At 68.2% G+C, this 57,449-nt stretch carries 53 protein-coding genes and 1 pseudogene (2 of these 54 running past the window's edge); 28 read left to right on the top strand and 26 right to left on the bottom strand.

The window, feature by feature from the left end:
- Positions 1-1,697, bottom strand: partial view of a sensor histidine kinase gene (locus ASD42_RS19360; protein ID WP_084787204.1) — the 5' portion only. Its footprint begins 2,095 nt before the window's first position; 1,697 of the gene's 3,792 nt are visible here — the first part of the coding sequence; its start codon is at positions 1,695-1,697; its stop codon lies beyond the left edge, outside the window.
- Positions 1,698-2,016: 319 nt separating this feature from the next.
- On the opposite strand from ASD42_RS19360, the gene ASD42_RS19365 reads away from it, so the two are divergent.
- The 3 genes from ASD42_RS19365 (at position 2,017) to ASD42_RS19375 (ending at position 6,280) form a co-directional block, all read left to right on the top strand.
- On the top strand, positions 2,017-4,062 hold the full coding sequence (locus ASD42_RS19365) for an AMP-binding protein (protein WP_056818583.1): 2,046 nt from the start codon (positions 2,017-2,019) through the stop codon (positions 4,060-4,062).
- 158 nt (positions 4,063-4,220) lie between these two features.
- Positions 4,221-4,916 carry a response regulator transcription factor gene (locus tag ASD42_RS19370; protein ID WP_056818585.1) on the top strand — a complete coding sequence of 232 codons (696 nt, stop codon included), beginning with the start codon at positions 4,221-4,223 and terminating at the stop codon, positions 4,914-4,916.
- Positions 4,917-5,053: 137 nt separating this feature from the next.
- Positions 5,054-6,280 (top strand): sensor histidine kinase, encoded by a 1,227-nt coding sequence (locus ASD42_RS19375; protein WP_307591096.1) that lies wholly within the window; start codon positions 5,054-5,056, stop codon positions 6,278-6,280.
- Positions 6,281-6,334: 54 nt separating this feature from the next.
- Here the strand turns inward: ASD42_RS19375 and ASD42_RS34455 are convergent, their stop codons facing one another.
- Both ASD42_RS34455 and ASD42_RS19380 read right to left on the bottom strand, forming a co-directional pair.
- The gene (locus ASD42_RS34455) at positions 6,335-6,481 is read right to left on the bottom strand and encodes a hypothetical protein (protein WP_156677508.1); all 147 of its coding nucleotides are present in this window, start codon (positions 6,479-6,481) and stop codon (positions 6,335-6,337) included.
- A 97-nt stretch (positions 6,482-6,578) separates the two neighbouring features.
- Positions 6,579-7,241 (bottom strand): hypothetical protein, encoded by a 663-nt coding sequence (locus ASD42_RS19380; protein WP_056818589.1) that lies wholly within the window; start codon positions 7,239-7,241, stop codon positions 6,579-6,581.
- A gap of 279 nt (positions 7,242-7,520) precedes the next feature.
- Here ASD42_RS19380 and ASD42_RS19385 point away from each other — a divergent pair, with 279 nt between their 5' ends.
- Both ASD42_RS19385 and ASD42_RS19390 read left to right on the top strand, forming a co-directional pair.
- Positions 7,521-8,678, top strand: a complete 1,158-nt coding sequence (locus ASD42_RS19385) for a hypothetical protein (protein ID WP_056818591.1) — start codon at positions 7,521-7,523, stop codon at positions 8,676-8,678.
- A 35-nt stretch (positions 8,679-8,713) separates the two neighbouring features.
- Entirely contained in the window at positions 8,714-9,295 is a 582-nt protein-coding gene (locus ASD42_RS19390) for a Uma2 family endonuclease (RefSeq protein ID WP_056818593.1), read from the top strand.
- A 51-nt stretch (positions 9,296-9,346) separates the two neighbouring features.
- Here ASD42_RS19390 and ASD42_RS19395 read toward each other — a convergent pair whose 3' ends face one another.
- The 5 genes from ASD42_RS19395 to pdxH form a co-directional block, all read right to left on the bottom strand.
- Positions 9,347-9,973: a hypothetical protein gene (locus ASD42_RS19395; RefSeq protein WP_056818594.1), complete on the bottom strand. Its 627-nt coding sequence runs from the start codon at positions 9,971-9,973 to the stop codon at positions 9,347-9,349.
- Between the two features lie 220 nt (positions 9,974-10,193).
- Complete coding sequence (locus ASD42_RS19400) at positions 10,194-10,553, bottom strand: FKBP-type peptidyl-prolyl cis-trans isomerase (RefSeq protein ID WP_056818595.1); 360 nt, start codon at positions 10,551-10,553, stop codon at positions 10,194-10,196.
- A 64-nt stretch (positions 10,554-10,617) separates the two neighbouring features.
- Positions 10,618-11,931: a citrate synthase gene (locus ASD42_RS19405; RefSeq protein ID WP_082843607.1), complete on the bottom strand. Its 1,314-nt coding sequence runs from the start codon at positions 11,929-11,931 to the stop codon at positions 10,618-10,620.
- A gap of 258 nt (positions 11,932-12,189) precedes the next feature.
- Positions 12,190-13,473 carry an MFS transporter gene (locus ASD42_RS19410; protein ID WP_405151498.1) on the bottom strand — a complete coding sequence of 428 codons (1,284 nt, stop codon included), beginning with the start codon at positions 13,471-13,473 and terminating at the stop codon, positions 12,190-12,192.
- Positions 13,474-13,541: 68 nt separating this feature from the next.
- Complete coding sequence (pdxH, locus tag ASD42_RS19415) at positions 13,542-14,246, bottom strand: pyridoxamine 5'-phosphate oxidase (RefSeq protein ID WP_056818597.1); 705 nt, start codon at positions 14,244-14,246, stop codon at positions 13,542-13,544.
- A 76-nt stretch (positions 14,247-14,322) separates the two neighbouring features.
- On the opposite strand from pdxH, the gene ASD42_RS19420 reads away from it, so the two are divergent.
- Positions 14,323-15,447, top strand: a complete 1,125-nt coding sequence (locus ASD42_RS19420; protein WP_056818598.1) for a citrate synthase 2 — start codon at positions 14,323-14,325, stop codon at positions 15,445-15,447.
- Between the two features lie 342 nt (positions 15,448-15,789).
- Positions 15,790-16,464: a polysaccharide deacetylase family protein gene (locus ASD42_RS19425; protein WP_235569707.1), complete on the top strand. Its 675-nt coding sequence runs from the start codon at positions 15,790-15,792 to the stop codon at positions 16,462-16,464.
- A 30-nt stretch (positions 16,465-16,494) separates the two neighbouring features.
- Here ASD42_RS19425 and ASD42_RS19430 read toward each other — a convergent pair whose 3' ends face one another.
- The gene (locus tag ASD42_RS19430; protein WP_056818600.1) at positions 16,495-17,133 is read right to left on the bottom strand and encodes a hypothetical protein; all 639 of its coding nucleotides are present in this window, start codon (positions 17,131-17,133) and stop codon (positions 16,495-16,497) included.
- Between the two features lie 67 nt (positions 17,134-17,200).
- Positions 17,201-17,872, bottom strand: a complete 672-nt coding sequence (locus ASD42_RS19435) for a TetR/AcrR family transcriptional regulator (RefSeq protein ID WP_327152979.1) — start codon at positions 17,870-17,872, stop codon at positions 17,201-17,203.
- 80 nt (positions 17,873-17,952) lie between these two features.
- On the opposite strand from ASD42_RS19435, the gene ASD42_RS19440 reads away from it, so the two are divergent.
- From ASD42_RS19440 to ASD42_RS19455, 4 genes are all read left to right on the top strand, one after another.
- Entirely contained in the window at positions 17,953-19,077 is a 1,125-nt protein-coding gene (locus ASD42_RS19440; RefSeq protein ID WP_056818604.1) for an FAD-dependent oxidoreductase, read from the top strand.
- Positions 19,078-19,172: 95 nt separating this feature from the next.
- Complete coding sequence (serC, locus tag ASD42_RS19445; protein ID WP_056818606.1) at positions 19,173-20,294, top strand: phosphoserine transaminase; 1,122 nt, start codon at positions 19,173-19,175, stop codon at positions 20,292-20,294.
- 313 nt (positions 20,295-20,607) lie between these two features.
- On the top strand, positions 20,608-21,624 hold the full coding sequence (sepH, locus tag ASD42_RS19450; RefSeq protein ID WP_082843608.1) for a septation protein SepH: 1,017 nt from the start codon (positions 20,608-20,610) through the stop codon (positions 21,622-21,624).
- A 144-nt stretch (positions 21,625-21,768) separates the two neighbouring features.
- Positions 21,769-22,500 carry a DUF6928 family protein gene (locus ASD42_RS19455; protein ID WP_082843609.1) on the top strand — a complete coding sequence of 244 codons (732 nt, stop codon included), beginning with the start codon at positions 21,769-21,771 and terminating at the stop codon, positions 22,498-22,500.
- A 3-nt stretch (positions 22,501-22,503) separates the two neighbouring features.
- Here ASD42_RS19455 and ASD42_RS19460 read toward each other — a convergent pair whose 3' ends face one another.
- Positions 22,504-22,803, bottom strand: coding sequence for a DUF2537 domain-containing protein (locus tag ASD42_RS19460; protein ID WP_063893675.1), 300 nt, complete (start codon positions 22,801-22,803; stop codon positions 22,504-22,506).
- The gene (locus ASD42_RS19465) at positions 22,800-23,603 is read right to left on the bottom strand and encodes a TrmH family RNA methyltransferase (protein WP_056818612.1); all 804 of its coding nucleotides are present in this window, start codon (positions 23,601-23,603) and stop codon (positions 22,800-22,802) included. The genes ASD42_RS19460 and ASD42_RS19465 overlap by 4 nt, the downstream gene beginning before the upstream one ends.
- 25 nt (positions 23,604-23,628) lie before the next feature.
- On the opposite strand from ASD42_RS19465, the gene ASD42_RS19470 reads away from it, so the two are divergent.
- On the top strand, positions 23,629-24,021 hold the full coding sequence (locus ASD42_RS19470; RefSeq protein ID WP_056818614.1) for a YccF domain-containing protein: 393 nt from the start codon (positions 23,629-23,631) through the stop codon (positions 24,019-24,021).
- 9 nt (positions 24,022-24,030) lie between these two features.
- Here the strand turns inward: ASD42_RS19470 and ASD42_RS19475 are convergent, their stop codons facing one another.
- A complete protein-coding gene (locus ASD42_RS19475; RefSeq protein ID WP_056818616.1) occupies positions 24,031-24,468 on the bottom strand; it encodes a MarR family winged helix-turn-helix transcriptional regulator in 438 nt (145 codons plus the stop codon).
- Between the two features lie 62 nt (positions 24,469-24,530).
- On the opposite strand from ASD42_RS19475, the gene ASD42_RS19480 reads away from it, so the two are divergent.
- Positions 24,531-24,791, top strand: coding sequence for a DUF2530 domain-containing protein (locus ASD42_RS19480; protein ID WP_056818618.1), 261 nt, complete (start codon positions 24,531-24,533; stop codon positions 24,789-24,791).
- On the opposite strand, the gene ASD42_RS19485 is transcribed toward ASD42_RS19480, so the two are convergent.
- Positions 24,788-26,812 (bottom strand): neutral/alkaline non-lysosomal ceramidase N-terminal domain-containing protein, encoded by a 2,025-nt coding sequence (locus ASD42_RS19485; RefSeq protein ID WP_056818620.1) that lies wholly within the window; start codon positions 26,810-26,812, stop codon positions 24,788-24,790. The two genes, ASD42_RS19480 and ASD42_RS19485, sit on opposite strands and share 4 nt — an antisense overlap.
- Between ASD42_RS19485 and ASD42_RS19490 the strand changes: the two genes are divergently transcribed.
- Complete coding sequence (locus ASD42_RS19490) at positions 26,748-27,557, top strand: TetR/AcrR family transcriptional regulator (RefSeq protein ID WP_235569709.1); 810 nt, start codon at positions 26,748-26,750, stop codon at positions 27,555-27,557. The two genes, ASD42_RS19485 and ASD42_RS19490, sit on opposite strands and share 65 nt — an antisense overlap.
- A 12-nt stretch (positions 27,558-27,569) precedes the next feature.
- Here the strand turns inward: ASD42_RS19490 and ASD42_RS19495 are convergent, their stop codons facing one another.
- Together ASD42_RS19495 and ASD42_RS35345 are read right to left on the bottom strand one after the other, a co-directional pair.
- Positions 27,570-30,806, bottom strand: a complete 3,237-nt coding sequence (locus ASD42_RS19495) for a sacsin N-terminal ATP-binding-like domain-containing protein (RefSeq protein WP_200950484.1) — start codon at positions 30,804-30,806, stop codon at positions 27,570-27,572.
- Positions 30,807-31,201: 395 nt separating this feature from the next.
- Positions 31,202-32,050: pseudogene (locus tag ASD42_RS35345) on the bottom strand (DUF3027 domain-containing protein); the annotation flags it as partial.
- Between the two features lie 8 nt (positions 32,051-32,058).
- Between ASD42_RS35345 and ASD42_RS19505 the strand changes: the two are divergent.
- The 3 genes from ASD42_RS19505 to ASD42_RS19515 all read left to right on the top strand — a co-directional run bounded on the left by ASD42_RS19505 (position 32,059) and on the right by ASD42_RS19515 (position 35,353).
- Positions 32,059-32,835, top strand: a complete 777-nt coding sequence (locus ASD42_RS19505) for a glutaminyl-peptide cyclotransferase (RefSeq protein WP_056818623.1) — start codon at positions 32,059-32,061, stop codon at positions 32,833-32,835.
- Positions 32,836-32,927: 92 nt separating this feature from the next.
- Positions 32,928-34,826: an MFS transporter gene (locus tag ASD42_RS19510; RefSeq protein WP_056818625.1), complete on the top strand. Its 1,899-nt coding sequence runs from the start codon at positions 32,928-32,930 to the stop codon at positions 34,824-34,826.
- On the top strand, positions 34,823-35,353 hold the full coding sequence (locus tag ASD42_RS19515; RefSeq protein ID WP_056818626.1) for a DUF2771 domain-containing protein: 531 nt from the start codon (positions 34,823-34,825) through the stop codon (positions 35,351-35,353). The genes ASD42_RS19510 and ASD42_RS19515 overlap by 4 nt, the downstream gene beginning before the upstream one ends.
- A 56-nt stretch (positions 35,354-35,409) precedes the next feature.
- Here ASD42_RS19515 and ASD42_RS19520 read toward each other — a convergent pair whose 3' ends face one another.
- The gene (locus ASD42_RS19520) at positions 35,410-35,835 is read right to left on the bottom strand and encodes a cold-shock protein (RefSeq protein WP_056818628.1); all 426 of its coding nucleotides are present in this window, start codon (positions 35,833-35,835) and stop codon (positions 35,410-35,412) included.
- A gap of 161 nt (positions 35,836-35,996) precedes the next feature.
- On the opposite strand from ASD42_RS19520, the gene ASD42_RS19525 reads away from it, so the two are divergent.
- Positions 35,997-36,233: a hypothetical protein gene (locus ASD42_RS19525; RefSeq protein ID WP_056818630.1), complete on the top strand. Its 237-nt coding sequence runs from the start codon at positions 35,997-35,999 to the stop codon at positions 36,231-36,233.
- Between the two features lie 373 nt (positions 36,234-36,606).
- Positions 36,607-37,215, top strand: a complete 609-nt coding sequence (locus tag ASD42_RS19530) for a transglycosylase family protein (RefSeq protein ID WP_056818632.1) — start codon at positions 36,607-36,609, stop codon at positions 37,213-37,215.
- A gap of 65 nt (positions 37,216-37,280) precedes the next feature.
- On the opposite strand, the gene ASD42_RS19535 is transcribed toward ASD42_RS19530, so the two are convergent.
- Entirely contained in the window at positions 37,281-37,472 is a 192-nt protein-coding gene (locus ASD42_RS19535) for a hypothetical protein (protein WP_056818634.1), read from the bottom strand.
- A 154-nt stretch (positions 37,473-37,626) separates the two neighbouring features.
- On the opposite strand from ASD42_RS19535, the gene ASD42_RS19540 reads away from it, so the two are divergent.
- Complete coding sequence (locus ASD42_RS19540) at positions 37,627-39,918, top strand: helicase-associated domain-containing protein (RefSeq protein ID WP_056818636.1); 2,292 nt, start codon at positions 37,627-37,629, stop codon at positions 39,916-39,918.
- On the opposite strand, the gene ASD42_RS19545 is transcribed toward ASD42_RS19540, so the two are convergent.
- On the bottom strand, positions 39,915-40,430 hold the full coding sequence (locus tag ASD42_RS19545) for an LppU/SCO3897 family protein (RefSeq protein ID WP_131816667.1): 516 nt from the start codon (positions 40,428-40,430) through the stop codon (positions 39,915-39,917). The two genes, ASD42_RS19540 and ASD42_RS19545, sit on opposite strands and share 4 nt — an antisense overlap.
- A gap of 96 nt (positions 40,431-40,526) precedes the next feature.
- On the opposite strand from ASD42_RS19545, the gene ASD42_RS19550 reads away from it, so the two are divergent.
- Entirely contained in the window at positions 40,527-41,369 is an 843-nt protein-coding gene (locus ASD42_RS19550; RefSeq protein WP_056818638.1) for a hypothetical protein, read from the top strand.
- Here the strand turns inward: ASD42_RS19550 and ASD42_RS19555 are convergent.
- The 3 genes from ASD42_RS19555 to ASD42_RS19565 all read right to left on the bottom strand — a co-directional run bounded on the left by ASD42_RS19555 (position 41,366) and on the right by ASD42_RS19565 (position 45,275).
- Positions 41,366-42,757: a M1 family metallopeptidase gene (locus ASD42_RS19555; protein ID WP_056819307.1), complete on the bottom strand. Its 1,392-nt coding sequence runs from the start codon at positions 42,755-42,757 to the stop codon at positions 41,366-41,368. The two genes, ASD42_RS19550 and ASD42_RS19555, sit on opposite strands and share 4 nt — an antisense overlap.
- 85 nt (positions 42,758-42,842) lie before the next feature.
- Positions 42,843-43,508: a DUF3239 domain-containing protein gene (locus ASD42_RS19560; protein WP_056818639.1), complete on the bottom strand. Its 666-nt coding sequence runs from the start codon at positions 43,506-43,508 to the stop codon at positions 42,843-42,845.
- A 99-nt stretch (positions 43,509-43,607) separates the two neighbouring features.
- Positions 43,608-45,275, bottom strand: coding sequence for a DNA repair helicase XPB (locus ASD42_RS19565; protein WP_056818641.1), 1,668 nt, complete (start codon positions 45,273-45,275; stop codon positions 43,608-43,610).
- Between the two features lie 326 nt (positions 45,276-45,601).
- On the opposite strand from ASD42_RS19565, the gene ASD42_RS19570 reads away from it, so the two are divergent.
- Complete coding sequence (locus tag ASD42_RS19570; protein WP_056818643.1) at positions 45,602-46,246, top strand: LysE family translocator; 645 nt, start codon at positions 45,602-45,604, stop codon at positions 46,244-46,246.
- 36 nt (positions 46,247-46,282) lie between these two features.
- On the opposite strand, the gene ASD42_RS19575 is transcribed toward ASD42_RS19570, so the two are convergent.
- Positions 46,283-47,044, bottom strand: coding sequence for a TetR/AcrR family transcriptional regulator (locus ASD42_RS19575; protein WP_056818646.1), 762 nt, complete (start codon positions 47,042-47,044; stop codon positions 46,283-46,285).
- Positions 47,045-47,246: 202 nt separating this feature from the next.
- Between ASD42_RS19575 and ASD42_RS19580 the strand changes: the two genes are divergently transcribed.
- From ASD42_RS19580 to ASD42_RS19590, 3 genes are read left to right on the top strand one after another with little or no spacing between them, the layout of a single operon-like run.
- The gene (locus ASD42_RS19580; RefSeq protein WP_056818648.1) at positions 47,247-49,175 is read left to right on the top strand and encodes a linalool dehydratase/isomerase domain-containing protein; all 1,929 of its coding nucleotides are present in this window, start codon (positions 47,247-47,249) and stop codon (positions 49,173-49,175) included.
- Entirely contained in the window at positions 49,172-50,074 is a 903-nt protein-coding gene (locus ASD42_RS19585; RefSeq protein ID WP_056818650.1) for an oxygenase MpaB family protein, read from the top strand. Before ASD42_RS19580 ends, ASD42_RS19585 begins: the two co-directional genes overlap by 4 nt.
- A gap of 56 nt (positions 50,075-50,130) precedes the next feature.
- Positions 50,131-50,820, top strand: coding sequence for a trimeric intracellular cation channel family protein (locus ASD42_RS19590; RefSeq protein ID WP_200950477.1), 690 nt, complete (start codon positions 50,131-50,133; stop codon positions 50,818-50,820).
- A gap of 34 nt (positions 50,821-50,854) precedes the next feature.
- On the opposite strand, the gene ASD42_RS19595 is transcribed toward ASD42_RS19590, so the two are convergent.
- Complete coding sequence (locus tag ASD42_RS19595; RefSeq protein WP_056819310.1) at positions 50,855-52,021, bottom strand: pyridoxal phosphate-dependent aminotransferase; 1,167 nt, start codon at positions 52,019-52,021, stop codon at positions 50,855-50,857.
- A 173-nt stretch (positions 52,022-52,194) separates the two neighbouring features.
- Here ASD42_RS19595 and ASD42_RS19600 point away from each other — a divergent pair, with 173 nt between their 5' ends.
- Complete coding sequence (locus tag ASD42_RS19600) at positions 52,195-52,407, top strand: hypothetical protein (protein WP_056818652.1); 213 nt, start codon at positions 52,195-52,197, stop codon at positions 52,405-52,407.
- Positions 52,408-52,508: 101 nt separating this feature from the next.
- Here ASD42_RS19600 and sigJ read toward each other — a convergent pair whose 3' ends face one another.
- Positions 52,509-53,408, bottom strand: a complete 900-nt coding sequence (gene sigJ / locus ASD42_RS19605) for an RNA polymerase sigma factor SigJ (RefSeq protein WP_056818653.1) — start codon at positions 53,406-53,408, stop codon at positions 52,509-52,511.
- Positions 53,409-53,520: 112 nt separating this feature from the next.
- Here sigJ and ASD42_RS19610 point away from each other — a divergent pair, with 112 nt between their 5' ends.
- Together ASD42_RS19610 and ASD42_RS19615 are read left to right on the top strand one after the other, a co-directional pair.
- The gene (locus ASD42_RS19610) at positions 53,521-54,357 is read left to right on the top strand and encodes an SMP-30/gluconolactonase/LRE family protein (protein ID WP_056818656.1); all 837 of its coding nucleotides are present in this window, start codon (positions 53,521-53,523) and stop codon (positions 54,355-54,357) included.
- Positions 54,358-54,399: 42 nt separating this feature from the next.
- Entirely contained in the window at positions 54,400-55,011 is a 612-nt protein-coding gene (locus ASD42_RS19615) for a GNAT family N-acetyltransferase (RefSeq protein WP_056818658.1), read from the top strand.
- 14 nt (positions 55,012-55,025) lie between these two features.
- Here ASD42_RS19615 and hrpB read toward each other — a convergent pair whose 3' ends face one another.
- Positions 55,026-57,449: the 3' portion of an ATP-dependent helicase HrpB gene (hrpB, locus tag ASD42_RS19620; RefSeq protein ID WP_056818660.1), read on the bottom strand. 66 nt of this gene lie beyond the right edge of the window; 2,424 of the gene's 2,490 nt are visible here — the last part of the coding sequence; the start codon falls outside the window, past its right edge; the stop codon is at positions 55,026-55,028.

A 57,449-nucleotide genomic window follows, 5' to 3' on the forward strand; every position in this document is an offset into this window, starting at 1 on the left:
CGGTGGTTGATCTCCGACATCTCCGCGGGCGGCATACCGATACCGCGGTCGGCGACCTCGATCAGCAGACCCTGGTCGTGCGCCTGGGCGAAGGTGAACTTGACGTCGGTCTCGGGCGGGGAGGCCCGCAGCGCGTTGTCGAGCAACTCGGCGAACAGGTGCGCCATGTCGGAGGCGGCCGGTTCGACCAGCGAGCCGCGCGGTGTGGCGCCGAGCTTGACCCGCTCGTAGTCCTCGACCTCGGAGATCGCGGCGCGCAGCACGTCGGCGATCTCGACCGGAGCCGACTTCGTCCGGCGCTGCTTGGTACCGGCCAGAATCAGCAGGTTGTCACCGTTGCGGCGCATGCGCGCGGCGAGGTGGTCGAGCCGGAAGAGGTTCTCGAGCAGGCGCGGGTCCTTCTCGTCGTACTCCATCGCCTCGATGAGGGTGAGCTGATGGTCGACGAGCGACTTGGAGCGCCGGGCCAGGGTCTCGAACATGTCGTTGACCTGCGAACGCATCTGCGCCTGGTCACTGGCCAGACGCAGCGCCTGACCGTGGATATCGTCGACGGCGCGGGCGAGCTGGCCGATCTCCTCGTCGGAGCGCACCGGCATCGGCTCCAGCGGCACGTCTTCGGGCGCGGCACCGTTGCGGAGCTGGGCGACCTCGTGCGGCAGATCGGACTCGGCGACGCGCAGCGCGGCCAGTCGAAGGCGGTGCAGCGGCACGATCATCGAGCGGGCGACGAACACGGCCAGCAGCAACGCGGCCAGGATCGTCGCGATGACGACCGCGGTATAGGTCCAGGCGCCGGTGGCGGCCGCGCCTGCCAGCTCGTCCATCGAGGACTCGATGGCCTTGGTGGCCTCGTTGACGACGCCCTCGTAGCCGATGAGGCTGGTGTACAGCGAAGTGCGCAGGTCGCTGACGGGCAACTTGCCTGCCTGCACTTCGGGACTGCTGATCAGGTTCTTCCGGACGTCGGCCTGTGCCTTCAGGTCGGCGATGACCCGGTCACCGGCCGGGAAGCGGATGGCGAGCACTTCGAGCAGGTGGTTCTCGGTGCTGACGCCGGTGAGAAAATTCTGCGATCCGGTCGGCAGACCACGCAGCATCTCGGAGAGCCCGGCGAGCTCGTCGACGAGGAGCGAGCGGGTGTTGAGAGAGTCGACCAGTCGCAGCTTGGCCGTATCCATCACTGGATCGCTCACCTGCGCCACGGTCGTCTCGACGATGTCGACGCTTTCCTTACGCATCTGCTCGACCGAGGCCAGCGCGGGCTCGGCCGACGTGGTCAACGCCGTGCCCTGCCCACGCACCGTCTTGGCCTGGGTGATCATCCGCTCCAGCGCGGAGTGCGCCTTCGGCAGATCGATCAACTTGCCGTGGGCGACTTCGGCCGTAGCGATGGCGGCGTCGAGCTCGGTGAGGTCCTTCTCGGTGACCAAGCTGATTCCGGGGCCTGCGGGCACCATCTGGCTGCCTGCGACCTTCGCGGTGCTCGCGCTCAGCGCGGTGACCGAAGGAATCGTGTCGATCTGCTCATTGATGCTCGACAGCCGGTTGGCTTCCGAGAACTCCGAGGTAATTCTCGACACGCCGAGCCCGACCGCGACCGCGAGTGGCACGGCAAGCACGGCCGTAACCTTCCAACGCAGGTCCCAGTTGCCGAGCGCCCAGCGTTTACTGCTGGACCTAGCGGCGTCACGCATCTCCCACTCACTTTCCAAACTGGCCTCGTACCGTACGCCTGAGGCGAACCTCCACAGGCGCGATGGTGGCTCGCCAGTGGCTGCTGGCCGAGAACTACGGCTGGCCGAGAAATTGCGTCTACGACTGCCCGAATAAGTGACATCGGATTCTAACGGATCAATAACTTCTTGGCTGACTCCCGGTCGAGGTCCGCTCCATGACCAGCCTGTTGTAGGCAAAACCAAAGGTCGCGGCACCCCCTCGGGTGTCGCGTGAAGTCTGCCACAATCATCTGGATCTATCGAGCGGGCATCGAAGCGAGGCTAGGGAGTCACGGGGTTGGACACCGAACACGAGTACCGGCCGGTCTATCAGACCAGCCTGGTCGACCCAGCCGACTTCTGGTCCGCCGCAGCTCAGAGCATCGAGTGGGATGTCGAACCCCAGCAGATCGTCGATGCCGCCGATAAGCGATCGGCCCGATGGTTCCCCGACGCCCGCCTCAATACCTGCGTGAACGCCCTCGACCGCCACGTCCGAGCGGGCACTGTCGACGAGGGTGGACATGCTGATCGACCCGCCCTCATATATGTCTCCGCTATGACGGACACCACCACGATTTACACCTACGCCGAATTGCTCGACAAAGTGGCCGAGTTCGCCGGGGCCATGCGCGATCTCGGTGTGGTGGCCGGTGATCGAGTGGTGATCTATCTGCCGATGATCCCCGAAGCGGTGATCTCGATGCTGGCGTGTGCCCGCATCGGCGCGGTGCACTCGGTGGTGTTCGGCGGGTTCGCCGCGCCCGAACTGGCTGCCCGCATCGACGACGCCGAGCCGGTCCTGATCGTCACCGCGTCGGGCGGGCTCGAACCCCATCGCCGGATCGACTACCCGCCGATCGTGATGGCCGCGCTCGACCTCGCCGAGACCGCGTCGGTGCGCACGGTGATCGTCAAGCAGCGACCCGAGTTCACCACGATCGAGTTCCCCGCCGCCCTGCCCGCCACCGACGTGTTGCCGCCCTCGGAGCAGACCGTCGCCGCCCGCTGGATCGATTGGGATGCCTGCGTCGACGGCGTCGCGCCCGCCGATCCGGTCTCGGTGGCCGCCACCGATCCGCTCTACATCCTCTACACCTCGGGCACCACGGGAAAGCCGAAGGGCGTGGTGCGCGACAACGGCGGACACGCGGTGGCGCTGGCCTGGTCGATGCGCAATATCTACGACGTCGGCCCTGGTCAGGTGTTCTGGGCCGCCTCCGATGTGGGCTGGGTCGTCGGCCACTCCTACATTGTCTACGCGCCCTTGCTGGTCGGCGCGACGACGGTGCTCTACGAGGGCAAGCCCGTCGGCACCCCCGACGCGGGCGCGTTCTGGCGGATCATCGACGAGCACGACGTGCGGGTGCTGTTCACCGCACCCACCGCGTTGCGCGCGATCCGCCGTGCCGACCCCGACGCCACCGCGGCCAACCGCTACGACCTGTCCCGGCTGCGCGCGCTGTTCTGCGCGGGCGAGCGGCTCGATCCGGCCACCCTCGAGTGGGCGACGAGCACCCTGCTCGCCGAGCATCCCGACACCCCGGTGATCGATCACTGGTGGCAGACCGAGACCGGCTGGCCGATCTGCGCCGACCCGCTCGGCCTGCAGGAACTGCCCGTCAAGCCCGGTTCGGCGAGTGTGCCGGTGCCCGGCTACCGGCTGCGGGTACTCGACGCGAACGGCAACGCGGTGCCCACCGGAACCGAGGGCAATATCGTCATCGGGCTGCCGCTGCCGCCCGGCTGCCTGACCGGGTTGTGGCGCGACCGGGAACGCTTCATCCGCTCGTACCTGTCGGCCTTCCCCGGCCACTACCTCACCGGCGACTCCGGCTACTTCGACGAAGACGGCTACCTCTACGTCCTGGGCCGCAGCGACGACGTGATCAACATCGCCGGGCACCGACTGTCGGCGGGCAGCATCGAGGCCGCCATCGCCGGGCACGAGGCCGTCGCCGAATGCGCGGTGATCGGCATGCCCGACGAGCTCAAGGGCAGCCTGCCGCTGGCGTATGTGGTGCTCAAGCAGGGCGTCGACATCGACCAGCAGCAACTGCGCGCCGAACTCGACGACCGGGTCCGCGCCCAGATCGGTGCGATCGCCACCCTGCACGACTCGATCATCGTCACCGGCCTGCCCAAGACCCGCTCGGGCAAGATCCTGCGCAAGACGATCCGTCAGCTCACCGCGGGCGAACACGTCGAAACCCCGGCGACCATCGAGGATCCCCACGTCCTGACTGCCCTCGCCGACCGCATCCTCGCCAACCCCCCACTCGGCAGCATCACCACAACCGCCACCCCTGAACAGGACAACGACCCGGTTTCCCCTGCTCCGTGAACACCCGAGGTCCTTCACAGCCCCGCAGGGGCGTCTCGGCCGCCTCGATCTGGACTGACCAGAGGGTGCGACGAAGGAGTGCCCGCCGGGAGGGAAGATCGAGGCCGACAGGCCGAGACCACGCGGCCCCCGGGCCGCCGAAAATATAGGCTCACGGAGTGACTTCCTCTACGGTCCTCGTCGTCGATGACGACGAGGACGTTCTCGCCTCGGTCGAACGTGGCCTGCGACTGTCCGGGTTCCGGGTGCTGGTCGCGCGCGACGGCGGCGCCGCGCTGCGAGCCGTCGCCGAGCAGGCGCCCGACGCGGTGGTCCTCGACATGAACATGCCGGTCCTCGACGGTGCGGGCGTCGTCACCGCCCTGCGTGCGATGGGCAACGACGTACCCATCTGCGTGCTCAGCGCCCGCGCCTCGGTGGACGACCGGATCGCGGGCCTCGAATCCGGCGCCGACGACTACCTGGTGAAGCCGTTCGAGCTCGCCGAACTGGTGGCCAGGATCAAGGCCCTGCTGCGCCGTCGCACCGACACGCCCGACCCCGTAGCGCCCGGTGCGCTGACCGTCGGCCCGCTGCTGGTCGATGTCGCGGGATATCGCGCTCTCCTGCGCGGACGCGAAATCGAGCTCACCAAAAGGGAATTCGAATTGCTGTCCACGCTCGCCCGGAATGCCGGTGTGGTGTTGACGCGCGAGCGACTGCTGGAATTGGTGTGGGGTTACGATTTCATAGCAGATACGAATGTGGTCGATGTGTTCGTCGGATACCTGCGCAGGAAACTCGAAATAGATGACACGCCAAGGATTTTGCACACGATTCGCGGGGTGGGTTTCGTACTCCGGGAATCGAAATGATCCCCGAGCCCCCGAAACATCTTCGCAGACAATCGTTTTCGCTCCGGACCAGAGTCGCGGGAGCGGCTGCGGCAGGTGCGGTCATCATCGTCACGATCGCCGCTTTCGTGGGTTTCCAAGCAATCGAACGCAATAATGTGACCCAAACCGATCAGCAACTGGAAATCGCTTCGCGCATCGTGCTGATCGAGCCGGTGCTGGCAACCGGTTTCGTCAACCTGACCGGCCTGCAGAACACCATGGCGCTCACGGTGCGCGACGACGGCCAGGTGACCGCGTCGAGCTCCACCCAACTGCCGGACCTGCCCCCCGGCTCGCAGACCGTCGAGCTACACGGCCAGCCCTATCGGGTGCTGACCACCACCGAGAACCAGCCCACGGGCCGCACTGTCTCACTGGCGATTCCGACCACCGAGGCCACCAAGGCGACCGACGACCAGCAGCGCTGGGTCCTCGCGGGTGCGGCGATCGCGGTGGCGGCCGCGGCGGCGCTGGGCTGGTTGCTCGCCGGGCGCGCGGTCGGCCCGATCGTGAAGCTGACCAGGCAGGTATCCGCCCGCAGCGCGGGCGGCGAGCCGGACGAGCACGATCGACCGGTCGACGGCTCCGGTGTCGACGAGGCGGTGAAGCTGGCCGACGCGGTGAACACCATGCTTGCCCGCGTCGACCAGGCGCAGGCCGAGACCGCTGCCGCCCTGGAGACGGCCCGCGATTTCGCCGCCGTCTCCGCCCACGAACTGCGCACCCCGCTCACCGCGATCCGCACCGACCTCGAGGTCCTGCGCACCCTCGACCTCACCGACGAACAGCGTCGCGAGATCCTCGACGACCTCGCCCGCAACGAGACCAGGGTGGAAACCACCCTGTCGGCGCTCGAACGGCTCGCCCGCGGCGATCTCACCGCCGAAACCGATCACGTCCCCACCGATGTCGCCGACCTGTGCGACCAGGCCGCCCACGACGCCATGCGCCACAACCCCGGCCTGTCGGTGCGCATCGACACCGACGCCGAACTGGTGACCCGCGGCCTGCCCGCCGGCCTGCGCCTTGCCGTCGACAACGCGCTCACCAACTCGGTGAAGCACGGCGGCGCCACCGCCGCCGTCGTCTCGGCGCACCGCACTCCGCACGGTCGGATCGTCATCGCCGTCGACGACAACGGCACCGGCGTGGCGCCGGAAGAACGCGCGGCGGTCTTCGCACGGTTCGCCCGTGGCACCAACGCCGCCAAGGGCGGTTCGGGTCTGGGCCTCGCGCTGGTCGCCCAACAGGCCCAGTTGCACGGTGGGCTGACGTACTTCGAGGACAGTCCGCTCGGCGGCGCCCGCCTCGTCATCGACCTGCCCGCTCGCCCGGCCCGGTAGAAACACGAAAGCCCCGCACCCATCCTGATGGTGGGTGCGGGGCCGAGCTCGCTACTACTTGTCGCTCTTGAAAGCGTCCTTCACTCTGCCCGCCGCGCGCTCGGCAGCAGCCTTCACGTTGGCCGCTGCCTTCTTCGCTTCCGCCTCGATCTTCTCGCCCTCGGCCTTGGCCTTGGCTTTGGCATCGTCGGTGTCGGACATCGAACCTCCACTCTCGTGAGTTCCGCGCCTGACCCGGCACGGGTGAAGATACTCGCGAGACTACCGCACAGTTAACGCGCAGCGACTGAAGCTTTTATCAGGGCAGAACCTGCGGGATCGCGTCCGGGATGACCAGACCGATGACCGCGCCGAGCACCGCGCCGGTGATCGCCATGGAGACGCCCGAGGTGAACGCGCAGACGAAGTAGCCGATGATGAACGCGGCCAGTGCGGGAATGCACAGGATCGCCGCGGTCAGGAAGCCGACGGTGGCACCGGCGGCCGCACCGTTCTGGACGGGATCGTGGTTGCCGGCCTCGGGGTTGGTGGCGATGCTCTTCAGCTCGTCGGTGGTGGCGGCGGACAGCTGCGGGGCGATCTGCAGGGTGCGACCGTCCTCGGAGATGACCGAAGCCAGCGCGACGTTGTTGCCGCCCGCGGTGGCCAGCGTCAGCGGAAACTCGCTGACCTTGGCGCCCGCGGCGGAGATGACGGCGACGTTGGCGGAGTCGGGCGAGAGCACGAAGGTGCCGTTGTCGACGGTCGCGGAGATGGTGCGCAGATCCGGCGAGACGACGGTCTTGTAGCCGACGCCCTCGGAAACGCCTTCGCTACCGAGCGCGGTCGCGATCTCGCCCTGGCGCTCGACGGTGACGTCGGCGGCCGCGGTGCCCGTGGTGACGAGCGAGGCGGCGACGGCCAGCGGCAGTGCGGCGAAGACCGCGCGGCGACCGGCGCGAGTGATGGTGTGCTTGAACATTATTCGGTGCTCCCTCCCGATGCTTCCGAAGAATCCCCGAACCCCCCGGACGAATCGAAAAAATCTCGATGTCGATTGACTCGAGAGTTGTACCGAACCACCACAGGATTGCGTAACCCGTTGTGACACAAGGCATAGTTTGAGGAGCCAGCTATCGATGAGCGACCGCTCACCCCGCTCGGCCGGCACACCGACAGCTACCCGCAACCAGCCCTTCCTCAAAGAACTCTCAGACATCTCCCATCTCCGGCACCGGAATCCGGGGATACCTTCACCGATGTGATCGACAAACGCGCGCGTCTGCTCTGCCTTGCCACTGCCCTCGCGCTGGCGGGCGGTGCTGTCGCCTGTACGGGCAAGGAGGCGGCGCCGACCGGGATGGCGCTGGTCAATGCCGATTCCGGGCCCACCGGGGAGCGTGTGGCCAAGGCCGTGCAGGACGCGGGCGGCTACGAATGGACGCTCGCGAAGCCCGGAGAGATCGACGAAGACGATTTCGCCGCCGTGATCACCCTGCCCGCCGATCTCACCGCGTCGATGGCCACCCTCGCCACTCCGGAACCCAAGCGCGCCAAGGTCACCGTCACCAGCCACGAGGGTGCCGACGCGAACACCGTGAACGGCGCGGTGGACGTGGTGACCCACCGGATCGGCGCGTCCGGCGTCGACGCCGCGCTGGCCGCGGTCTCGCAGGCACGCAACCAGATGACCTCCGTCCAGTTCACCGCACAGCTGCTCAGCGCGGGCGTGAACGCCGCCGCCGACGGCGCGAGCCAGTTCAGCGGCGGTGCGGAACAGATGCTCGGGTTCCTCGACTATGCGAAAGAGGGCGCGGGCCAACTCACTTCGGCCATCGAGCTGCTGAACCAGACCGTCGACGGCGCCGCCAAGCAGGCCACCCAGCTGGCCGATGCCCTCGGCGCCACCGGCGTCACCATCGCCGGCGTCCAAGCCGGCGCGGCGGCCATGGGCTCCGGCCTCGACCAGATCCTGCCGCTGCTGAGGGCCCTCCCCTTCGCGGGCGACCCCCAACTCGCCGACATCATCACCAAACTCGAAGCACTACGAGGAGTGTCGAACCAGGCGGGCACCCAACTGGACGGCCTCAGCGAATTGACCGGCGCCGCAGTCGATCCCAATACGGACCTGGGCACCCTCCTGCGCACCGTCGTCGCCCGCCTCAACAGCGCCCGCGACCAACTCACCCAGGGCGCCGAACTCGCCAAGGGCCTGCCCACCCTCGCCGAACAGGGTGGCGCCCAACTACTCTCGGCCGTAGAACAACTCACCGGCGGCGTAGGCGCCCTACAGAACATCGTCGGCAACCTCAACACCCAAACCGGCAAGGCCCTCGAAGCCCTCCCCCCACGAGGCCAGTCCCAACAATCCGCCCTCGCCCTGGCCCTCACCGACCCCGTCGAAGTCGTTCACGAGTAGTGCCGAGGTGGCGGCCCAGTCGGTAAGCTCGGCCCATGACGATCCAGGCCGTGGACTCGCTACCGCATCAGATGACGGAAGAGCAGTACCGTCAGCTCCCCGAGGACGTCTCCCGGGAGATCGAGGTTGTGCACGGGCACGTCATCCTCTGCGAATCGCCGACGCCTGAGCACAACCGCATCGCTCGCCGACTTGCCGGCGCGATGGAGGATCTGCCGAGCACCGAACCGTGTATACGCGCCGAGACCGACATCGATGTGGTGCTCTGGCGGGTTCCGAAGTTCACCTTCCGGCGGCCCGAGGTCACGGTGTACCGATGCCTGGACCAGCCGGGAGACAAACCGGAAGCGGGTGACGCGCTGATCGTGGTCGAGGTGTCGTCGCCGTCGACAGCGGCCGAGGACCTGCTCGACAAGAAGGCGCAGTACGCGCGAGTCGGCATTCCGCTCTACCTCGTGGTCATGCTCGATACGAAATTCGAGATAGCCGAGGTGCTCGAGTTCCGGCTCGACGCGCATGCGCGCGAGTATCGGCTGCATCAGATCCACCGTGACGGGCTGGTCCGGCTCGAGCATGTGATCGTCGGCGATATCGCGTTCGCTGAGCTCACACGCTGAACAAAAGCGGCCCGGTCGGTGGATCCGACCGGGCCGCGGTGGTTTTCAGGGTCAGGGCAGGACCTGGGGGATGATGTTCGGTGCGGCCACTCCGACCACCGCGCCGATCAACGCGCCGATCAACGCGTTCGGGAGACCCACCAGGCCGACGCACGGCAGGTAGAGGATCATCGTGGTGATCATCGGGATGCAGACGACGGCGGCGATGAGCGCGCCGATGCCGGCGCCGATGGCGGCGGCGTTCTGGACCGGGTCGGGGAATTTCGCGGTGGGGGTGGTCGCGATGGTCTTCAGTTCGTCGCTCGCCTCCGAGGTGGGCCGCGGCGTCACCGTCATGCTTCGCCCGTCGGCCGCGATCTCGGTCGCCATGGCGATCACATTGCCGCTGACCGTGGTGAACGAGGTGGGGACCTCCCCGATCGGATCGCCGGTCGCCGACTCGACGATGACCCGGCCCCGGTCGGGTGCGAGCAGGAACCGGCCCTCGTCGACCGAGGCGGAAACGGTGCGCAGGTCCGGCGCGACCGTGGTGCGATAGCCCTCCCCCGCACTCGACAATCCCGCCGCGTACCGCGTCTGCTGATCAACCTCCGCAGACGAGACGCCGGCCAGACTCACCGCCACCGCGACGGGCAGCGCCACGGCCAGCGCGCGGCGAACAACCTTGTGTTGGAACATGATCGAGAATCTCCCTCCCGAAACTCCCGAAGAACCCGGCCCCGGGCGAATCGAACAAGTCACTGTCATGGACAACGCATTGGAAACGAATCACACGGGAGCCATCGGGGCTCCGTCATACGCGGGGCACATTACCCGGCGACTCGAGAGGCCGATCTCCTACCCCTGAAACAGCAACGGCCCGTGTCTCCCTGGGGAGACACGGGCCGAAGAACTGGTATCAGTTCGCGTTGAGCAGGTCGATCACGAAGACCAAGGTCTTGCCGGAGAGGGCGTGGCCCGAGCCTGCGCCGCCGTAGGCGAGCTCCGGCGGGATGACCAGCTGACGACGGCCGCCGACCTTCATGCCGGGGATGCCGTCCTGCCAGCCCTGGATCAGGCCGCGCAGCGGGAAGGTGATGGATTCGCCGCGATCCCAGGAGGAGTCGAACTGCTCACCGTTGTCGAACTCGACGCCGACGTAGTGCACCTCGACGGTGCCACCGGGCACCGCTTCCTTGCCTTCGCCCTCGATGAGGTCGGTGATGACGAGCTCGGTGGGCGCGGGGCCCTCCTGGAATTCGATCTCCGGCTTGGTCATGCGGGCTATCCCCTTCGATAGATTGCTGTACCCAACAAGTTTGCCAACAACAGCTGGTTCGAAACTAGCGGTTGTCGATCGCACGATAGTCGCGTTCACCGTAGCCGGTGTAGATCTGACGCGGGCGGCCGATCTTCAGCGGCTCGGAGTGCATCTCACGCCAGTGCGCGATCCAGCCCGGCAGGCGACCCATCGCGAACAGCACGGTGAACATGCGGGTGGGGAAGCCCATGGCGCGGTAGATGACGCCGGTGTAGAAGTCGACGTTCGGGTACAGACGACGCGACACGAAGTAGTCGTCGGTGAGGGCGGCCTCTTCGAGCTGCTTGGCGATATCGAGCAGCTGGTCGTCGCCACCGATCTTCGACAGGATCTTGTCGGCGGCCTGCTTGACCAGCGTCGCGCGCGGGTCGTAGTTGCGGTAGACGCGGTGCCCGAAGCCCATGAGCTTCACGCCGTCTTCCTTGTTCTTGACCTTGCGGATGAATTCCTTGACGTCGCCGCCGCTGGCCTTGATCTCGTCGAGCATCTCGAGCACGGCCTGGTTCGCGCCGCCGTGCAGCGGGCCCCAGAGCGCGTTGATGCCACCGGACACCGAGGTGAACAGGTTGGCGTCGGAGGAGCCGACGAGGCGCACGGTCGAGGTGGAGCAGTTCTGCTCGTGGTCGGCGTGCAGGATCAGCAGCATGTCGAGCGCGGCGGCGACCTCGGGGTCGACCTCGTAGGGCTCGGCCGGGAAGCCGAAGGTCATCCGCAGGAAGTTCTCGACCAGCGACAGCGAGTTGTCAGGGTAGAGGAACGGCTGACCGACCGACTTCTTGTACGAGTACGCCGCGATGGTCGGCAGCTTCGCCAGCAGGCGGATGGTCGACAGCTCGACCTGCTCGGGATCGCGCGGGTCCAGCGAGTCCTGGTAGTACGCCGACAGCGCGTTCACCGCGGACGACAGCACCGGCATGGGGTGCGCGTTGCGCGGGAAGCCGTCGAAGAACCGCTTCAGGTCCTCGTGCAGCAGGGTGTGGCGACGGATGCGATCGGTGAAGTCGTCGAGCTGGGCCTGGGTCGGCAGCTCGCCGTAGATGAGCAGGTAGCTGACCTCGATGAAGGTCGAGCGGCCCGCCAGCTGATCGATCGGGTAACCGCGGTAGCGCAGGATGCCCGCTTCACCGTCGATGTAGGTGATGGCCGACTTGGTCGACGCGGTGTTCATGAAACCGGGGTCATAGGTGACGTAACCGGTGCTGGCCAGCAGCTTGCCCAAGTCGAGCCCGTCGTTACCCTCCGCGGCCTTGGTGACCGAGATCGGGAACTCGCCACCGGGGTACTGGAGTACCGCCTTGGCGTCTTCGGTGACGTTGGTGATGTTCTCAGCGGGCACGGAAGGATCCCTCTCAGGCTAGAACCGTAGGCACCGGTGCGGTCGGCACAGGTGCGCTTGCGCTAACGCTAGCTGTTGTTCGGTCAGGACGAGCAATCAGGGTTGTCCTGTCCTGTTCTCACACCGGTCACGTGCGGCGGTGAGGTCGACGCATAGCCGGGGACCTGCGCCGATCCCGTTTTCCGCACCCTCGACGCGGCGGTGTCGAACGATTGCCCGGCGCGCGCAGCCGATGCCCGAATCCGATTGCCGCACAAGTCAATTCGCGGCCACAGTGGAGGGCGCGCGAGTGACGCGGTAGCGAACGAAGGCGGGGAACGCCAGCGCGGCGAGCACCACTCCGATCACCACCAGGACGCCGCCACCGGCAGCCGCTACAGCAGTACCCATGCTGGCCGCCGCGAAACCGTGGGCAACGTCACCGATCCGCGGCCCACCTGCGACGACCACGATGAACACGCCCTGCAGTCGCCCGCGCATCTCATCGGTGGACACGTTGAGCAACATGGCCGTGCGGAACGCCGCCGAGACCATGTCGACCGCGCCGCCGAACGCCAGGAAGGCCACCGCGATCCACAGCCACACGCCCAGTCCGAACCAGTGCCCGGCCAACCCCACCGCGAGCCCGAAGCCGACCATCGCCACACCCCACAGCGCGATGCACACGATCACCGCCAGCCCCTGCCTGCGCACCCGCGGTATCCACCCGGAGAACACGCCGCCGATCACCGAACCCGCCGCGATGGCCGCGAACAGCAGGCCGAGCGCCACCCCGCCCTCGGCCGGATCATGGAAGGTCTCGTGCGCGATCTGCGGGAACAGCGCGCGCGGCATGCCGAACACCATGGCGATGATGTCGACGACGAACGAGGCGAGCAGGATGCGCTGGCCCCCGAGATAGCGAAAACCGTCGAGTACCGCGCGCAGCCCGGCCCGGCGCTGCTCGCCGGTCGGTGGGAAGGGGGGCAGTCGCCACACCGCCCACAGCGTCGCGAGCAGGGCGATCGAGTCGATCAGATACAGCATCGGCAGGCCGATCACGGGGATCAGCACACCGGCCAGCACCGGCCCCGCGATCATCCCGACGTTCTGCACGGTCATGCTCAGAGAACTGGCCGATGCCATCTGCTCGGGCGGCAGCAGTCGGGCGATGAGGGCGCTGCGGGTGGGCTGGTTGACCGCGAAGAACGCCTGCTGGGTGGCGAAGAGCCCGAGCACCAGCCACACATTGTTCAGGCCGAGCGCGGCCTGCGCCCAGAACGCGACCGCGGTCAGACCGGTGCCCGCCGTGGTGAAGACGAGCAGGGTGCGCCGGTCCATCACATCGGCGAGCGCACCGCCCCAGAGTCCGAACACCACCAGCGGAATCAGGCCGAACAAGCCGGCCAGGCCCACGTAGCCGGAGCTGCCGGTGATCTGGAACAGCTGCTGCGGTACCGCGACCACCGAGAGCTGCGCGCCGATGACGGTGACGATATTGGTCGTCCACAACCTGCGATAGTCGCGATTACGCAGGGGTTCGGTGTCGGCGAGCAGCTTCACTCGGCGCAGATTAGCGACTGCGACACGGTCATCCCATGTTTGCGCGCAGTGACATCGGCCACCACCGATTACGGCTGCAAGCGTTCGATCGTTGTGGTCTGCCCGTCGATCCGCACGACGATCCGGTTGTGCAACCTGCCGTGCCTGCCCTGCCAGAACTCCACCTCGTCGGGGCGCAGCAGGTAACCGCCCCAGAACGGGGGCACGGGGATGTCGTCGACCTCGGCGAATCGCGCCGTCGTCTCGGCCAGCACGCGATCGAGTTCGGCTCGCGAGGACACCGGCCGCGACTGCTGTGAAGCCCACGCACCCAGCCGTGACTCCCGTGGCCGCGCCGCCCAATAGGCCGCGGTCACCTCGGCGGACACCCGCTCGGTCACGCCGCGCACATGCACCTGCCTGGCCAGCGCGGGCCAGACGAAGCTCGCCGCCGCGTACGGATCGGCGGCGAGCTGGGTGCCCTTGGCCGAGTCGTAGTTCGTATAGAAGGTGACGCCCTCGGGCGAGAGTCCTTTGCACAGCACCGTGCGCGCCACCGGTCGCGGCGCGGGGCCGGTCAGCGAGACCGTGGCCAGCACCATCGCGTTGGGTTCGGCGACGCCGGCGCCTCGCGCCTGCTCGATCCAGCTGCGCAGCAACGGTTCCCAGCCACCGGCCACCCAGGTCTCGTCGAGATCGGGTTCGGTGGCGGCGACGATCAGGGGATTGCCGTAGTCGACACGCATCGCGGCGAGGTCGGGCGCGGTGGTCGCGGCGGGGTCCAGGTCACGCATAGGGGCGAGATTACTCCGCGGTACGACCGGGTCTAGGGTTCAGAAATATCGGCATGCCCCTGCAAGGAGAGTCACCATGACTACCAGCTCGGTACCACAGGATTTCGTCAGCGGATTGGAAGGCGTGGTGGCCTTCACCACCGACATCGCCGAGCCGGACAAGGACGGTGGCGCGCTGCGATATCGCGGCGTCGACATCCAGGATCTGGTCACCGACCAGGTGACTTTCGGCGACGTGTGGGCCCTGCTGGTCGACGGCGAGTTCGGCCGCGGCCTGCCGCCCGCCGAGCCGTTCCCGCTGCCGGTACACACCGGCGATGTGCGCGTCGACGTGCAGGCAGGACTGGCCATGCTCGCCCCGATCTGGGGCTACGAGCCACTGCTCGACATCGACGACGAGACCGCCCGCGAGAACCTCGCCCGCGCCTCGGTGATGGCGCTGTCGTATGTGGCGCAGTCCGCCCGCGGCATCTATCAGCCCGCCGTTCCGCAGCGCAAGATCGACGAGTGCGACACCGTCACCCAGCGGTTCATGACCCGATGGAAGGGTGACCCGGACCCACGCCACACCGAGGCGATCGACGCCTACTGGGTGTCGGCGGCCGAGCACGGCATGAACGCCTCCACCTTCACCGCCCGCGTGATCGCCTCCACCGGCGCCGACGTGGCGGCGTCGCTGTCCGGCGCGATCGGCGCCATGTCCGGCCCGCTGCACGGCGGCGCCCCGGCTCGCGTGCTGCCGATGATCGAGGCCGTCGAGAAGTCCGGTGACGCGCGTGCGCTGGTCAAGGGCATCCTCGACCGCAAAGAGAAGCTGATGGGCTTCGGCCACCGCGTGTACCGCGCCGAAGACCCGCGCGCCCGCGTGCTCCGCGCCACCGCCCAGCGCCTCGACGCCCCGCGCTTCGAGGTGGCCGCCGCGCTGGAGCAGGCCGCCCTGGCCGAGCTGCGCGAGCGTCGCCCGGATCGCGCCATCGAGACCAACGTCGAATTCTGGGCCGCGGTCATCCTCGACTTCGCCGAGGTCCCGGCGCACATGATGCCCGCGATGTTCACCTGTGGTCGGACCGCGGGCTGGTGCGCGCACATCCTCGAGCAGAAGCAGCTGGGCAAGCTGGTCCGCCCCGCCGCGATCTACACCGGGCCCGGCCCGCGCACCCCGAACGAAGTTCCGGGCTGGTCCACCATCTCGCAGCACTGAGTCGGCTGAACCGGGCGCCGGATCATCGACGCCCGGTTCACTCTCAGCTACTTGTCATCTCTAATGATTGATCTGCGCGTATGCGTCCGACGCGCACAGGAGCCGGATCGGCGATAACATCCCAGCGAACATGTTCGTGAGGGGTGGATTGTGGTCAGCAACGGTTTGTCGCGACGCCGACTGTTCGGCGCCTGCACCGCTCTGACCGCCGGTTTCGCTACGGGATGCGCTGTCGCACAAGGTGATTCGGTTGCTTCCGAGATGACGAGTCGCACCGTTCCACCGGCGAGCGCACACCCGATCGCCACTCCCCAGGCTGTGCCACCCCTTTTCCCTGCCCAGGTGGCAGCCCGGCACGCAGGCACGATCCCGCATCAGTGGGGCGTCGACCTGCCCGGCATCACCAGCAGCTTCCCCGCGGGCGGCAAACAGTTCGCGCTCACTCTCGATGCGTGCGGCGGGCCGGGCAACAGCGATATCGACCAGGCGCTGATCGACCTGCTGATCGCCGAGCAGGTGCCTGCCACCCTGTTTCTCAACAAGCGGTGGGTCGATGCCGATCCGGGTCGGGTGCAGCGGCTCGCCGCGAATCCACTGTTCGAGCTGGCCAATCATGGTGCCGCGCATAAACCGCTGTCGGTTTCGGGGCACTCGGCCTACAAGATCGCGGGCACGGGTTCGGCCGAGGAGGCCGCGTACGAGGTGTGGGACAACCATCAACGGCTCACCGAACTCACCGGCCGCGCGCCCCGCTTCTTCCGCGCGGGCACGGCCCACTACGACGAGGTGGCGGTCGCGATCGTCAACGAATTGGGTGAGACCCCACTGGGTTTCACCGTGAATGTCGACTTCGGCGCGACTGCCTCATCAGCGCAGGTCAAGCGTGCCATGAGCGCGGCCGCTCCCGGTGGTATCGCCCTGGCCCACATGCACCGCCCGCGCTCGGGCACCGCCGCGGGCATGGCCGCCGCACTCCCGGCCCTGCGGGCCGCGGGCTTCACCTTCGTCCACCTCTGACGAGTCAGCACAACTCCACCGGGTGAGTCGCTAGCGAGTCAGCGCCTCGAAGTCGAGCGCGACCGAAGCTCCCCGATCGACGGTGAAGAACGCGGCCGCCAACCGGGTCCCGAGTTCGATCTGCCCGACCGCCGACAGCGGCACCGGCTGAATCAACCGCACCCGCCACGGCAACGGCTCGTCCCAGGCCCGCATCTCCAGATCCAGCCGGAGCACCGGATCATCGCGCCCCGTGTAATCGGCCGCGATCGGCGCCACCGCGAGCACCGTCGCCTCGGCCCGTCGCCCATTCGCCAAGATCTTGGCCGCCGCCTTACGCCCCGACTCCGGCACCTCGGGCACGAACAGCACCACTCGCTCCCGGTCCCCGGGGTCTACTCGACAGCCGACCACGTCGCCGGTCTGCATCCACTCCAGATCCTGGCTACGCACCCGCTGCCGGACCCGCGCGTCGTAGGCCAACTCCCCCGGCACCGAAACCCGCACGCTGAACCGGTATCCGCCCTCGCCACGCCGAGTCCGCACCGACAGCACACTCGCCATCGCGGGCAGCCCCCTGATCAGCAGTTCCCGCCTGCCGCTCTCCGACAGCAACCCCGGCCGCCTCCCGAACGCCCAGGCACACCGGTCGAGCAGGGTCCGACCCGAGTCGGCCACAACGAGGCTCATGGCAGCAGAGTAATGCGAACGCCCTTCGCGCAAGGGCAAATTCCCCGCACTCACCGCATCCGCGTGGTCAGCCGAGGGCGGCGATCCCGGCGAGGATGAAATCGATTCCGGCGAGGAATTGTTCGCGGTCGTCGTGCTCGCGCAGCTGCTCGGCGATCTGATGGGCGAACGGGAATTCCGCCGGATCGTGCTGTGTCCAGCGGGCGGCCACGGCCGCGAGGAAGGCCGAGCGGTCTCCCTCCGGCACATCGAGTCGAGCGTTCGCCGCGTTCTGCCCGGCGACGCCGAGGATATAGTTCACCAGCGCGGACGCGGCATTGAACATCGACCGTTCGGGGACGCCGAGTATCCGCAACTGCGCGCCGATGCGCTCGTAGATCCGCAGCATCGCCAGCTGCCACGGCACCCGGACGAGCTGGGCGCCCACCCACGGATGGGCGTCGATCGCGTCGAACATCCCGAGCGCGACGGCACGGATCGCGGTGAAGGGCTCCGCCCTGTCGTCCGAGCTCGTGAGGACACGGGCGATGACGTCGTCGGACGCGGCGGCGAGCAGATCGCCCTTGTTCTCGACATGCCAGTAGATCGCGCCGCTGCCGGTCTCCAGACGCGAAGCCAGGGCGCGGAACGTGAGCGCGCGTTCGCCGTCGGCGTCGAGGATCTCGATCGCGGCGTCCACGATCCGCTGCTTCGACAGCGCGTCGGTGCGCCGGGTGGTCCGTGGGGGACGTGTCGCCATACACACCATCTTGACACTTCTGGAACGGCGTTCCAAACTGGATCTATGGAACGCCGTTCCAGGCTACGAAGGGAAGCACTATGACGACACCGGTCACGATCATCGGCGCCGGCCTCGGCGGCCTCACGCTCGCCCGAGTCCTCCATGTCCACGGGATCTCCGCGACGGTCTACGAGGCCGAGCCGTCGGCGGGCGCTCGCACCCAGGGCGGCCAGCTCGACATCCACGAACCCGACGGCCGATTCGCCCTCGCCGCGGCGGGCCTGACCGCCGAATTCCACGCGATCATCCACGCGGGCGGCGCGGCCTCCCGGATTCTCGACCGGCACGGCGAGCTGCTCCTCGACGAGCCCGACGACGGCAGCACCGGGCGGCCCGAAGTCCTGCGCGGCGACCTGCGACGCATCCTGCTCGACGCCCTGCCCGCGGGCACGGTCCAGTGGGGCAAGAAGCTGACCGGCGTCACCGCTGTCGGCGACGGCCACCACGAGCTGACGTTCGCCGACGGTTCGATCGTGCGCACCGCGCTCCTCGTGGGCGCCGACGGCGCCTGGTCGCGGATCCGCCCGCTGCTCTCGGAGGCGCGACCCGCATACGCGGGCGCCGTCTTCGTCGAGACCTACCTCTACGACGTCGACAACCGGCACCCGACGGCGGCAGCGATCGTGGGCGACGGTGGCATGTTCGCGCTCGCACCGGGCAACGGCATCTCCGCGCACCGCGAGGCGGGCGATGTCATCCACACCTATGCCGAGCTCGCCCGCCCCGCCGACTGGCTCGACGGCATCGACTTCACCGACCCCACCGCCGCACTCTCCCGGGTGGCAGCCGAATTCGACGGGTGGGCGCCCGAACTCACCGCGCTGATCACCGACGGCGACACCCCGCCGGTCCCCCGCGCGATCAACACGCTGCCCGTCGGCCACCGCTGGGATCGCGTCCCCGGCGTGACCCTGCTCGGCGACGCCGCGCACCTGGCGCCCCCGGCCGGCGATGGAGCCAACCTCGCCATGCTCGACGGCGCCGAACTCGCCATGGCGATCGCCGCGCACCCCGGCGACGTCGAAGCCGCGCTCACCGCCTACGAAGCGGCGCTGTTCCCCCGTAGCGCCAGGGCGGCCGCGGACGCGCACCGAATCCTCGACCTCTGTGTTGGCGACAGCGCGCCGCACGGATTGGTCGACTTCATGACCGGCGTTCCCTGAACAACCGCGACGAACGCGAGTGGGCCGCCTCACAGCCTCTTCCCGACCCGCCCCCGTGCGCGTCCGAGCTTCGGCGGACCACTAAACTCGCCCCCATGACCAGTGCGTTCCCGACAATTCCCGCTGACCTCAAGCCCGCCGACGGACGGTTCGGCTGCGGCCCCTCCAAGGTCCGCCCGGAGCAGCTGCAGTCCCTGGTGACTGTCGGCGCCTCGGTCTTCGGCACCTCGCATCGCCAGAAGCCGGTCAAGGACGTGGTCGCCCGCGTTCGCAACGGCCTGCGTGAGCTGTTCTCCCTGCCCGACGGCTACGAGGTCGTGCTGGGCAACGGTGGCACCACCGCGTTCTGGGATGCCGCCGCCTTCGGCCTGATCCGCGAGCGTTCGCTGCACCTGACCAACGGCGAGTTCTCCTCGAAGTTCGCCTCGGTCGCCAAGGGCAACCCCTTCATCGGTGATCCGATCGTCGTCAAGGCCGAGCCGGGCAGCGCGCCCGAGCCCGTGTCGGACCCCTCGGTCGACCTCATCGGCTGGGCCCACAACGAGACCTCCACCGGTGTGTCCATCCCGGTGTCGCGTCCGGTCGGCTCGGAGAACGCCCTGATCGCCATCGACGCCACCTCCGGCGCGGGCGGTCTGCCGGTGAACATCGCCGACTCCGACGTGTACTACTTCGCCCCGCAGAAGTGCTTCGCCGCCGACGGTGGCCTGTGGATCGCGATCATGAGCCCGGCCGCGCTGGCCCGCGTCGCCGAGATCAAGGAATCGGGTCGCTGGACCCCGGAGTTCCTGTCGCTGCCGATCGCGGTCGACAACTCCTCCAAGGACCAGACCTACAACACCCCGGCGCTGGCCACCCTGCTGCTGTTCGCCGATCAGATCGAGTGGATGAACGCCAACGGCGGCCTCGACTGGACCGTGAAGCGCACCCTGGATTCGTCCTCGCGCCTGTACTCGTGGGCCGAGTCGAGCTCGTTCGCCACCCCGTACGTGTCGAACCCGGCGCACCGCTCGCAGGTCGTGGGCACCATCGACTTCGACGACGCGGTCGACGCGGCCCAGGTCGCCAAGATCCTGCGCGCCAACGGCATCGTCGACACCGAGCCCTACCGCAAGCTGGGCCGTAACCAGCTGCGTGTGGGCATGTTCCCGGCTATCGACCCGGAAGATGTTTCGCAGCTGACCCGTTCGATCGACTGGGTCGTCGGTCAGCTCTGAGATAAGACCGACATCGGGCCGGTGTGCGGCGAACTTTTTTCGGTTCGCGGCACACCGGCCTTCTTTGTCATGACTGCACACATTCGCAATATTCGCCGAGTTTCGACAGATCTCGGTACCGAGATTTGATGTTGATCTATCACCAAAACCCCTGTACACAAGCCGAATTCGTTGGGTGAGCCGCTCAGATTAGCCCCCTGGGCAGCCTTGGCGCGCGATTTAAGTCGTGCGTGTCTGCTGCCACGGCCAAGTAATGTGCACTACTGTCTAGGAAAGTGGGCGGTGTCGTAGCCGACGCGATAGGGAGGTAACGGTGCGTGAACTTCGAGTGATCGGGGTGACGCCCGACTCCACGCACATCGTGTGCAGCGACACCGAGTCCGGTACCAAGTTCCGGTTGCCCGCCGACGACAAGCTCCGCGCGGCGGCGCGCGGCGACCTCGCACGATTCGGCCAGATCGAGATCGAAACGGAGGCGACTATGCGTCCTCGCGATATCCAGGCCCGTATTCGCGCTGGAGCGTCCGTCGAGCAGGTCACGGCAGAGTCCGGCATGCCGGAATCCAAAGTCGAGCGATTCGCCTACCCCGTCTTGCTCGAGCGTGCGCGCGCAGCCGAATTGGCGCAGAAGGCGCACCCGGTGCGCCCCGACGGCCCGTCGGTGGAAACGCTGCACGAGATCGTCACCGCGGCCTTCACCGAGCGCGGCCACACCATCGAACAGGCCGAGTGGGACGCCTGGAAAGACGAAAAGGGTTTCTGGGTCGCCCAATTGCAGTGGCGCCACGGTCACTCCGAGATCGCCGCGCACTGGCGCTACCAGCCCGACGCGCACGGTGGCTCGGTGTCCCCGCTCGACGACCCGGCCAACGATCTGATCGATCCCGACTTCGGCCGCGCGCTGCGTGGGCTGGCGACGATCCTGCCCACGCCGGTTCCGGCCGCCTCGCCGGTGCCGGAGCCGCCGACCTCGGTGGAGCCGCGTCCGCGCGAGCAGATCGCCGCACCGGCGGCCCGGCCGCAGAGTCGGCCCGCGCCGAACGTGGACGAGTACTACGAGCAGCGTCAGGTCGCGGCAGGCGGTGGGACGGCGGCGATTCCGGCCGCACCCATCCCCACGGCGCCGATCCCCGCTGCCGCTCCGAAGCCCGCTGCGCCGATTCCTGCCGTGCCCGCCGCGCCGAGTCAGCCCGCGGCGCAACAGGAGAAGCCCGCTGAGGAGCCCGCGGTCGAGAAGCCCGCACCGAAGCCCGCACGCACCAAGCGCGGTAAGGCGCCCATGCCGTCGTGGGAGGACGTCCTGCTGGGCGTCCGCAGCTCCGGAAACTAACGAACTCCGAGATCTCGTCAGTGCATGGGTAACTCACCGGGTACGAGCTGAGGTAACACACACCTCCGTCAGCCGCAGACGCCGTCGTGCTACCCACCTAGATCTGGCTTGAATACGCGGAGTGGCGGACAAGGAGGCGGAACAGTGGCTTCTACGCTCTGGTACGTCGATACCACTGATCCTGTTTCCGTCCTGAAAAGTCAGGTCGAGGCGGATCCTGTCGCGGCGGCGGCATTGGCCGGGCAGCTGTATGCCGACCACGACGTTCGGCCGCACATGGTCGGGACGCTGGCCGGGTGCGCCGCACCGGATCGGGACGAGGTCTACATCGGGTGCTATCCCGGACTGACCGTGGTGTGCACGGCCGAGGCCGCGCTGGTTCGGCCGACGAAACTGCCCGACCTGCTGGTGCGACCGCTCGCTTCCGAGCACACCTATCTCGTGTCCTACGACGCGAAACTGCACTGGGGCGCGTTCGCGCATTGGGAGCGCGGCGAATTCCGGCGGTCGTTCAGTTCCACCCGGGTGGACATTCTCGAGAACGAGGGGCTCCCGATGGTGTGGGAGCGGACGTTCTGGGCGGGTGAGCATCCGGTGCCGTGGCGGGGCGAGGACCATCCCGAACCGCAATCGCTGCCGTTCGATCCACCGGATTTCGCCGACGCCGCCAATGCCGAATGGCTCGGTTTCCAATACCTGACTCCGGCCGCACCCGGGCAGCCCGCCCCCGTCGACCTGGCGGTCTGCGGTTTCACGCTGTATCCGAAAGGCCAGGCGCCCGAACAGAAGCAAGTGCCGATGGGTCGCCCCGGTGCGGCGACGCGGCGTAAGCGTGGGATCTTCGGGTGGCTGCACGGCGCCGATCGGGTGGTGTGACCCTCAGCTGATCACAGAGACGATCGCGGCGATCCAGCCGAGCACCACCGCCGCCGCCGCACCGGCCAGCACCCACCGCACCACCGGCGTGAACCGCCATCGCCACGCCGTCGGCGCCACCCCACCCGCCGCCACCACGTTCACCCCGATCGCCAGCAGCGGATTGACCGCGGCGAGCGCACAGCCGAAGGCATACACCGCGACCCCACCGAGCAACGCGACCAGCACGACAACGGTGCCGCCCGCCACCCACGGCACCGAATCCGCTTGGGCCCGATACGGGCCGTCGCATTCCTGGCTCATGACCTGCGCACTCGTTCGTAGAACGCCATCGCCGCCGCGGTCGCGACATTGAGCGAATCGGTGCCGGGTGACATCGGGATCCGCGCACGGATATCGGTGGCGCGCATGGCCTCTTCGGTCAAGCCGGGGCCTTCGGCGCCGAGCAGCAGCGCCACCCGCTCCCCCGTCATCGCCGTCGCCAGATTGACCGCTTCGGGATTCGGCGTCAAGGCGATGATCTGGAATCCCTTGTTCCGCACGAGGTCGAGACCTTCGGGCCACTGCGGCAATTGCGCGAACGGCACCCGGAGCACATGCCCCATCGATACCCGGACCGCCCGCCGATAGAGCGGGTCGGCGCACCGGTCGCCGAACAGCACCGCATCCGCGCCGAGGCCCGCGGCATTGCGGAACATCGAACCCAGGTTCTCGTGATCGTTGACGCCTTCCAGCACCGCCACCGTGCGCGCGCCGTCGAGCACCTCGTCGACCGTCAAGTCCGCTGGACGCGGCGCGACGGCGAGCACGCCGCGATTGAGATGGAATCCGACCACCTCGGCCATCACCTCCGCACTCGCGCGGTAGTACGGCAGATCACGATCGGCGAGATCATCGGCGAGGGTCTCGAAGCGCTTCCCGACTCCGAGCAGCGCGTTAGGCGTGAACCGCGAGTCGAGCATCCGCTGGACGACCACGACGCCCTCGGCGATGACCAGGCCCTTGCGGCCCGGCAGGTCCGGCCTGCGGTCGGCATCGGACAGGTCACGGAAGTCGTCGACGCGCGGGTCGGTGGGGTCGTCGATATCGATCACTTCGGCCACCGGCTAATCCTGGCATGCTGGAAGCATGAAGATTGTCCAGTTGATCTTGAATGTGCTCTGGGTGGTGCTGTGCGGATTCTGGATGGCGCTGGGGTACCTGCTCGCGGCACTGATCTGTTTCATCCTGATCATCACCATCCCGTTCGGGATAGCCTCGCTGCGCCTGGCCGGGTACGTGCTGTGGCCGTTCGGACGCACGGTGGTCGACAAACCGAGCGCGGGCGCGGGCTCGCTGATCGGCAATGTGATCTGGTTCGTCTTCGCGGGCTGGTGGCTGGCGTTGGGCCATGTGTTCACCAGCATCGCGCTGGCGATAACGATCATCGGGCTGCCGTTCGCCTGGGCGAATCTCAAGCTGGTGCCACTGTCGTTGTTCCCGCTCGGCCATGACGTGGTGTCGGCCGACGCGGTGCGTTAGGCGAGCCGATCACTCCGATTCGGCGACGATCTGGTTCATGATGCCGACGGCTTCCCCGAGCACCGCGATCTGCTCGGGGCGCAGTCCGGCGAGCTGACCGGTCATCCATACCTCGCGGGCATTGGTCTCGTCGGCGATCAGCGCGCGGCCTGCGGGCGAGAGCGAGACGATGATCTGCCTGCCGTCGGTCGGGTGCGGGCGGCGTTGGACCAGGTCGAGGTCGGTGAGCGAGGCGATGACGCGGGTCATCGACGGTGGTTGCACGCGTTCCTTGCCTGCCAGCGCGCCGGGCGTCATCGCGCCATCACGAGCCAGCGTCGCCAAAGCCGACAGCTGAGTAAGCGAGATCTGCGCGTCGGAACGGCGTCCGCGCAGGTGTCGCGTGAGCCGCACGACAGCCAGCGAAAGGTCACCGGCCAGGGAGCGGACGTCCGATGGCGTTGTCACAGTGCAGAACTCTACGGTAAATCCGGCTGGGCTGACGGGTTTCACACCGCTACTGTTTGGGTATGGACGCCGGACCTGTCAGTCCCGAGATACCTCAGCTGCCCCGAATCCTGGTCGACCCGCGCCCCGTAGTGCTGGGTGGCTTCGCCCTGTGGGCTATCGCGACCGTGGTCGTGTGGATGAACGAGAGCTGGGCCGATGCCCTCCCGGTGTGCCTGATGGGGCTCGTGGTGGGAGTGCTGGGGTCGTCGATCTTCCTCGCGCAGCGGCGTTCCGCGCGACGTGGCGACAAGGGCGCCCAGGTGGGACTCGACACCGACTAGGCCACCTCGAATTCGTCACTGGTCCCGGTGAGGGGACGGAGCGTGCCGTCGGCGCCCAATACGTCGGCGTAGTGCACGAATCGGTGCCTGCCCGGTTCGGCCGTCGCGGGGATATCCCAGGTGAAGCGGGCGATCGAGACCGCGTCGCCCTCTTTGCGCCAGTGGAAACGGACGTCCCACTCGCCCTCGTTGGCTACCCGCGCCCAACCCGCCGGAGTCTGTCGCTGCACGTGCAGGAAGGTGTCGCCCCGGCGCGGATTGTGCTTCGGGTGGGCCGAGACGAATTCGACCACCGCCTGTTCGCCCCGTCGACAGGACGCGGGCTGGACCAGGACATCGCCGAACCCACGACCCGGCGGGGTCGCGTCGGGGCCCGGCACGGCGGCGAAGTTCGGCTGCAGCGCGGAGACATCGCGCGGCGCAGGGCCGCGACCGACGGTCTGCCCCGCCGCGAACGCCTCTGCCAGTCTCGTGAATTCCTGCACATACCCGCACAGTGTGTAGCGGCCGAACAGCGTCGAGGCGCCCTCGTACTGTTGCGCGTCGTACTCCTCCGGCGTGGTGACGTATTCGTGGTAGCTGTTCGAATAGCCCTGTAGCAGCACCTGCTCCAACTCGACGCCGAGCACCGCCGCCACCGCGCGACGCACGCGCAGCCCCGCGACGATCGTGAATTCCCCGCCGGCCGCGGCCAGATACAGGTCGCCGATGCGAACCAGCTGGATCGGCACCACATTGGGCACCCACGGCACCGGCGGCATCAACCCGAGCGGGGCGAAGATCGCTTTGGGGGCTTGGGCGTCGGCGAGCCAGGCGGGGTGCGGATGGTCGATGCCGCCGAGGAAGTCGACCATCGGGTTGCGCACGCCTTCGGGAATCGGGCCGCCGGGCAGGCCGGGTCCGTCCTCGACACTGCCCGCCGCCAGGGAGACGCCAGCCGCGGCCGGGGCGGTGCGTCGCGGGGCGCCGTCGGGGGTGAAGCGGCCGTCGATCGTCAGCGCGGCGAGGTCGATGTAGCAGAGCATCGAGGCCACCTCGGCCCGCTGCGCGGTGCCCTGCGCCGCGGCCTGTTTCGCCGCGTGGTGCTGGCGTTCGCCGAGGATCCTGGTGTTGGCGAACTCGTCGGTGGTCGGTCCGTTGCCGGGCGTGAGGCCGAGATTGGGCGACATGTCACCGGCATTGGTCTGCGCGAAGGCGGCGATGAAGTCGGCGCCGTCGAGGTGGCGGACGCCGTGTTCGAGGTGTTCGGCGGCGTAGCTGGCGTAGCCCTTGTTGTCGGAGCTGATCAGGCGGTTCGCGTTGGTCATCGAGGTGTTGTGGGTGGCGAACCAGGTGAGCGCACCGACCTGACGGCCTTTCCTGGCGAACTCCAACGTGGTCACCGCCGGGTCGATCGCGTCGGGGAAGACCGCGCGATCGGCGGCCGGATTGCGGTCGAAGGCCACGCGCGAGCGGTTCACGCTGGCGTCGTGCAATTGCGCGCGGCCGAGGGTGATGGAACCCGGCGCGACATCCGCGTCGGCCGCGACGATCGCCTCCACGATCCCGTCGACCTCGGCGTCGAAGACCTGCTGCTGGAATCCCATCGTCGCCAGCGTGTAGGCGTAGTCGTGTGCGGAACCACCGCAACTGGCGTGGGTGTGCGTGGAGGTGAGGACGACATTTCGTTCGGAGTATCGATCGCCGAAACGGCGGGCGAGCGCCAGCAGCACCGCGCCGTGGACCGAGCCGAACAACGCACCGTTCTCCACCGCGACGAGTGCGATCCGATTTTCGCGCGCCCCGATCACGAACGCGCGAGCGCGCGGGCGCAGATGAATTCCCGCTGTGGCCTGTTCGAACTGCGAGTAGCCCATCATGCCGCATTCCGCGGCCGGGCCCGTGAGGTCGGCGATACCGAGCCCGAATTCGAATCCCTCCGGATTCGCATGTGCGACCGGCATTCCCATGGTGGAGATGACGGGCAGGGCGCTGGCACTCAGTGCCGAGGCGGCAAGCATCGTGCGGCGGGACAGGGACATCGGGCGACTCCTTCGTAACTTCCATTTCGGAGACAACCACATCAACTGGTCAAATGTCCAGGATTTTCTGGCGGACCGGCGAATTGACTGTTCGTGGCGTGGGCGCTTAACTCGCACAGTGTCCTCCCGATTGAGCGTCGAAGAACGACGAGCCCACCTGATCGAGGCAGCGATCGGTCTCGCCGAGAAAAAGGGCGTGGCGGGCGTGACCACGCGCGATGTCGCCCAAGCGGCCGGTGTCTCGTTAGGTGTGGTGCATTACTGTTTCGAAAACAAGGACGCGCTGATGACCGAGCTGGTCAAAGCGCTCTCAATGGAATTGCGCGATTCCGTCGATGCCGATGAATCGGTATGGGACGACGCCGGAACAGGAAAAGAAGCACTTCAGAAATTGGTGCGCCGCGGTTTGGAACTGATGTGGCGCAACATCGAAGCCACTCCCGAACGACAGTTGCTGACCTACGAGACCACCACCTACGCGCTGCGCGAGGGTGAGTCGACACCGGCCAAGCTGGCGATCGCCCGCGAGCAGTACGGGTTCAACGACAGCACCATCGCCGATGTGATCAACCAATGCAGCGGGGCGACCGAAACGCGATGGAACACACCGGTGCCGACGCTGAGCCGATTCATGCTCAATGTGATCGACGGGATCGTGCTGCGGTGGCTGGTCGATGACGACAGCGAATCCGTGCAGACTCAGCTCGATCTGCTCGCCGAGATGATCACCGCCCACGCGGCATAGGTCGACGCGGATCTACCCGCGCGGCACCTGCACGTGGACGACATCGCCTTCGCACCACCACGGGACGCGGACGGTGCCCGAGAGCGCGCCCCGCAGATGCACTTCGAGAGTCTCGTGCAGGACCAGCTCGCCGGTGCTGTCGCGCGGAGACCACAGCTGGCGCAGCACTACGCCCAAAGGTTCTGCGGCCCAGGTGCTCCGGCGGCCGGTCCCGAGCACCTCGCCGCTGATCTCCTCCGAGACCAGCGGGAGATCGAGCAAGGTGGCCAGCGCCTCGGCGTGTGCCGTGTCGCCGACGACGAGGCGTTGTGGCGGGACGACCAAGCCGAAGCAGGGCTGGTCGAGAACCATGGCGGTGCTCGCGTCGACGACGTCGCCGGACAGGGCGCGGATCTGCTCGGGGAGATCGAGTTCGCGCGGATCGAGGACGCCGGCCGCGACCGCCGCGGCAAGGCGGGCATTGGTGCGGGCGATCACCTCGGGGGCAGGCGATTTCGACGGATCGGCCAGCGCGTCGAGCAGTTCCTCGGCCAGCTCGGCGGACATGACGTCGGGGCGGACGAGCGCGGGGCGCAGCGCGTCGAGGTCGGTGCCGTCGATGCCGAATGCCGCGAACACCGGTAGGAGCCCGGCGAATTCGTTGTCGTCGGGGTGGTGGAGTCGGCCGAGCGGGATGCCGTCGATGTGGGCGTGGCGGTGCAGCCACCAGGTGGTGTAGCCGTCTCGATCGGCAAGCAGCGCGCGGGTGCGTGGCTCGGACAGCAAGTGGCGCAGGGCTTGTGGCCAGCGGTCTTCGTCGACCAGGTCGAGGTCGCGTACCGCGGTGAGCTCGCGGGGGTCTTCGGAAAGGCTGTTCCACCAGGACTGTTCGTCGTCGAGGTCGTGGTCGGGGCCGATCGGCTCTGGATCGGTGAGTACCGCGAAGCCCCAGCCGACACCGATCGCGCGCAACGCTTGCTCGCCGTACTCGGCGACGACGGTGTCGGCGACGGTGCCGAAGGGGGCATCGGCCGCCAGGACCTCCGCCAGCGGCGCCCCGGGGAGCAGCAGCTCGTCGGCGGGGCTCAGTTCGCCTGTGTCGTCGAGCAATTCGAGAAGGCCGAGCCAGTCGGGCAGCGAGCCGGCAGAGGCGTAGGGCGCCAGCTGGAGTACCGCGGCGACCGTGTCCGGGTCGGCCGGATCGTGCTCGAGCAGGTCGTGCAGAGCGGGATCGGTGAGCAGGTCGTCCGAACTCGCGCTGCGGGCACCCAGGCGACCGAGGAGCGGGTGCGTGGCGTCCGGGTGGACCAGGCGAGCCCAGTGCACCGGCACGGCCACCGTGAGCTGATCATCGAGCACCACGGTCCGGGGGCCGGTGACCAACCGTCCGTCGGTCAGCGGGACGGCCAGCGCGCCGAATTCCTCGGCGGTCCTGGTATCGACCACGAACGGTTCGAGGGTCGCGTAAAACCGCCGCCACCACCGTGGTTCACGGTGCAACCCGCTCGACAGCTCGGCCAGCGCGGCAGGCCCGAGCCGATGGACGTCGAGGACCGCCAGCTTGTCCTGACCGGCGCGGCCGGACAGCTCCGGAATCACCAGCGGACCGGTGATCTCGGCCAGGATCGCGGCCAATTCCGGTGTGAGATCGGGGAATACGCTCGCCCGTGTGGGCGTGCTACACGGCGAGTTCGCTGCGGCCGGTTCGTACGTGGACGACTCCGCCGACGCGAAAGGGTCGCTGTACGGTGCGGATTCGCCCGGTCCGAACGTCGTCGTGGGGTGAGAGCCGTCGGCCTCGTCAGCCGCGAACAGATCCATGAGGTCGGGGACAGCCTTGCCGACCGGCGTGGATTCAGCGGGATCGACGGAGGCGGAGATGCCGCCGGGCGCTACCGATTCGCCCGTTGTGCCGCCGGGTTCGGCATGGTCCGGTGCGGGCTCCATGGGGTCCCACGAGTCCGCCGGTTCGGCGGTGCGGGCGGCACAGACCGGGAGCCAGGGGTTGGTGCGAAGCTCGGTGATCAGCGCTTCGCGGAGGAGGGCGTCGGCTTCGCTGCGGGCGAAGCCGGGGGTGGGGACCAGGACGAGACGGTCCCGCGGCGGGAGAGCGCGAGCGAAATCCGCGTAGCCCGTTGCCAATTCGGTGAGGCGGGCGCCGGGGAGGAGACGGCGGCGATCGGGTTGCATGGCGATGTCGGCAACCAAGATCGCGGGGAGGGAGAGTTCCTCGTCGGAGCGGGTGGGGGCGCGCAGGACGTCCGGGGCGGTCGCGACGGGGCGGCCCTCGCGCAGCGGGAGTAGCCAGCGGGACCTGGGAGTGCGGTACTGCCACCAGGTTCGGCGCGTGCCGGACGGGAGGGTGATCGTCAGCTGGGAGAGGGTGCCGGTCTCGTCGGCCACGGCAGCGGCGTCGACCGTGGCGGCATCGACTGTGCCGACCGTAGCGGCGTTGGTGCCGGTCGGACCGGCGGTGGTGCCAGCTGAAGCGTCAGTGGTGCCAGCCGATGCGACGGTGGTGGCGGTGACGCTCGACAGCGCGGCGTCGGAGCGAATGGCACCAGCGGGTTGGTCGGTAGCGAGAATCTCAATCGCGCTGGTGAATTCGTCGGATTCGATTCGGATGCGCTGTAGGGCGGGCAGTTCCAGGAGGAGGTCGGGGGCCTCGGCTCGCATGGCGTCGAGTAGGGCCGTGGCGTCGATGTCGTCGCGGAGGTGGACGACGATCTCGGTGTCGGTGCCCGCGAGTGGGGTGGTCGGCACCGGCCAGGCGAGCCGGAGGACCGGGGGCGCGATGGCGGCCAGGTCGTCGGGGATGCCGATGCCGGTGTCGTGCAAGGCGTTCAGTGTCGCCACGCGGGAGAAGCGGAGGGATCCGGTCGTCGAGCGGACCTCGATCTCGTCGCCGACGGACCGCACGGCGGTGAAGCCGACGCCGAAGCGGCCCACCTGGGTGGTGTCGGCCTTGCCGGAGGCACGCAGTGCCGTCAACGCGTGCACACCGGAAACGCTCAACGGCGCACCGGTATTCGCGACGTGCAAACGGCCGTCGAGCACCCGCACGGTCAGCGCGCCCGCGACTCCGGCCTTCGCCGCGGCGTCGGCCGCGTTCTGCGCGAGTTCGGTGAGCAACCGATCCCGGTAGCCCGAGGCCACCAGATCCGCCTCACTGGCACTGTCCTCCCGCAACCGCGTCGGCGAATCCCGCCACGCCGCGAGTACTCCGGCCCGCAGCTGCGCAGTACCGAACGGGTCCCCCGCTCCGTTCAGCTCGACACCGACGATCCGTGCTCACTGGCGTCAGCGGACTCCGCGGCCTCGGTGACCGGTGCGGTCTCGGCCGTGATGACCTCTTCGGCCGTTTCCGGCAGCGCACCCTCGGCGAGCGCCGAACGCTCGGCGTCCACCGCGGCCACTGCCGCGGCCTCGGCGGTTTCCTGCTGATCGCCCGCCTGCTCGGCCGCTGCCTCGCCGACCGCGGTCAACGAGTCAGGACTCGGCTCGGTCGCGGAGACCGGGGTCGCCGGGTCGGTCATCGTTTCAGCCGCGATCTCCACAACCTCGATCGCGGGGTCGGCGGTCGTCTCGGCGACAACCTCCACAACCTCGATCGCGGGGTCGGCGGTCGTCTCGGCGACAACCTCCACGACCGCTGTTGCGGCGTCGGCGGTCTCGGGCGCGGCATCGTCGACGGTCGTTGCCGGGTCTTCGGCGGCCACCTGGGACTCGGCCTCGTCGATCGCCTTCTCGACAGCCGGGCGGACGATGTCGACGAAGTCCACCGCATGGTCGTCGAACGCCTCGTACAGCGGCGATCCGTTGCCACTGGGGGCGACCACATCGGAGTGGGCGCCACAGCCGTAGGCGATGTGGACGACGTGACCGTCGGCGCCCATCGCATTGCCGCAGACGCCGAAGGACTCGCGCAGGGCGCCGGCCAGCGGCAGGTAGAAGCCGCACATGCCGCAGGGCGCCGGGGCGGCCTTGGCCATCTCGGTATCGGGGCCGAACTCGGTGAACCACCGCTCGGCGGCATCGGCGCGACCTTCGACGCTGAGAACCTGCACGCGGCCGAGGCCGACCTCGCGGGCCACCTCGTCGATCACCGGATCGCCGGTGGCCACGTAGCCGGGGACGAGGCGGGGGTCGTCGGCGGGCGTGGCGAGCAGGTCGCCGGGGCCTAGGTCGCCGGGGCGCACACGCTGGTCCCACGGGATGAAATCGGGGGCGATCAGGGCATCGAGGGCAGGCAACAACGCCGACTCGCTCACCGTCGCGTGGTCGGCACCCGGGGGCGCGGCGACCACGACGGCCCACTGCCAGCCGCGGTAGCCGGGCAGGGTCGCCTCGAACCGGTGGGTGGCCGCGGTGTCGTCCTCGGCGCTCACCCCCAGATGGACTCCTACCCCGTCGGGTTCCAACGCGACGAGCGCACGACGTGCGACCTCGGCCGCGTCGGCCAGAACGGGACGCACGCCGGACTCCGAAACAGATACTGCGCTCACGACATACATTTTGCCGTATGAAGTGCAATCGCAGTTCGTTGGCCGTCGCAGTGCTGGTCAGTGTGCTCGGCGCGGGGGCTTGTGGCGGACCCGAGGAGCCCGGTCCGGCGCGGTTGCGCGTCGAGGTGATCGGCTCGTCACCGCACGATCCACAGGCCTTCACCCAGGGCCTGGAAGTGGTCGACGGCATCCGCTACGAGAGCACCGGCATGTGGGGCGTGTCGACCGCGCGGGCCACCGACCAGCGCACGGGCGCCGAAACAGCCCGCGTCGACCTACCCGGCCGGGTGTTCGGCGAGGGCATGACCCGGGCGGGCGCGATCGTCTGGCAGCTGACGTGGCAGGACGGCTTCGCCATCGCCCGCGACCCGGTGACCCTCGCCGAAACCGGTCGCGCCGCCTATGCGGGCGAGGGCTGGGGTCTGTGCGCGCAACCACACCGGTTGGTGATGAGCGACGGCACCGGCACGCTCACCTTCCGCGACCCGGTGACCTTCGCGCAGACCGGTGCGGTGACCCTGTCCGGCTATCGCGATCCGAAGCCGAACGAGTTGGACTGCGCCGAGGACGGCACGGTCTACGCGAACAACTACCCGACGGACGAAATACTGCACATCGATCCCGAGACCGGCCGGATTCTCGCCGTCATCGAGGCGGCCGGGCTGCTCACACCCACTGAACGAGCGGGCACCGATGTGCTCAACGGCATCGCTCACCTACCCGGCACCGATCGTTTCCTGCTGACCGGAAAATACTGGCCGCGCATGTTCGAAGTACGTTTCGTCGAGAAATAGGGGTACCTCCACAGGGTGAATCAGGACGATGTGGCCGACATTGCCGCGGCGCGAGTGAACACGCACAGCCCGAGTGCGACAGAATTGGACTTGTGACTACGCCCCGCGATCCATCCGGTCCCGACCGTGGTCGCCGGGACGGTACTGCCGCCGACCCGCACCCCGGCTACGGGCAGTACCCGCCGCGCGCACCGCGCAAGGTCTTCCCCCGGCCCGAACGGCCGCTGCCCGCCGAGCCGCCGACGGGCCGGTCGAAGAGCCTGTTCCGCCGCAACCGCCCCGTCGACCCGGCCGCCCCGACCACCCCTGTGCCGACAGCGGGTAAAGCCGCGCGCGCACCGACGGAGTATCCGAAGAGCCGACCGGTTCCACCGCGCAGCGAGCATCCGAGTCCGCCCGCCGACGAGCGGGGCCGACCGGCCGCACCACGCGACGAGCGATGGCACGCCGACCCGGCTCGTGACGAGCAGCCACGGTCGATCCCGGATCGCGATGGCACCGGCCCGGATGGCACCCGCCCTTTCCCCCGCGACGAAGGCGTCGACGACCCGATCAACCAGCGCGTCCCGCGCAAACTCACCGTCACCCGCGTAGCCGCCATGCGCAGCCGTGAACTCACCGAACGCGGCATCGCCACCTTCCAGCGCGCCGCCAAGGCGGACGGGGCCGATCAGTCCGGCCTGACCGCGCTCACCTACGCCACCATGGCGAACTTCGCGCTCGACGCCGCGATCGCCGTCGCCCTGGCCAACACCCTGTTCTTCGCCAGCGCCACCGCCGAATCCAAAACCAAGGTGGCCCTGTACCTGCTGATCACCATCGCCCCGTTCGCGCTGATCGCGCCCCTGATCGGTCCGCTGCTCGACCGCCTGCAACGCGGTCGCAGGCTGGCGCTGGCGACGACCTTCGGCCTGCGCGCGGGTTTCGCGCTGCTGTTGATCTTCAACATCGACACCTGGGGCCTGTATCCCCTCGCCCTGTGCATGATGGTCGGCTCGAAATCCTTCGCGGTCCTCAAGAGCGCGGTGACTCCGCGCGTGCTGCCACCGGATATCGACCTGGTCCGCACCAATTCCCGGCTCACCGTCTTCGGCCTGGTCGGCGGCACCATCGGCGCGGGTGCGCTGGCCGCGCTCGCCGCCCTGATCGCTGGTTCCACCGGTGCGTTGATCTTCGCCACCGGCATCGCCATCGCGGGCGCGTATCTCAGTCTGCGCATTCCGAGCTGGGTCGAGGTGACCGAGGGCGAGGTCCCCGCGACACTGACCTATCACGGCCCCGATGCCAACACCGAGGTCATCGAACGTGGCCAGGATTCCCCGGTGCCCGCGCGGAAACGGCGTCAGCCGCTGGGCCGAGCCGTGGTCACCGGTCTGTGGGGCAACAGTTCGATTCGGGTGCTCACCGGGTTCCTCACCTTCTACATCGCCTTCGTGGCCAAGGGTTCCGGCGGCAGCCCCACCGAACAGGCGGCGATGCTCGGCCTGGTCGGCGCGGCGGCGGGCATCGGCAACTTCAGCGGCAATGCGACCGGCGCCCGACTGCAACTGGGCAGACCGTCGCCGGTGGTACTCGGCTGCACCGGCGCGTGCGCGGTGGTGGCGCTGTTCGCCGCGTTCACCGGAAACCTGTTCGGCGCCGCCGTGGCCGCGCTGGTGGCCTCGGCGGCCAGCGCGCTCGCCAAGGTATCCCTCGACGCCGCCATCCAGGACGACCTCCCACCGGAGTCGATCGCGTCCGGCTTCGGCCGCTCGGAGACCGTGCTGCAACTGAGCTGGGTCGTCGGCGGGGCGGCCGGTGTGTTGATGCCGATCGAGTACTGGAAGGGTTTCGCGTTGATCAGCGTGATCCTGCTGGCCGGTCTGCTGCAGACGTTCGTCAGCTATACCGGGCACTCGCTGCTGCCGGGTCTGGGCGGCAATCGCCCCCAGCACGTCGAGCAGGAAGTGCCCAACACCCATCCGAGAGGGACAGGAGACCCCACCTGGTGAGCAAGCTCAACGCTCGAACGATCGTCGCGCTGGTCGCGGCCGGACTGTTCGCCGTCGTCGCGGTGACCGCGGGACTGGTGGCCTTCGCTGTGTCGAAGGCGCCCACGCACAATCCGAAGCTCACCGCGTACGCGCACGGCACGACCATCACCGTCGACCCGTTCATGTACTGCACGGTCAGGATGGAGGACTGTCGCTACGGCGAAACCGCGCCGCTCGTCGTCCCCGCCGGTGAACCCGTGCAGCTCTCGCTGCCCGACGCGATCTCCCAATCGCCGTGGCTCATCCAGCTGATCTACCAGCGCCCCAGCGGCGAACAGCTGGACCGGGTGCTCAGTTTCGCCGATTACCCCGACCGCGCCAGGGCATTGACCATCGAGTCGAATCCGGAACCGGGTCTGCGCCTGAGCGGCATCGAAGTACAGCTGCCGATCCTGGCCCGCGATATCGCCACCGGCCGGGAGACCTATGTCCCCCACGCCGCCTGGTCGATCGTCACTCCCGAACCGGAGCCGCGCGAGCCCTGACCCAGAAAACGAGACCGGCCCCGAACGCGTGCGTTCGGGGCCGGTCTCGTCGAGACTCAGTGGTCGAGTTCGCGAGCCACGGCTCGCACGACCTCGGAAATCCGCTGGGACATCTTGCGATCCGGGTACTTGCCCCGCCGCAGGTCCGGCTGCACGGTGCTCTCCAGCAGCGTGATCATGTCCTCGACCAGGCCGTGCAGTTCGTCGGGCGACTTGCGCGGCCCGGCGTCCTTGCGCGCGGGCATCTGCCCACGGTCACGGTCGCGCGCGACGGTCGGCGGCGCCTCCAGCACTGTCACACTGAGCGCCTGCGGCCCACGGCGACCGGCGGCCATGCCGAATTCGACACGCTGTCCGGGCTTGAGTCCCTCGACGCCCTCGGGCAGTGCGGACGAGCGCACGTAGACGTCCTCGCCCTCGTCTTGAGACAGGAAGCCGAAGCCCTTCTCGACGTCGTACCACTTCACCCGGCCGGTCGGCACTGCGCTCACCCGTTCATCATTCGGCACCCGAACCCTTGTGGCCCGGGTTACACATTTTGCTTGTCGCGAAAAGAACGCGCCCCCCAACAAGGCGGGACGCGATGTGGTGCGAGTCTACCCCGGTGGCTATAACGCGAGCACATCAGTTTTACGGTTCACCGGTGACGAACTCACCAGATCCGGCCTCGCCCGGCCCTCGACGCTCCGGCGATCGCCTCCTGCACGTGGCTCTCGCCCTGTTCGGCATCGGAATCCTGGCGGTGATCGGGATCTTCGTGACGCCGATCGTGTCCGACAGCGATCCGGGTCTGTGGCTGTACGGCCTGGCGATGCTCGCGCCGGTCGGCTTCCTGCTCGCGCTGATATTCGCGCTGTGGTCGGGCCGACGCGCACGTTGATGCGTCAACCGGGTACCCCTCCAGATACCTTCCAGCCAAACATGTGATCTTCGTCACATAACGGTCCGGTTACGAAGTGAGCGCACAGCCGTAGCGCACATTCGCCACCGCGACTACCTGCGCGGACGCATCAGGGATCACCCTGAGACGACCCCGAGACCCCCCGGGACCCGCCGGTTACCAAATAGTGACATTCGCCGCTGACCGTCGTACCGTTTCTCTCAGCCGGGGTAACCCCCGGAACCACCGGCCCGCCGCACCGAACCTCACCCCGCGGGTACCGGACCCCGATTGGAAACAAGGGATGAGGGCGGACCGGGAGACCTCTCAGTCCGGGCCACATGCAGGTGCGAACGAGAGGAAGAAACCCGATATGAGTGGACGCCACCGCAAGCCGACTTCCACCGGGCGCACTGCTGCCAAGGTCGCCGTCACCGGCGCGATCTTCGGCACCGCAGCCGCAGCCCTCGCAGGAAACGCCAGCGCGGCCCCTGACTCCGACTGGGATCGCCTCGCACAGTGTGAAGCCGGCGGCAACTGGGGTATCAACACCGGCAACGGTTTCCAGGGTGGGCTGCAGTTCTCGCCCTCCACCTGGACCGCGCACGGTGGTGGCGAATACGCCGCCTCCGCCAACCAGGCCACCCGCGAACAGCAGATCGTGGTCGCCGAAAAGGTTCTCGCTTCCCAGGGTTGGGGCGCTTGGCCCTCCTGCTCCTCGCAGCTGGGTCTGAGCAGCGGACCGTCCGAGCGTGTCGCTCCCTCGGCGCCGAGCTGGGCACCGCAGGTCAACGTGCCGCAGGTCCAGGATCCGAGCCAGGAAGTGTTCTCGGCCGTCGACCGCGCACTCACCGTCGTGCAGCAGCAGGGCATCGCCGTGCCGCAGCAGGCTCTCGACTTCGTCAACTCCGCCAAGGGTGCTCCGCTGGACCCGGCCGTGATCGACTTCTTCCAGGCGAACAAGGGTCTGCTGCCCTCCTGATCGCCCGCGCACATAACAAGAGCCCGCATCCTCGAGGATGCGGGCTCTTGTTTTTCTCGTCCGAATTACACCCGGTTGATGGTGGTCTGGGGGTGCACGTACGGCAGCGTTGCGGCCGGGACGGGAAACTCGGTGTCCTCACCGAAAGGCGAGAGATTACCGGCACGGGTCGACGACAGTTCGGTCACGGCGTGCTCGCCGTCGGCCACCTCGGGCCAGCCGTTGTCGACGTAGGGTTTCTTCGATTTGTTCACCACCGGCTCATTCTGGCATACCCAACACAGTGCCCATCAGCGGCTGGCGCCGCAGTTCTCGGCCTGGAGGCCTCGATCTTCCCTCCCTACAGGCACTCCTTCGTCGCGCCCTTCGCTCAGTCCCGATCGAGGCGGCCGAGAACTGTAGGCTCGATCGGTGATCGCGACAGACTCTCTCGCCGATTGGCTCGGTGCGCGCACCGATGCCCAGCTGGTGAAATTGCTGCAGTTGCGGCCCGACCTGGCGGTGCCGCTGCCCGCGTCGATGTCGGTGCTCGCGGTGCGCGCCCAGCAGCGCGCGTCGGTGCTGCGGGCCGCCGACGACCTCGACACCCTCGAGTTCGCGATCATCGAGGCGCTCACGGCCAATGAGGACGCCCGCACCATCGGCGCCGAACTCACCCCGCTCACTCGCACCACCCTGCACGCGCAGCTCGAGGGTCGCGTCACCAAGACCGCGCTCACCGCCGCGCTGACCCGGCTGTTCGACCGCGCACTCGTCTGGCAGGTCGGCGACGACCTAGACCTCACACCCAGCGCCGCCGAAGCCCTCCCCTGGCCGCTCGGCGCGACGACAGCGCTCCCCGACGCCCTCACCGAGCCCGAGGTCACCACGGCGCTGGCCACCGCGAGCCCGCCCGAACGCGCGCTGCTGGACAAACTCGCGACCACCGGCCCGCGCGGTCGCACCAGGGATGCCGCACCGGGCACCGACCCCGATCGTCCGGTGCCGCGACTGCTCGCCGCGCGGCTGCTGCACTGGATCGACGACGAGACCGTGGAGTTGCCCGTCACCGTCGGCCAGATCCTGCGCGGCGAACCCGTCACCGACCCGCACGCGCTCGCCCCGCCCAAACCCGCACTCGTCAAGAACGCCGCCACCGAGGTGAATGCCGTGGGCGCGGGCGAGGTCGGCGAACTGCTGCGCGACGCGGGCGACCTGATCGACGCTCTCGGCAACCTGCCCGCCCCTTCGCTGCGCGCAGGCGGACTCGGCGTGCGCGAATTGCGCAGACTGGCCAAACAGACCGGCATCGACGAACAGCGCACCGGCCTGCTGCTCGAATTGCTGGCCGCCGCGAAACTCGTCGAAAAGGGCCTGCCGGAGCCGACGCCCGACCACGACTCCACCGACGACTTCTGGGCACCGACGCCCGCCGCGGATGCCTGGCTCGACGCCCCGCCCTCGACCCGCTGGGTGACGCTGGCGCAAGCGTGGCTGGAACTGGATCGGATGCCGTGGATGATCGGCCTGCGCGACGCCGCCGACAAGCCGCTCGCGGCCCTGTCGGCGGAGCTGCGCGTCCCCCATGCGGTGCGTGACCGCGCGGCGATCCTCGGCCTGCTCGCCGAGTACCCGACCGGCACCGCCGTGACGCCCGCCGACATCGGCAAGCTGCTGGCCTGGCGGATGCCACGCCGCCGCAGACATTTCCGCCTCGAAGCCGTCACCGCGACGCTCGCCGAAGCTGCGGTCGTCGGCCTGTTGGGCCGCGGCGCTCTCGACTCCGCCGCCAGGGCCCTGCTGCACGGTTCCGTCGCCGACGCCGAATCGGAGATGGCCGCGGCGCTGCCGAAACCGGTCGACCACGTCCTGGTCCAAGCCGACCTGACCGTGATCGCGCCCGGCCCCCTGGTCCCGGAACTCCGCGGCAAGATCGCCCTGGTGGCAAACGTCGAATCGGCGGGCGCCGCGACGGTGTACCGAGTCAGCGACGCCACGGTCCGGCGCGCCCTCGACGCCGGTCTCACCGCCGCCGAACTCCACGCCCTGTTCGCCACCCACTCCCGCACCCCCGTGCCGCAGTCGCTGACCTACCTCATCGACGATGTGGCCCGCCGCCACGGCCAACTCCGGGTCGGCATGGCCCAGTCCTTCCTCCGCAGCGACGACCCCGCGCTGCTGGCCCAGGTCCTCGCCGCCCCGGTAGCCGACACCCTGGCGCTACGCGCGATCGCCCCCACCGTGGCGATCGCCCTGGCCCCGCTGAGCGAAATGCTCGACCAACTACGCAAAGCGGGCTTCGCTCCCGCGGGCGAGGATTCCGGCGGCACCATCGTCGACCTGCGCCCGCGAGGCGCGCGGATTTCGGTCCGCCCCCTGGCCCGCAGGCCGTACCGCCCGACCCCGCCGAACGAGGACCAACTCTCCCAACTGGTCACCGAACTCCGCGCGGGCGAACGCGCGGCGGGTGCCCGCACCGGCCGCTCGGTCCGCACCGACGGCAGCCGCACCGGCACCGCGGCCACCCTCGCCCTGCTCCAACTGGCAGCGAGGGTGGGCCGCCCGGTGAACATCGGTTATGTGGACGCCCAGGGCGTAGCAACCCAGCGGGTGGTCGAGCCGCTGCGCGTCGGCAACGGCCAGCTGGACGCGGTGGACCCGGTCAGCGGGGCCACCCGCCACTTCACCCTCCACCGAATCGCGTCGGTGGCCCTGCTCGATTAGGGCTTCGCCATGCAGAAGGTCGTCTTCGGATCGGGCACCGTCCGGAACTGCGTGGCGTCCACCCCGCACAGCAGTTCATCGGTCTGCCCGTCGATCCGCTTGACCACCTTGAACGTGGCCTCGGGCGCGGTACAGGCGACAGACTTCGCCGGCCGATTGCCCGCATCCGCGTAGCAGCTGCCCTCGGCGAAGTTGGGCGCCAGGCACAGGGTGTTCTTCGCGTCCCCGACCGTGCCGTTGAAGGCGGCGTTGTCGGCCGCGCAGTCCGCCGTGCCGACCTTCGCGATCCGGTAGCCGGATTTCGCCGACGAGCAGTCGCCCACCGTCGCCTTCATCGCGTCGGCGGCGTTGTCACTGACCTCCACGCACGACCCCACCGCGACAGCACCGGCCGACGACGAGTCATCGGACGAGCACGAAACCACGGCACCGACCAGGGCCATCGCGGCCACCGGGCCGAGCACGATCCGCGCCAACAGCCGCTTCTCCGGGAAAATCACTGAAAACCTCACTCACCGAACGGTTCAGGGTGAACACAACGTCGGTGACGATACCCAAGTGCCCCGAGCCCGCGCTCCCCCGTCGAGCAAGCTGTCTACCATCACAACATGACCCTCGACGATGTCGCAGGCGAGCTGTACACCCTCGACCCCGGCGACTTCGTGTCGACCCGCGCCGCGCGCGCCGCCCAGGCCCGCGCCGATGGCGACCGCGACCTGGCCAAGGCCATCACCGCCCTGCGCAAACCTACGGTCGCCGCCTGGACGGTCAACCTGCTGGCCCACCACGCACCGCGGGAGATCGCCACCCTCCTCGATCTCGGCGATGCCCTCCGGTCGGCCCAACGGCAACTCTCCGGCGACAAGCTGCGCGCCCTCGGCGCCCAGCGTCAGCAGGTCGTGAACGCGATGACCAAGCGCGCCGCCGAACTGGCCGCCGAACACGACCGTCCGGCGAGCGAACAGGTGCTGCGCGAGGTCGGCCAGACCCTCACCGCGGCGCTGGCCGACTCCGATGTCGCCGACCTGGTTCGTGCCGGTGTGCTGCCGACCACCGTCACCTACGACGGTTTCGGCCCAGCCGGTCTGGTCGCGATCACCGGCGGAAAAGCCGCGCCCAAGCGCGCGAGCAAACCCACCCCGAAGAACACCGACGCCGATCGGCGAGCCGAGGCCCAACAGGAACTCGATGACGCCGAATCCGGTTTGGCGGCAGCCCGCGTCGATCGCGATGAGGCCGAAGCCGCTGCCGCACAGGCGAAGTCCGACCTCGACGAGATCGAGACCCGCATCGCCGACCTCCGCGACGAGCTCGAACACGCCGAGCAGCAACGCCATTTCGCCCACACCGCCGAACATCGAGCGCGTGGTGAATTCACCGCCGCGCGTAGTCAATTCGACCGGATGCAGCGCTGGGTCGAGCGAGCCCGCGCGCGACTGAGCGAGGACTAGGGGCCCAGGGTGCCCGGATAGAGGAACGCGTCACGCGGCGGCCTCGTCCCATCGAGCCATTCGGCCAGGAACTCACCCAGCGGCATCGAGGTCCGGCTCTGCAGAAATTCCCGGAACTCCGGCATCGAGGCGTGGCCGTCGCGGTGCGCGTTCACGAAATCCCTGATCGCCGTGAAGAACACGTCCTCACCGATCAATTTGCGCAGCGCGTGCAGGAACAGCGGGCCCCGGTAGTAGACGGAGGTGAACTCGTCGCCGACGCCGGGAGCGGCCAGCGCGATTTTCCAGAACTTCGGCTCGTCGAGGTATTTCGCGATCGTCTCGCGGTACTCGGTGTCGACATCGGCGTGGTCGACTCGCTCCGGCCACAGATAGTCGGCGGTATAGCTGGCGAAGCACTCGTTGAGGCAGATGTCGGACCACTGCCGCACCGACATCGTGTCGCCCCACCATTGATGGGCCAGCTCGTGCACCACCGTGTTCAGGTCGGTCCACGGCGCGTAGATGGGGCGGGTCTGGGTCTCCAGCGAGAACGGCAGCTCCGTGTCCACATAGATCCCACCGGCCACGTCGAACGGGTAGGGACCGTAAAGATTTTCGAGGAAGTCGAGGATCTCGGGCAGCCGCTGTTCCTCCTCGCGATTGCCCTCCGATTCCGGCGCGAACGCGCTGAGCACCGTGGTCCCGTTCGCCCGCCGCTGCTCGAGAAAGGTGAAATGGTCCACCGCGACTGTGGTCAGGTAGCCGATCGTGGGCTGTCGTGTCTCCCACGTGGTGACCAGTCGGCCGTTTCGCACCACATGCTCGATGCGATCACCGGTCGACATGACCTCCCACTCGGCGGGCACCGTGGCGTGCAGGGTGAAAGTCGCCTTGTCCATCGGGGTGTCGTTGAGCGGGTACCAGGTACTCGCGCTGTGCGGCTCGCCGGCGGCGAAGGCGCCGCCGCTGGGTGCGTAGGTCCAGCCCGCGCCTTCGGTATCGGCGGCCCCGCCCGCGTAGTCGACGATGATCCGCATCGGAAGTCCGGGTGGCAGGGCTAGCAGGGGCGTGACCACCAGTTCGTGCTCGCCGTCGTGGGCGAACCCGGCGGGCTGACCGTTGACCGTCACCATCAGCACCTCGGGCCCGCTGTAGTCGAGGTTGAACTGCGCCAGGGGTTGGGTCGCACGAGCATCGATGCGGGCCGTGCCGCGCATTTGGTGATCACCGGGTTCGTAGTCGATCGACACGTCGTAGTGGGTGACGTCGTAGCCACCGTTGCCGTCGAGCGGATAGTAGGGATCCCCCAGCCCGGGCGCCCCGATCAACGCCGAATCCGCCGCCACCGGCGGAATTCCCAGCGCCACCAGCGCGAACACCACGCACAACCCGGCCGACCAACGCATGCCGAAGACACCTTTCGCCGAGGCGGATCGCACGGACCCGACCATCGTCGCAGGCGCGCGCGGGCCCTGATGGGCCGCGGTACGCCTAGCCCAGGTCGGTGGGCAGTTGCTGCGGGTCGAGCAGCAGGCGTTTGGTCGCCGTGCGCTTCACCCGTGAGGCCAGCGCCAGGTTCTGCGTGAGCAGCCGCCATTCGACCTCGTTGATGGCGTCGCAGGCCCGCTCGATCACCGCGTCGTCCCGCGTGCCCCAGGCGATCGGCATGGCCGTGACCAGCTGCCACCGTTCGCCGACCTGGCGAGGGGCGCGATCGGTGCGCACCGCGACGGCGGGCACTCGCTCACCCCGCTGCGGTGTGTGGCCGGGCAGCGCGCGCACCTTGCGGGTGATCAGCGCCCAACTGCGCTCCGAGGCGGCGGGTTCGGCGATATCGACCAGGGCGAGCAACACGATGCCGCCCGGCTCGGCATCGCTGACGACGGCGGGTACGAGAACGCCGTCGTGGTAGAGCTTTTCGATGCTGGAACGGTGCGGCGTCCACAATGCCACCCACAGCGCGATGGCCGCGACGAGCACGCACACCACCGCGAGCAGAAAACCCCACGCCTGCCCGCTCCACACCAGCGCCGCCGTGGCCGCCACGGCGAGACCGGCGACCAGCAGTGCTACCAGGCGCAACCTGCGCAACCCGGTGAACGTCTCATTGACCGCATGAGCGTGTTCACGGTCGACCACGAATTCGAAGCGGCGCACGCCTTCCTTCCTAGCACAAGTTGCGGAGGAATTGCCTCCACTTATCTGCCGAGGGGTTCGCACATCGCACGCTACCCCCCTTTGACCTGGCGAACAGTGCTACACGCCGTCTCCGATGGGCGGACCGAGCAGGTCGTCGGCGTCGACGATGCGGTAGGCGTAGCCCTGCTCGGCGAGGAAGCGCTGCCGGTGCGCGGCGTATTCGGCGTCGAGCGTGTCGCGCGCGACCACCGAATAGAAATGGGCCTGCCCCCCATCCTGTTTCGGCCGCAGCAGTCGACCGAGGCGCTGGGCCTCTTCCTGGCGGGAGCCGAAGGTACCCGAAACCTGCACCGCCACAGACGCTTCCGGCAGGTCGATGGAGAAGTTGGCGACCTTGCTCACCACCAGCACCGGGACCTCACCGGAGCGGAAGGCATCGAACAGCGCCTCGCGTTCCCGGTTCTTGGTGGCGCCGGTGATGACCGGAGCGTTCAGGTCGACACCGAGCTCGTCGAGCTGATCCAGGTAGGCGCCGATCACCAGGGTCGGCGCGCCCTTGTGGCGGGCGAGGATGGACTCGACGACCGGGATCTTGGTGCGCGCGGTGGAGCACAGCTTGTAGCGCTCCTCCGGCTCGGCGACGGCGTAGGCCATCCGCTCCGCGTCGGTGAGCGTCACCCGCACCTCGACACAGTCGGCAGGCGCGATCCAGCCCTGCGCCTCGATGTCCTTCCACGGGGCGTCGTAGCGCTTCGGGCCGATCAGCGAGAACACGTCGCCCTCGCGGCCGTCCTCACGCACCAGTGTGGCGGTGAGACCGAGTCGGCGGCGCGACTGGAGGTCGGCGGTCATCCGGAAGACCGGCGCGGGCAGCAGGTGCACCTCGTCGTAGATCACCAGGCCCCAGTCGCGGCTGTCGAACAGCTCGAGGTGCTTGTACTCACCTTTCGATTTACGCGTGATGACCTGGTAGGTGGCGATGGTGACCGGGCGGATCTCCTTGCGCTCGCCGGAGTATTCGCCGATCTCCTCCTCGGTGAGCGTGGTGCGCGCCAGCAGTTCGCGCCGCCACTGCCTGCCCGCCACGGTGTTGGTGACCAGGATCAAGGTGGTGGCCTTCGCCTTGGCCATCGCGGCCGCGCCGACCATGGTCTTGCCCGCGCCACACGGCAGCACGACCACCCCGGAACCGCCCGCCCAGAAGGAGTCGGCGGCCATCTCCTGGTAGTCGCGCAGGTGCCACTTGCCCTCGGTGTAATCGAGGCCGATGTCGTGCGCCTCGCCGTCGACATAACCGGCCAGGTCCTCCGCGGGCCAGCCGATCTTCAACAGCATCTGCTTGATGTGCCCGCGTTCGGACGGGTGCACGATCACGGTGTCGTCATCGACGCGAGCGCCCAGCATCGGTGCGATCTTCTTGTGCCGCAACACTTCCGCGAGCACCGCGCGATCCAGGCTGATCAGGCACAGGCCGTGCGCTGGATGTTTGACCAGCTGCAATCGGCCGTAGCGACCCATCGTGTCGACGATGTCGACGAGCAGCGGCTGCGGCACGGCGTACCGCGAGAAGTTCACCAGCGCGTCCACGACCTGCTCGGCATCGTGGCCGGCCGCGCGGGCATTCCAGAGCGCCAGCGGCGTGATCCGATAGGTGTGCACATGCTCGGGCGCGCGCTCCAGCTCCGCGAACGGGGCAATGGCCTGCCGCGCGTTGCCTGCCAGCTCGTGGTCGACTTCGAGCAGCAGGGTCTTATCGCTTTGCACGATCAGCGGACCGTCGGTCACTGGACTCCTTTGCGGCCGGGGCCGCGGGTTTCGGGGCCTGTAACCCCTCGATTCAGCACTCGAGACTCGCGCCTACGGCGCATGCGCCTCGAGCGCTGAGTCGAGGGGGCGGCCCCGAACGGGCTCGTAAGACTCGCCCTGTGCGGGGTTGCGTTCGGCCTGGATGCTCTGAGTTGATGTGCCATGCCCTGGTGGGCGGCTCGTTCGATTGTACGGACCTGGTCCGACATGGCTCGTGCGGCGATGGTGTGCGAGCGGTGAGCACCGGTCCAGCGGGTGCCGACTGGACCGCGACAACTGGGACCTGACCAGGTAAAACTCAGTGCATGCTTCAGACAACGGCGGTTCTCGGGGTTGCGGCGGCGGCGCTCGGCATGGTGCTGACGCCGGGACCGAACATGATGTATCTGGTCTCGCGCACCGTCGCGCAGGGGCGTCGAGCGGGGATGATCTCGCTGCTGGGGGTCGCGGCGGGGTTCGGGGTCTATCTGATGGCGGCCGCGGCGGGGATCACGGCGGTGTTCGCGGTTGTTCCCGGGTTGTATCTGGCGGTGAAGCTGGCGGGGGCGGCCTACCTGCTGTGGCTGGCCTGGCAGGCGATCCGGCCGGGCGGGGTCTCGGTGTTCGCGCCCGCCGACCTGCCGCACGACCCCGCGCGGCGACTGTTCACGATGGGATTGGCCACCAACCTGCTCAACCCGAAGATCGCGATCATGTACATGGCGTTGATCCCCCAGTTCGTCGACCCCGCTCGCGGCGCCCTCTGGCTGCAGAGCCTGTCGCTGGGAGCGATCCAGATCACGGTGGCCCTCACGGTGAACGCCATGATCGTCCTCGGCGCCGCGGGCCTGGCCACCTTCCTCGCCGCGCGCCCGCTGTGGCTGCGCACCCAGCGCTACCTCATGGGCACCGCCCTCGGCGCCATCGCCGTGCTGCTCGCCACCGACAAGGCCCGTCCGGCCCCTGCCTGATCCAGGCCATGCCCGGCCCTCTGCGCGGCCGGGCCTTCATCCCGTTACCCCACGCATCGGGACTCGACCCTGATCACTCGCGGCATCGTAAGCCTGCGTTCTTATCCGGCGTATCGCATCAGTGCCCAACGTAACCAGAGTCGCCACAACTTGTTCTCGCGTCAGATCCAAGTCCCCTCGCAGCCACATCGCGACGACTTCGGTTGTGCCGACGACCAGTAGCTGCGCGATCAACCGAGCCTGCGGATCAGTGCCGTGGTCGCCGCCCAAGGATCGGAGTAACTGGTCGACGAATTCGGTGACCGCGTGATCTCGCGCATTGCGCAGTCCGCGATTCCCGGGTGCCTCCAAGTAGAGTTTCGCCATTCGCGGGTCATCGAAGGTAGCGAGTATGGCGTTGACGGCGCGGCGTAGCAGAGCGGCTCCGTCGTCCGCGTCGTCTCGATCGTCCTGGTGGGCGGCAATGGTGACGCGGACTTCGGCGAGAGCGTCGGCGAGTGTCTCACCGGAGAGAGCGTCGAGATTCTCATAGGTTTCGTAGAAGTGCCGCTTCGACACCGACGCGCGTTCGCACACTATTGAGACGCCCAACGACTCGATGCCCTTCTCGTGGACGATGTCCAGCACGGCCGAGGCCAGCCGCCCCTGACGAGTCCGCCGACGTTCTGCGGCGGTCACCCCCGCGTAGGGCCTGTCGTTCGACTCGTTCGATGCAGCCATCAGTCCATCGTGGCACGTCCGCGCCTCGACTCCCGACGATGGGAACTCTTGCCGCTCTTGACACAACTCGCGCCGCACCGCTAAATAGAAACTGTACCGTATCGGTTTCAGAAAGGTCTTCGATGTTGTGCTGCGCGATCCCGATACTGACCCTCACCTATGCCCTCACGCTGCTGCGAATGCTGGGCCGATTCACCGGTGCGCGGTCTGCGCAGGAGCCGACGATGCCACCCACGGCGCGGCGAACACTCACGGTGAACGGTCGGCTAGGAGCGGTGCTGTGAGTGCGACGCGCGCCGGCCGGACCGGCCGATGGGTGCCCGCCCGCCTGCTCCCTCGGGCGAGCCCCTTCATCCCGCGAGCGACCCGGCGGAAGCTGTCGGTCAGCGTGAGTATCTGTCTCGCGATCTGGGGTACAGGCGCGCTCCTGGCCGCTTTCGGGCCCTTCCACGCGCGCACCGCGGGGATGGCGTTGATGCTTCCCGGTGGCGGACATCTCGCCTCCGGACACATCTACCGCGCGATCTTCGCGCTCTCGGCTTTCCTGCTCTCCTTGCTGATCTGGTGGATGATCGGTGCGGTCATCGCTCCGATCATCGTGTGGCTCGGAATCCTCGTCGAGGCGACCCTGGGCCATTCCCACGTGCCGCTCTCCGTGGCGGGCGCGTGGGCGACCGCCGGTAGCGTTCCCGCGATACTCGGATCGAGCCTGGTCGTGTATTCGGTGCGCAGGTATCGACAGCGCGCTACCGCGCGCACGCTGAACCACGAGTTGGCATCAGTCCAGTTCTTCCGAACAGCGGTGCCGTCGACCACCGATCCCGCCGTCTCCGAGGCATCAGCGGACGATCTCGCTCACCTACGATTCGCGATCGACCTCGCCTTGCAGCCATTGGACGAATTCACCGGCTTCGATCGTCGCGACCAGTTCCGGGAAGCGGCCCTGCGATACCAACTGTGCATCCTGGGCTACGCGCTGTCCATGTACCGATACACCCATACGCCGGCGTTCTCCGGCTATCTCGATGAAGCACAGCAGAAGGCCATCGTGAAGATGGGCAACAAGCAGGTATGGGGCTACTGGGCCGCGGAGAACGCGTGGGGGCGATTCTCGCCGAACCGAGATCCGGTGAACAACCGCGACAATGTCATGCTGACCGGTTGGCAAGGGGTCGCGGTCGGGATGTACGAGAGCTTCGGCGACGACCGATTCTCCCGGCCGGGTGGACTGACCTACACATGGTCGGACACTCAGGAATTCCAGCACGATTTCCACACGCTGGCGGCATCGATCCATCGGAACTTTCGCCGCTCGCCGTTCACCCTCTTCTCCTGCGAACCTCGCTGGATCTATCCCGTGTGCAATACCTTCGGCGTGAATACGCTTGTACTCCACGATCGTCTACACGGCACCGAATACTTCCGAGAACTCGAAGAGGCGATCGATGGGGCTTTCGAAAACGAGTTCCAACGCCCCGACGGTCGGCTCATCGGAGTACGCAACGAGACCCTCGGACTCTCCTGGAATATCTGGGCGAGTGAAGGGGTCAGCCTGCCGACCACCTACTGGATGAACGCCTGCCTTCCCGCCCACGCGGAGCGCGCATGGTGGCTGCTGAAACGTGACTCCCTCGTCCACGACGGCGAACGCTATCTCCTACCGAAAACCGTAGCCAACAGATGCGACGTCGGTAATTACACCCTGGGAAGTGACGCGTTCGCCCAGACGTTCCTGTCGCTGGCCGCGCGAGAGATCGGCGACGACGAAGTGGCCGACAGCGCCTTCGCCTACGTCGACAGTATGCAGAAAGTCATTCGGCGAGACGGAGTCGCGCGATACGCCGGACTATCCACCCAGGGCAACCTGTACTCACTGCTGGCACGATTCGCGAGACCGGCCGCCAACCGCGATCTGATCGGAGCGGGCCTGCCCGCGCAGTGGCGCACCGGACCACGCCTCGCCGAGGCCGCCTATCCCGAGGTGTCGGTTTCCCGGGCCGTCACCGACGGACACGCACTGGACCTGATTCTCCGCCCGGGCGCCGGCCCGCTCCGCACCACTCTCGTGGTCGACCGGCTGATCTCGCATGGTGAATATCGGGTGCGAGGCGGCCTCGATCCGACGGTTACCGCCGACGACCGTGGATGTGCCCTTGTCTCGGTGGATCTCGAAGATCGCACCGTCCTGCGAATCGAGCCGACACGATGAGACTGCGCCCAGGTTCCAGCGTCATCCGCCGTATCCGCGGACTCGGCCTCAGCGACGGCGCCGACGAGATCACCCGGCTCTCACTCGTGGTGCTGCACGGCAACACCGCACTGACCTACGCGCTGTTCACCGTCGCGTTCATGGAGCAGGTGGCGGTTCCGACCATGGCCAGAACGCTCTACCGTCGCGGAACGGGCGACATCATGCAATCACCGACCGAACGCAACGCCGACACGCTGGTGTTCTTCGGTCAGCTGCTCGACCATGGTCCCGATAGCCCCATCGGTCGCGCGTGGATCAACCGACTCAACGATATTCACGCGCATTTCCCACTGCGCAACGAGGACTCGCTGTACACCTTGGCGACGCTGGCGCTCGATCCGCACCGCATCACTTCTCAACTCGGGCGCTCACCCTTTACCCGGAAAGAGCTGGAAGCACAGTGGCAATTCTGGCGAACCGTGGCTCGGCTACAGGGAATACAGCACATTCCCCGGTCCCGAAACGAACTCGAGCGATGGCGAATCTCGTATGAGACGCGCGAATTCGAACCGAGCTTCGAGGGACGCGAAGTCGCCCACTCACTCATCGACACCTTCGGCGAACAGATTCTGCCCCGACCTCTGCGCCGATACGCGATCGATCTGATCGCCGCGCTCTGCACGCCTCGACTCCGGGAGATCCACGACCTGCCCGAACCTTCGAGGCTTCTCGGCTACGCCCTACGGGCGGCGACGGTGACATACGCATTATCGAAGGGGCTTCGACCGGTCGACGTGGACAGGTCCTTCATCGAAGCCTTCGGCAGCCACAGCCGCGACCCCCACGATCCGTCTACAGTCGGCTACCGAAACCGGCGCCCACTCTCCTCCGACGACCGGCCCCTCGACGAAGCCTGACAGCTACCCGATGTGTCACGCTGCATCTCGAACAGTCGAGGCGGAAGGAGCGTGCCATGAGCGTCGGGGTGCTGATAACGACATTGGCGGCAGGACCTTCGGTCACGGAACTGGATTCTGCGGTGACCGCAGTGCATCGCGGCGGCGAGATGATGGGAGTGATCTCCTTCGCCGCGTCAGGAGCGCTGGTCGCCGTACGCAAACGCCTCGATCTGTTCGGGATGGTGGTGATGGCGTGCGCGACCGCGCTCGGCGGCGGCATCGTGCGTGACCTGTTGATCGGGCGAACTCCCCCGGCCGCGTTCACCGACCTCACCTATCTGTCCGCGTCGATACTGACCGCGCTGGTCCTGTACTTCATCGCGCCGTCGCGCCGTCTCACCAAGGGGCCGCTCGAAATCGCCGACGCGATCGGGCTCGGGCTGTTCTGCGTCACCGGGACCGTGATCGCCGACTCGGCGGGGCTCGGAGCACCCACCGCCGCCCTGCTCGGGATGACGACCGCCATCGGCGGCGGGGTGATTCGCGATGTGCTCAGTGGCGAGGTGCCCACCGTCCTACGCCCGGACCAAGACCTCTACGCGATCCCAGCCCTGTTCGGGGCTGCCGCTACCGCCGCGCTGCTGTCGTTCGACCTGTACCAAGCGTGGACGGGACTACTCGCCGCTGCGGGGGCGGTGGGGTTTCGGCTGCTGGCTCGGCACTATCAGTGGCATGCGCCGCTGGCTCGCCACGCGCGGGACTGACTCGCGTCGTCGGTGACGGGTCCGCGACCGAGGACTACCCGGTTCGGAGTCGGCGGATTCCTTCGTCGATCGTCTCGTCACGTTTGCTGAAGGTGAAGCGCACCAGGTGTTTCCAGTCGGCGGGGTGGTCGGCGAAGACGCTGACGGGCACGGCGGCGACGCCGAGTCGCGCCGGCAGTTCACGGCAGAACGCCAGTCCGTCCTCGGCGCCGAGCGGCCGGATATCGGCGCAGACGAAGTAGCCGCCGTCGCTGGCCGAGACCGTGAAACCGGTGTCGCGCAACGCCTCCGACAGCCGCGTTCGCTTGTCGCCCAGCCCGTCACGCTGGGCGAGTACCCAGTCCGATTCCTCGTTGATCGCGTGCGCGACTGCAGGCTGGAACGGCCCACCGCCGACGAAGGTGAGGAACTGTTTGGCCGCGAGTACACCGTCGAGCAATGGCGCGGGTGCGCACGCCCAACCGATCTTCCAGCCGGTGACATTGAAAGTCTTCGCCGCGCTGGACACCACGATAGTCCGCTCGCGCATACCGGGCAGCGTGGAGATGCTGATGTGCTCGGCGCCGTCGTAGACGAGATGCTCGTACACCTCGTCGGTCAGCACCAGCAGATCGTGTTCGACAGCCAGTTCGGCGATCGCGGTGAGGTCGGCTCGGTCGAGCACCGCACCGGTGGGGTTGTGCGGCGAATTGACCACCAGCATGCGGGTTTTCGGTGTGATCGCGGCCCGCAGACTGTCCAGGTCGAGCACGAATCGGTCGCCGTCGGGCACCAGTCGAGCCGTCCGTCGCCGCGCACCGGCGAGGGCGATCGCGGCGGCGTAGGAGTCGTAGTACGGCTCGATCAGCACCACCTCCTGGCCGGGCTCCACCAGACCGAGCACGGCGGCACTGATCGCCTCGGTCGCGCCGACGGTCACCAGGATTTCGGTGGCCGGGTCGTAGGCGGTGCCGTAGCGGCGGGCTCGGTCGTCCGCGATCGCCTGGCGCAGCACCGGCATTCCGCGGCCGGGCGGGTACTGATTGAGCCCGTCGGCGATGGCCGCGCGCGCGACGTCGAGCATGCCCACCGGCCCGTCGGTATCGGGAAAGCCTTGGCCCAGATTCACCGCGTCGTGGCGGACTGCCAGCTCGGTCATCTCGGCGAAGATGGTCGATCCGAAGGGGCGCAGGCGGGCGACGGTGGGCGGCACAGGCGGCATCTTCGCAGCGTATCCCACTAATCCATCACGTTGCCGAACGATAGCGAACACGCATGTTTCACAAACGTTTTCCCGTGTTGACCTGCACTATTGTGCGTTTCCCCAACCTCAGCTAGCCTCGCCGTGTTCTACCTCACACACCACTGCGTGGTGGTATATCGAAAGGGGCTCACATGGCCTCACCTCTGCTCGACTTCATCCTGCAACCGGCTGCGTCGGAGGTAGCCGGTTCGGCCCTGCGATTCATCCACGACCACGTCGCCAGTCCGATCGTCGACTGGTTCACGGGTTCGGCGACGCCGGACAACAACATGGGTTCCTCGACCGGGGACTTCAACCTCGGATCGTCTACCGGCGATCACAACTGGGGCTCCACCTACCCCTAACCCTCAGCGATGCGATGCGATGTAGTCCGCGTCGCGTGCAGATCAGCCCGGCGCTGTGAAGCGAACCGCTGACCCCCGCAGGCTTTTACGGCGCTGCGGGGTCAGCGGGGACGGGCGCCGGATAGTTTCACCACGTTGGCGAAATCGTAAGTCGCCCAAATTTTTCCGTCTCGTACCGAGAATCCGAGCACCCGCACCGGGCGCCCGAACGGTGAGTTCGGGTCGGTGAATACCAAGCCCGATTGCCCGTTCACCGCGGCCGCGGTCATGTCCAGGTCGGATTCTTCCTGGTGTTTGCGCCACAGGCCGAGTGCCAGCCGGGCGACCTTGTCCTGTCCGGCAACGATATTCAGTGCCGTCTCGGTGGTGCCGCCGGCATCGGCCGTGAAGGTCGTGTCCGGGTGCAGCGTGGCGGCGACCGCGGCGACATCGCCGGTGGCCAGCGCGGCCAGGAACCGTTGCACCGCCTGATCGTGCACCTCGTCGGTGACCGGTTCCGGCGCCCTCGCCACCGCGCCGCGCGCACGCACCGCCAACTGCCTCGCGGCATCGGCGGAGACGCCGAGGGTCTCGGCGATCTCGTCGAACGGCACGCCGAGTCCCTCGTGCAGCACCAACGCGACCCGCTGCTGCGGCGTCAACGCGTCGAGCACCACCATCGCCGCCATCCGGCTGTCCTGATCGCGGACCACGACATCCAGGGGATCCGAGGTGCGTGACGACATGGCCGCCGACACGATCGGCTCCGGAAGCCATTGCCCCACATAGGTTTCGCGGCGCACCGCGGCACTTCGCAAGTGGTCGAGGCAGATTCGGCTGACCACCGTCGTGAGCCAGGCGCGCAGATCGTCGATCTCGGACTGGTGCACCCCGGCCATGCGTAGCCAGCTCTCCTGGACCGCGTCCTCGGCGTCGCCGACGCTTCCGGTGAGCCGGTAGGCGACCGAAAGCAAGTGCGTTCGATGCGATTCGAACAGGTCTGCGAGAAACGGGGAAACCATCGAGGAAGATCCTACGGAGTACCCCACCGCGCCCGGCCTCACGGGTCGGACACCGGTGATTTCGCACACTTCATCTCGTCTGTACTACTACTGCCGACTACGGAGGACGCTGATGAGTACACCTGAGATCGTGCTGGAGGGAATCGTGTTCGGCGAGTCACCGCGCTGGCACGACGGACGACTGTGGTTCGCGGACTGGGGAGCGAACCAGGTGATCGTTCTCGACGACGATCACCGCCCAGAGGTCGTCGCCCAGGTTCCGTCGTTTCCGATGTGCATCGACTTTCTCCCCGATGGACGCTTGGTGATCGTCGACTCCGCCGCCAAGCGGCTGCTTCGGCGCGACCCCGACGGGTCGCTGGTGGCCTACGCCGACCTCTCGCCCGTGTCGGACAAGCCGTGGAACGACATCGTCATCGACGAGCGCGGCAATGCCTATGTCAACAGCATCGGCTTCGATTTCCCCGGCGGGGAGTTCGTGCCCGGCTTCATCGTGTGCGTCACGCCCACCGGTGCGGTGCGCCGCGTGGCCGACGGACTCGCGTTTCCGAACGGCATGGCGATCACTCCCGACGGTTCGACGCTGATCGTGGCCGAGTCCTACGCCGAGCAGCTCACCGCCTACGAGATCGCGGCCGACGGTGGGCTGAGCGATCGGCGCGTGTGGGCGGCGACCCCGGGCGATCATCCCGACGGCATCTGCCTCGATGCCGACGGTGAGATCTGGTACGCGGATGTGGGCAATCAGCATTGTGTCCGGGTCGGGGAAGGCGGCGAGGTGTCGGCGCAGGTCCGACTCGACCGTGGTGCGTTCTCGTGCACCCTCAGCCGAGGCGCGGATCCGCGGTTGTACGTCGTCGGACAGTCCTGGGGCGACGCCGAGGCGACCGGACCGACGGGACAGGTTGTCGCCTTTCCCGCGCCCGCGCCGGGCGCGGGCAGGCCGTGAAAATCCGGCGAGAATTTCGGCGCCGACTGTCAAGATGGCCGGATGTACGAGCACACGCTCACCGACGGCACCGTCTGGCTCACCCGTCCGACCGGGGCCGATATCGACCGCATCGTGGAGTGCTGTCAGGACCCTGACGTGCAGCGCTGGACCACTGTTCCCGTGCCGTATCAGCGCGGCGATACCGAGGAGTTCCTCGACCGCGTCGTCGCTCCCGGCTGGGCGGGCAATGCGCCGGTCTGGGCGATCCGGACCGCCGAGGACGGGCAGGTCGAGGGGATGGTCGGCCTGCACACGCGCGGGCCTGGCACCTGCGAGATCGGCTTCTGGCTCACCCCGGACCACCGCGGGCGCGGCCTGATGTCACGCACCATCACCCTGGTGTGCGATTTCGGTTTCGCCCCCGACGGTCTCGCGCTGGACCGGATCACCTGGCGCGCGATAGTCGGCAATATTCCTTCGGCCGCCGTCGTCCGCCGCAACGGCTTCCACTACGAAGGACTGGCCCGCTCGGGCGGGGTGCAGCGCGGCGCCCGGGTCGACGAGTGGCTCGCGGCCCGACTCCCCACCGACCCGGCCGAGCCGGCAGACGGGTGGCCGACTTCGGCGCCGTCACCACCGATACCCTCCTCGCCGCCCGAGCGACGCCACTGACCTGACGATCGAAGTCAGTTCGGGCGGGTGGCTCGGCGAGCGGTACCGCGGTGGGCGACGACGGTGGTGGGGTCTTCGGGCCAGGCGTGCTTGGGGTAGCGCCCGCGCAGGTCGGCGCGGACCTGGGGCCAGCCGTTCTTCCAGAAGGAGGCCAGGTCCGCGGTGACGGCGACGGGGCGCTGGGCCGGTGAGAGCAGGTGCAGCAGGATGGGGGCGCGGCCGTCGGCGAGGGTGGGCGGGTCGGTCCAGCCGAAGATCTCCTGGACTTTGACCGCGAGAACGGGCTGGTCGGTGGAGTAGTCGAGGCGGACTCGGCTGCCGGAAGGGACTTCCAGGCGTTCGGGGGCCAGCTCGTCGAGGCGGGCGGCGGTGGGCCACGGGAGCAGACGGCGTAGCGCGGCGCCCGCGTCGATGCGGGCGAGGTCGGAACGGCGTCGGGCAGTGGACAGTTCGGGGCCGAGCCAGGTGTCGAGGTCGGCGAGGAGCGTGTCGTCGTCGACAGCGGGCCATGGTGCGCCGAGGGTCCGGTGCAGGAAGTCCAGCCGTTGCCGCAGACCACGGGCGTCATCGCTCCACCGCAGCAGACCGAGACCTTCCGACTGAAGTCCTTGCCGCACAGCCTGTTCCACCAACGCGCGATCCGGCTGACGTATCACCTTCTCCGACAGGAGAATCGCGCCCAACCGCTCCACCCGGCGAGCCACCACCTCCCCGCCGTCCCATCGCACCTCATCGGCCACGACCACCAACCCAGGCGCCGCTTCCCGGGCGAGGTCTTCATCGGCTATGGCCGCCAAGCGAATTCGCCCCTCGGCTCGCCCCGGATCACGATCGGCGATGGCCACCGCGAGCCATTCCGCCGCCGCCAGACCGGAACCCGGCGGCAGTGTCACGGCGGTGCCGCCCGCCATGAGATAGGTCGACGACCCACTCGACCGCCGACGAGCCAACCGCTCCGGCTGCGCCAACGCGATCAACAGGGCCGCGACATCCGTTCCCGATCCACCACTCTCGTTCCCGACCTCGCCGGCACGATCGCTCGATGTGGTCGCGACGAGTCGCGTCAGGCGTTGGACTTCACGGGACCAACGCGGTAGGCGTTCGGTGCGGAGGGTGCGCAGGGCTGCCGTGGCGTCGACGGTGTGGGCGAGTGAGTCGTCGTCCATCAGGACCACCATTTCGGCGGCGGCTTTCGCGCCGACTCGGGCGGTGCCGTCGAGGAGGGCGCGGGCGAGGCGCGGGTGCAGGCCGAGGGCAGCCATGGCCTTACCGCGGGCGGTGATGTGGTCGGAATGATCGAGTGCGCCGAGTGCGTGCAGGACGGTTCGGGCCGCGGCGAGGCCGCCTTCCGGCGGGGCGTCCCACCAGGCGAGGCCGGTGCCGTCGGGTGTGCCCCAGCAGGCCAATTCCAGTGCGAGCCGGGTGAGTTCGGCGGTACGGATCTCCGGTTCGGGATAGGCGGGCAGGGTTTGGTGCTCGTATTCGGGCCAGCAGCGCCAGGCGTGGCCGGGAGCTTCGCGGCCCGCGCGGCCCGCGCGCTGTTCGGCGACCGCGGCCGAAACACGCACTGTCGCAAGGCCGGACAGGCCACGGCGGTGATCGACGCGGGAGACGCGGGACAGGCCGGAGTCGACGACCGCGCGCACGCCAGGGACGGTGAGGCTGGATTCGGCTACCGCGGTGGACAAGACGACGCGCCGCCGCGAGCCCGGCCGCAGCGCGAGGTCTTGGGCAGCGCCGGCGAGCCTGCCGTGCAGTGGGACCACATCGACCCCGTCGAGGTCACGCAGCAATCCCGCCGTCCGGTTGATCTCGCCGACGCCGGGCAGGAAAACCAGGATGTCACCGTCTGTTCCGGCCAGCGCGCCCCGCGTCGCCCGCGCCACCTGCCCCTCGATCCGCTCACGCGGCAGCGACGGCACGTACCCGATCTCCACGGGATACGCGCGCCCACGAACCTCGACCACCGGCGCGGGCTCCTCGTCCCCGCCGAGCAGGACCGCGAGCCGATCAGCCGCGACGGTCGCCGAAGTGGCGAGTACCCGCAGATCCGGCCGCAATCCCGACCGCGCGTCGAGCAACAGCGCCAACAACAGATCCGCGTCCAGATGCCGCTCGTGACACTCGTCGAGCACCACCGTCCCCACCCCGCCCAACTCCGGATCCTGCTGCAACCGCCGCACCAGCAACCCCGAGGTCACCACCTCGACCCGCGTCCGTGCCCCCACCTTCCGATCCCCCCGCACCGCGTACCCCACGGTCTCCCCCACCCGCTCCCCCAACAACGCCGCCATCCGCGCAGCCGCCGCCCGCGCCGCCAACCGCCGAGGCTCCGCCACCACGATGCGCCCCGACGACCCCGCCGCCAGCGCCAACGGCACCAACGTGGTCTTACCGGTACCCGGCGGCGCGACCAGCACCGCGACCCCGCGATCGGC

It is taken from the genome of Nocardia sp. Root136 (assembly GCF_001427185.1).
GTDB classification, from domain to species: Bacteria; Actinomycetota; Actinomycetes; order Mycobacteriales; family Mycobacteriaceae; genus Nocardia; species Nocardia salmonicida.

Excerpts from the sequence above, each read along its gene's own strand:
- ASD42_RS19595 (WP_056819310.1), bottom strand. The coding sequence starts at position 52,021 with ATGCCGCCTGTGCCGCCCACCGTCGCCCGCCTGCGCCCCTTCGGATCG.
- ASD42_RS19505 (WP_056818623.1), top strand. The coding sequence starts at position 32,059 with ATGAAGTGCAATCGCAGTTCGTTGGCCGTCGCAGTGCTGGTCAGTGTG.
- ASD42_RS19490 (WP_235569709.1), top strand. The coding sequence starts at position 26,748 with ATGACGGGCAGGGCGCTGGCACTCAGTGCCGAGGCGGCAAGCATCGTG.
- ASD42_RS19610 (WP_056818656.1), top strand. The coding sequence starts at position 53,521 with ATGAGTACACCTGAGATCGTGCTGGAGGGAATCGTGTTCGGCGAGTCA.
- ASD42_RS19570 (WP_056818643.1), top strand. The coding sequence starts at position 45,602 with ATGCTTCAGACAACGGCGGTTCTCGGGGTTGCGGCGGCGGCGCTCGGC.
- ASD42_RS19395 (WP_056818594.1), bottom strand. The coding sequence starts at position 9,973 with ATGTTCCAACACAAGGTTGTTCGCCGCGCGCTGGCCGTGGCGCTGCCC.
- ASD42_RS19550 (WP_056818638.1), top strand. The coding sequence starts at position 40,527 with ATGACCCTCGACGATGTCGCAGGCGAGCTGTACACCCTCGACCCCGGC.
- serC (WP_056818606.1), top strand. The coding sequence starts at position 19,173 with ATGACCAGTGCGTTCCCGACAATTCCCGCTGACCTCAAGCCCGCCGAC.
- ASD42_RS19530 (WP_056818632.1), top strand. The coding sequence starts at position 36,607 with ATGAGTGGACGCCACCGCAAGCCGACTTCCACCGGGCGCACTGCTGCC.
- ASD42_RS19615 (WP_056818658.1), top strand. The coding sequence starts at position 54,400 with ATGTACGAGCACACGCTCACCGACGGCACCGTCTGGCTCACCCGTCCG.
- pdxH (WP_056818597.1), bottom strand. The coding sequence starts at position 14,246 with ATGCGTGACCTGGACCCCGCCGCGACCACCGCGCCCGACCTCGCCGCG.
- ASD42_RS19485 (WP_056818620.1), bottom strand. The coding sequence starts at position 26,812 with ATGTCCCTGTCCCGCCGCACGATGCTTGCCGCCTCGGCACTGAGTGCC.
- ASD42_RS19380 (WP_056818589.1), bottom strand. The coding sequence starts at position 7,241 with ATGTTCAAGCACACCATCACTCGCGCCGGTCGCCGCGCGGTCTTCGCC.
- ASD42_RS19390 (WP_056818593.1), top strand. The coding sequence starts at position 8,714 with ATGACGATCCAGGCCGTGGACTCGCTACCGCATCAGATGACGGAAGAG.
- ASD42_RS19590 (WP_200950477.1), top strand. The coding sequence starts at position 50,131 with ATGAGCGTCGGGGTGCTGATAACGACATTGGCGGCAGGACCTTCGGTC.
- ASD42_RS19440 (WP_056818604.1), top strand. The coding sequence starts at position 17,953 with ATGACGACACCGGTCACGATCATCGGCGCCGGCCTCGGCGGCCTCACG.
- ASD42_RS19480 (WP_056818618.1), top strand. The coding sequence starts at position 24,531 with ATGGACGCCGGACCTGTCAGTCCCGAGATACCTCAGCTGCCCCGAATC.
- ASD42_RS19460 (WP_063893675.1), bottom strand. The coding sequence starts at position 22,803 with ATGAGCCAGGAATGCGACGGCCCGTATCGGGCCCAAGCGGATTCGGTG.
- ASD42_RS19435 (WP_327152979.1), bottom strand. The coding sequence starts at position 17,872 with ATGGCGACACGTCCCCCACGGACCACCCGGCGCACCGACGCGCTGTCG.
- sigJ (WP_056818653.1), bottom strand. The coding sequence starts at position 53,408 with ATGGTTTCCCCGTTTCTCGCAGACCTGTTCGAATCGCATCGAACGCAC.
- ASD42_RS19600 (WP_056818652.1), top strand. The coding sequence starts at position 52,195 with ATGGCCTCACCTCTGCTCGACTTCATCCTGCAACCGGCTGCGTCGGAG.
- ASD42_RS19470 (WP_056818614.1), top strand. The coding sequence starts at position 23,629 with ATGAAGATTGTCCAGTTGATCTTGAATGTGCTCTGGGTGGTGCTGTGC.
- ASD42_RS19430 (WP_056818600.1), bottom strand. The coding sequence starts at position 17,133 with ATGAGCCTCGTTGTGGCCGACTCGGGTCGGACCCTGCTCGACCGGTGT.
- ASD42_RS19400 (WP_056818595.1), bottom strand. The coding sequence starts at position 10,553 with ATGACCAAGCCGGAGATCGAATTCCAGGAGGGCCCCGCGCCCACCGAG.
- ASD42_RS19555 (WP_056819307.1), bottom strand. The coding sequence starts at position 42,757 with ATGCGTTGGTCGGCCGGGTTGTGCGTGGTGTTCGCGCTGGTGGCGCTG.
- ASD42_RS34455 (WP_156677508.1), bottom strand. The coding sequence starts at position 6,481 with ATGTCCGACACCGACGATGCCAAAGCCAAGGCCAAGGCCGAGGGCGAG.
- ASD42_RS19585 (WP_056818650.1), top strand. The coding sequence starts at position 49,172 with ATGAGACTGCGCCCAGGTTCCAGCGTCATCCGCCGTATCCGCGGACTC.
- ASD42_RS19420 (WP_056818598.1), top strand. The coding sequence starts at position 14,323 with ATGACTACCAGCTCGGTACCACAGGATTTCGTCAGCGGATTGGAAGGC.